Source organism: Priestia aryabhattai B8W22 (assembly GCF_000956595.1).
GTDB lineage: Bacteria > Bacillota > Bacilli > Bacillales > Bacillaceae_H > Priestia > Priestia aryabhattai.
Genome location: NZ_JYOO01000002.1, coordinates 1 through 57,671, shown reverse-complemented (window position 1 = coordinate 57,671; position 57,671 = coordinate 1). Strand labels below are relative to the sequence as shown.

At 38.7% G+C, this 57,671-nt stretch carries 58 protein-coding genes and 1 riboswitch (1 of these 59 running past the window's edge); of the genes, 49 read left to right on the top strand and 9 right to left on the bottom strand.

Translation table 11 applies throughout. The features are described 5' to 3' along the window. The 8 genes from yneA to N178_RS01635 form a co-directional block, all read left to right on the top strand. Positions 1 to 159, top strand: the final stretch of a protein-coding gene (yneA, locus tag N178_RS01670) for a cell division suppressor protein YneA (RefSeq protein ID WP_045290029.1). Its footprint begins 171 nt before the window's first position; 159 of the gene's 330 nt are visible here — the last part of the coding sequence; the start codon falls outside the window, past its left edge; the stop codon is at positions 157 to 159. A 53-nt stretch (positions 160 to 212) separates the two neighbouring features. Further along, a complete protein-coding gene (locus tag N178_RS01665; RefSeq protein ID WP_045290027.1) occupies positions 213 to 881 on the top strand; it encodes a YneB family resolvase-like protein in 669 nt (222 codons plus the stop codon). 69 nt (positions 882 to 950) lie between these two features. After that, positions 951 to 1,181 (top strand): DUF896 domain-containing protein, encoded by a 231-nt coding sequence (locus N178_RS01660; protein WP_013058775.1) that lies wholly within the window; start codon positions 951 to 953, stop codon positions 1,179 to 1,181. A gap of 166 nt (positions 1,182 to 1,347) precedes the next feature. Continuing rightward, positions 1,348 to 3,354, top strand: coding sequence for a transketolase (tkt, locus tag N178_RS01655; protein WP_013058774.1), 2,007 nt, complete (start codon positions 1,348 to 1,350; stop codon positions 3,352 to 3,354). 149 nt (positions 3,355 to 3,503) lie between these two features. Continuing rightward, positions 3,504 to 3,944 (top strand): sporulation inhibitor of replication protein SirA, encoded by a 441-nt coding sequence (gene sirA, locus N178_RS01650; protein WP_045290025.1) that lies wholly within the window; start codon positions 3,504 to 3,506, stop codon positions 3,942 to 3,944. A 90-nt stretch (positions 3,945 to 4,034) separates the two neighbouring features. Continuing rightward, positions 4,035 to 4,247: a YneF family protein gene (locus tag N178_RS01645; RefSeq protein ID WP_013058772.1), complete on the top strand. Its 213-nt coding sequence runs from the start codon at positions 4,035 to 4,037 to the stop codon at positions 4,245 to 4,247. 90 nt (positions 4,248 to 4,337) lie between these two features. Beyond that, complete coding sequence (locus N178_RS01640) at positions 4,338 to 6,101, top strand: ABC transporter transmembrane domain-containing protein (protein ID WP_045290023.1); 1,764 nt, start codon at positions 4,338 to 4,340, stop codon at positions 6,099 to 6,101. Further along, complete coding sequence (locus N178_RS01635) at positions 6,091 to 7,896, top strand: ABC transporter ATP-binding protein (protein WP_045290021.1); 1,806 nt, start codon at positions 6,091 to 6,093, stop codon at positions 7,894 to 7,896. Before N178_RS01640 ends, N178_RS01635 begins: the two co-directional genes overlap by 11 nt. 21 nt (positions 7,897 to 7,917) lie before the next feature. Here the strand turns inward: N178_RS01635 and N178_RS01630 are convergent, their stop codons facing one another. Further along, the gene (locus N178_RS01630; protein ID WP_013084718.1) at positions 7,918 to 8,094 is read right to left on the bottom strand and encodes an aspartyl-phosphate phosphatase Spo0E family protein; all 177 of its coding nucleotides are present in this window, start codon (positions 8,092 to 8,094) and stop codon (positions 7,918 to 7,920) included. 140 nt (positions 8,095 to 8,234) lie between these two features. Between N178_RS01630 and N178_RS01625 the strand changes: the two genes are divergently transcribed. The 3 genes from N178_RS01625 (at position 8,235) to N178_RS01615 (ending at position 10,313) form a co-directional block, all read left to right on the top strand. Further along, positions 8,235 to 8,942, top strand: coding sequence for a cytochrome c biogenesis CcdA family protein (locus tag N178_RS01625; RefSeq protein ID WP_045290019.1), 708 nt, complete (start codon positions 8,235 to 8,237; stop codon positions 8,940 to 8,942). A 211-nt stretch (positions 8,943 to 9,153) separates the two neighbouring features. Continuing rightward, positions 9,154 to 9,717: a DUF2179 domain-containing protein gene (locus N178_RS01620; RefSeq protein WP_045290017.1), complete on the top strand. Its 564-nt coding sequence runs from the start codon at positions 9,154 to 9,156 to the stop codon at positions 9,715 to 9,717. A gap of 104 nt (positions 9,718 to 9,821) precedes the next feature. Beyond that, the gene (locus N178_RS01615; RefSeq protein WP_013084715.1) at positions 9,822 to 10,313 is read left to right on the top strand and encodes a CcdC family protein; all 492 of its coding nucleotides are present in this window, start codon (positions 9,822 to 9,824) and stop codon (positions 10,311 to 10,313) included. 31 nt (positions 10,314 to 10,344) lie between these two features. Here N178_RS01615 and N178_RS01610 read toward each other — a convergent pair whose 3' ends face one another. After that, positions 10,345 to 10,770, bottom strand: a complete 426-nt coding sequence (locus N178_RS01610; RefSeq protein WP_045290015.1) for a DUF2621 domain-containing protein — start codon at positions 10,768 to 10,770, stop codon at positions 10,345 to 10,347. 276 nt (positions 10,771 to 11,046) lie between these two features. On the opposite strand from N178_RS01610, the gene gabT reads away from it, so the two are divergent. The 3 genes from gabT to N178_RS01595 all read left to right on the top strand — a co-directional run bounded on the left by gabT (position 11,047) and on the right by N178_RS01595 (position 15,377). Beyond that, positions 11,047 to 12,402: a 4-aminobutyrate--2-oxoglutarate transaminase gene (gabT, locus tag N178_RS01605; protein WP_045290013.1), complete on the top strand. Its 1,356-nt coding sequence runs from the start codon at positions 11,047 to 11,049 to the stop codon at positions 12,400 to 12,402. Between the two features lie 148 nt (positions 12,403 to 12,550). Beyond that, on the top strand, positions 12,551 to 13,921 hold the full coding sequence (locus tag N178_RS01600) for a sigma-54 interaction domain-containing protein (protein WP_045290012.1): 1,371 nt from the start codon (positions 12,551 to 12,553) through the stop codon (positions 13,919 to 13,921). Positions 13,922 to 13,952: 31 nt separating this feature from the next. Further along, positions 13,953 to 15,377, top strand: a complete 1,425-nt coding sequence (locus N178_RS01595) for an NAD-dependent succinate-semialdehyde dehydrogenase (RefSeq protein ID WP_045290011.1) — start codon at positions 13,953 to 13,955, stop codon at positions 15,375 to 15,377. Positions 15,378 to 15,414: 37 nt separating this feature from the next. On the opposite strand, the gene N178_RS01590 is transcribed toward N178_RS01595, so the two are convergent. Further along, positions 15,415 to 15,657, bottom strand: a complete 243-nt coding sequence (locus N178_RS01590) for a hypothetical protein (RefSeq protein ID WP_045290010.1) — start codon at positions 15,655 to 15,657, stop codon at positions 15,415 to 15,417. Between the two features lie 123 nt (positions 15,658 to 15,780). Here N178_RS01590 and N178_RS26860 point away from each other — a divergent pair, with 123 nt between their 5' ends. Beyond that, positions 15,781 to 15,948 (top strand): hypothetical protein, encoded by a 168-nt coding sequence (locus tag N178_RS26860; RefSeq protein WP_013058761.1) that lies wholly within the window; start codon positions 15,781 to 15,783, stop codon positions 15,946 to 15,948. Between the two features lie 116 nt (positions 15,949 to 16,064). Continuing rightward, entirely contained in the window at positions 16,065 to 16,550 is a 486-nt protein-coding gene (locus N178_RS01585; protein WP_013084711.1) for a metal-dependent hydrolase, read from the top strand. A 36-nt stretch (positions 16,551 to 16,586) separates the two neighbouring features. Here N178_RS01585 and N178_RS01580 read toward each other — a convergent pair whose 3' ends face one another. Together N178_RS01580 and N178_RS01575 are read right to left on the bottom strand one after the other, a co-directional pair. After that, positions 16,587 to 17,819 (bottom strand): ATP-binding protein, encoded by a 1,233-nt coding sequence (locus N178_RS01580; RefSeq protein ID WP_237758374.1) that lies wholly within the window; start codon positions 17,817 to 17,819, stop codon positions 16,587 to 16,589. 213 nt (positions 17,820 to 18,032) lie between these two features. Next, complete coding sequence (locus tag N178_RS01575) at positions 18,033 to 19,460, bottom strand: cryptochrome/photolyase family protein (protein WP_080890126.1); 1,428 nt, start codon at positions 19,458 to 19,460, stop codon at positions 18,033 to 18,035. Positions 19,461 to 19,625: 165 nt separating this feature from the next. Between N178_RS01575 and N178_RS01570 the strand changes: the two genes are divergently transcribed. The 12 genes from N178_RS01570 to N178_RS01515 all read left to right on the top strand — a co-directional run bounded on the left by N178_RS01570 (position 19,626) and on the right by N178_RS01515 (position 33,792). Further along, positions 19,626 to 20,333, top strand: a complete 708-nt coding sequence (locus N178_RS01570; RefSeq protein ID WP_045290004.1) for a hypothetical protein — start codon at positions 19,626 to 19,628, stop codon at positions 20,331 to 20,333. A 251-nt stretch (positions 20,334 to 20,584) separates the two neighbouring features. Further along, positions 20,585 to 21,277, top strand: coding sequence for a copper homeostasis protein CutC (locus N178_RS01565; protein ID WP_045290002.1), 693 nt, complete (start codon positions 20,585 to 20,587; stop codon positions 21,275 to 21,277). 262 nt (positions 21,278 to 21,539) lie between these two features. Then, complete coding sequence (locus tag N178_RS01560; RefSeq protein WP_045290000.1) at positions 21,540 to 22,904, top strand: aspartate aminotransferase family protein; 1,365 nt, start codon at positions 21,540 to 21,542, stop codon at positions 22,902 to 22,904. A gap of 1 nt (position 22,905) precedes the next feature. After that, positions 22,906 to 24,426 carry a pyridoxal phosphate-dependent decarboxylase family protein gene (locus tag N178_RS01555; RefSeq protein WP_045289998.1) on the top strand — a complete coding sequence of 507 codons (1,521 nt, stop codon included), beginning with the start codon at positions 22,906 to 22,908 and terminating at the stop codon, positions 24,424 to 24,426. Beyond that, the gene (locus tag N178_RS01550) at positions 24,404 to 26,158 is read left to right on the top strand and encodes an IucA/IucC family protein (RefSeq protein WP_052942368.1); all 1,755 of its coding nucleotides are present in this window, start codon (positions 24,404 to 24,406) and stop codon (positions 26,156 to 26,158) included. Before N178_RS01555 ends, N178_RS01550 begins: the two co-directional genes overlap by 23 nt. Beyond that, complete coding sequence (locus tag N178_RS01545) at positions 26,155 to 26,748, top strand: GNAT family N-acetyltransferase (RefSeq protein ID WP_045289996.1); 594 nt, start codon at positions 26,155 to 26,157, stop codon at positions 26,746 to 26,748. Before N178_RS01550 ends, N178_RS01545 begins: the two co-directional genes overlap by 4 nt. Further along, entirely contained in the window at positions 26,727 to 28,016 is a 1,290-nt protein-coding gene (locus N178_RS01540) for a lysine N(6)-hydroxylase/L-ornithine N(5)-oxygenase family protein (protein WP_045289994.1), read from the top strand. The genes N178_RS01545 and N178_RS01540 overlap by 22 nt, the downstream gene beginning before the upstream one ends. Before the next feature lie 3 nt (positions 28,017 to 28,019). Next, positions 28,020 to 29,174, top strand: a complete 1,155-nt coding sequence (locus tag N178_RS01535; RefSeq protein WP_045289992.1) for an MFS transporter — start codon at positions 28,020 to 28,022, stop codon at positions 29,172 to 29,174. Further along, positions 29,171 to 30,976 carry an IucA/IucC family protein gene (locus N178_RS01530; protein WP_045289990.1) on the top strand — a complete coding sequence of 602 codons (1,806 nt, stop codon included), beginning with the start codon at positions 29,171 to 29,173 and terminating at the stop codon, positions 30,974 to 30,976. Before N178_RS01535 ends, N178_RS01530 begins: the two co-directional genes overlap by 4 nt. A 286-nt stretch (positions 30,977 to 31,262) precedes the next feature. Further along, entirely contained in the window at positions 31,263 to 32,165 is a 903-nt protein-coding gene (purU, locus tag N178_RS01525; RefSeq protein WP_045289989.1) for a formyltetrahydrofolate deformylase, read from the top strand. A gap of 350 nt (positions 32,166 to 32,515) precedes the next feature. After that, positions 32,516 to 33,310, top strand: coding sequence for a thymidylate synthase (locus tag N178_RS01520; RefSeq protein WP_045289987.1), 795 nt, complete (start codon positions 32,516 to 32,518; stop codon positions 33,308 to 33,310). After that, complete coding sequence (locus N178_RS01515) at positions 33,307 to 33,792, top strand: dihydrofolate reductase (RefSeq protein WP_045289985.1); 486 nt, start codon at positions 33,307 to 33,309, stop codon at positions 33,790 to 33,792. Before N178_RS01520 ends, N178_RS01515 begins: the two co-directional genes overlap by 4 nt. A 51-nt stretch (positions 33,793 to 33,843) precedes the next feature. On the opposite strand, the gene N178_RS01510 is transcribed toward N178_RS01515, so the two are convergent. Then, positions 33,844 to 34,062 carry a hypothetical protein gene (locus N178_RS01510; protein ID WP_045289983.1) on the bottom strand — a complete coding sequence of 73 codons (219 nt, stop codon included), beginning with the start codon at positions 34,060 to 34,062 and terminating at the stop codon, positions 33,844 to 33,846. 231 nt (positions 34,063 to 34,293) lie between these two features. Between N178_RS01510 and ilvA the strand changes: the two genes are divergently transcribed. The 7 genes from ilvA (at position 34,294) to N178_RS01475 (ending at position 41,065) form a co-directional block, all read left to right on the top strand. After that, complete coding sequence (gene ilvA, locus N178_RS01505; protein ID WP_013084697.1) at positions 34,294 to 35,565, top strand: threonine ammonia-lyase IlvA; 1,272 nt, start codon at positions 34,294 to 34,296, stop codon at positions 35,563 to 35,565. Between the two features lie 161 nt (positions 35,566 to 35,726). After that, complete coding sequence (locus N178_RS01500; protein ID WP_013058743.1) at positions 35,727 to 35,978, top strand: YpmP family protein; 252 nt, start codon at positions 35,727 to 35,729, stop codon at positions 35,976 to 35,978. 169 nt (positions 35,979 to 36,147) lie between these two features. Next, positions 36,148 to 36,990: a DegV family protein gene (locus N178_RS01495; RefSeq protein WP_045289980.1), complete on the top strand. Its 843-nt coding sequence runs from the start codon at positions 36,148 to 36,150 to the stop codon at positions 36,988 to 36,990. 150 nt (positions 36,991 to 37,140) lie between these two features. Next, complete coding sequence (locus tag N178_RS01490) at positions 37,141 to 38,757, top strand: ATP-binding protein (protein ID WP_045289978.1); 1,617 nt, start codon at positions 37,141 to 37,143, stop codon at positions 38,755 to 38,757. A 71-nt stretch (positions 38,758 to 38,828) separates the two neighbouring features. Next, on the top strand, positions 38,829 to 39,359 hold the full coding sequence (locus tag N178_RS01485) for an SCO family protein (protein ID WP_045289976.1): 531 nt from the start codon (positions 38,829 to 38,831) through the stop codon (positions 39,357 to 39,359). Between the two features lie 233 nt (positions 39,360 to 39,592). After that, positions 39,593 to 40,480 (top strand): SGNH/GDSL hydrolase family protein, encoded by an 888-nt coding sequence (locus tag N178_RS01480; protein ID WP_237758373.1) that lies wholly within the window; start codon positions 39,593 to 39,595, stop codon positions 40,478 to 40,480. Positions 40,481 to 40,492: 12 nt separating this feature from the next. Beyond that, on the top strand, positions 40,493 to 41,065 hold the full coding sequence (locus tag N178_RS01475) for a YpmS family protein (RefSeq protein ID WP_013058738.1): 573 nt from the start codon (positions 40,493 to 40,495) through the stop codon (positions 41,063 to 41,065). Between the two features lie 31 nt (positions 41,066 to 41,096). Here N178_RS01475 and N178_RS01470 read toward each other — a convergent pair whose 3' ends face one another. Further along, positions 41,097 to 41,852 carry a DUF4397 domain-containing protein gene (locus tag N178_RS01470; RefSeq protein WP_045289971.1) on the bottom strand — a complete coding sequence of 252 codons (756 nt, stop codon included), beginning with the start codon at positions 41,850 to 41,852 and terminating at the stop codon, positions 41,097 to 41,099. A 213-nt stretch (positions 41,853 to 42,065) separates the two neighbouring features. Between N178_RS01470 and N178_RS26855 the strand changes: the two genes are divergently transcribed. From N178_RS26855 to N178_RS01415, 13 genes are all read left to right on the top strand, one after another. Further along, positions 42,066 to 42,227 (top strand): hypothetical protein, encoded by a 162-nt coding sequence (locus tag N178_RS26855; RefSeq protein WP_169746648.1) that lies wholly within the window; start codon positions 42,066 to 42,068, stop codon positions 42,225 to 42,227. Continuing rightward, positions 42,217 to 42,642: a hypothetical protein gene (locus N178_RS01465; protein WP_237758372.1), complete on the top strand. Its 426-nt coding sequence runs from the start codon at positions 42,217 to 42,219 to the stop codon at positions 42,640 to 42,642. Before N178_RS26855 ends, N178_RS01465 begins: the two co-directional genes overlap by 11 nt. Before the next feature lie 92 nt (positions 42,643 to 42,734). Next, positions 42,735 to 42,920, top strand: a complete 186-nt coding sequence (locus N178_RS25650; RefSeq protein WP_075419415.1) for a YjcZ family sporulation protein — start codon at positions 42,735 to 42,737, stop codon at positions 42,918 to 42,920. Between the two features lie 153 nt (positions 42,921 to 43,073). Then, a complete protein-coding gene (locus N178_RS01460; RefSeq protein WP_045289969.1) occupies positions 43,074 to 44,474 on the top strand; it encodes an ATP-binding protein in 1,401 nt (466 codons plus the stop codon). Positions 44,475 to 44,690: 216 nt separating this feature from the next. After that, positions 44,691 to 46,160 carry an NAD(P)/FAD-dependent oxidoreductase gene (locus N178_RS01455; RefSeq protein ID WP_028415122.1) on the top strand — a complete coding sequence of 490 codons (1,470 nt, stop codon included), beginning with the start codon at positions 44,691 to 44,693 and terminating at the stop codon, positions 46,158 to 46,160. Between the two features lie 434 nt (positions 46,161 to 46,594). After that, positions 46,595 to 46,749, top strand: a riboswitch (cyclic di-AMP (ydaO/yuaA leader). 180 nt (positions 46,750 to 46,929) lie between these two features. Beyond that, positions 46,930 to 48,165: a dicarboxylate/amino acid:cation symporter gene (locus N178_RS01450; RefSeq protein WP_045289962.1), complete on the top strand. Its 1,236-nt coding sequence runs from the start codon at positions 46,930 to 46,932 to the stop codon at positions 48,163 to 48,165. Positions 48,166 to 48,273: 108 nt separating this feature from the next. Beyond that, positions 48,274 to 49,623 carry an aspartate aminotransferase family protein gene (locus tag N178_RS01445; RefSeq protein ID WP_045289960.1) on the top strand — a complete coding sequence of 450 codons (1,350 nt, stop codon included), beginning with the start codon at positions 48,274 to 48,276 and terminating at the stop codon, positions 49,621 to 49,623. Then, positions 49,624 to 50,325 carry a CoA transferase subunit A gene (locus N178_RS01440; RefSeq protein WP_014458548.1) on the top strand — a complete coding sequence of 234 codons (702 nt, stop codon included), beginning with the start codon at positions 49,624 to 49,626 and terminating at the stop codon, positions 50,323 to 50,325. After that, positions 50,310 to 50,972 carry a 3-oxoacid CoA-transferase subunit B gene (locus N178_RS01435; RefSeq protein ID WP_045289955.1) on the top strand — a complete coding sequence of 221 codons (663 nt, stop codon included), beginning with the start codon at positions 50,310 to 50,312 and terminating at the stop codon, positions 50,970 to 50,972. The genes N178_RS01440 and N178_RS01435 overlap by 16 nt, the downstream gene beginning before the upstream one ends. 13 nt (positions 50,973 to 50,985) lie before the next feature. Continuing rightward, entirely contained in the window at positions 50,986 to 52,251 is a 1,266-nt protein-coding gene (locus N178_RS01430; protein WP_045289953.1) for a peptidase, read from the top strand. A gap of 26 nt (positions 52,252 to 52,277) precedes the next feature. Beyond that, on the top strand, positions 52,278 to 53,126 hold the full coding sequence (gene ablB / locus N178_RS01425; RefSeq protein ID WP_045289951.1) for a putative beta-lysine N-acetyltransferase: 849 nt from the start codon (positions 52,278 to 52,280) through the stop codon (positions 53,124 to 53,126). 67 nt (positions 53,127 to 53,193) lie between these two features. Further along, the gene (gene kamA, locus N178_RS01420; RefSeq protein ID WP_045289949.1) at positions 53,194 to 54,606 is read left to right on the top strand and encodes a lysine 2,3-aminomutase; all 1,413 of its coding nucleotides are present in this window, start codon (positions 53,194 to 53,196) and stop codon (positions 54,604 to 54,606) included. Between the two features lie 14 nt (positions 54,607 to 54,620). Then, the gene (locus N178_RS01415) at positions 54,621 to 54,899 is read left to right on the top strand and encodes a YokU family protein (RefSeq protein ID WP_045289948.1); all 279 of its coding nucleotides are present in this window, start codon (positions 54,621 to 54,623) and stop codon (positions 54,897 to 54,899) included. Between the two features lie 35 nt (positions 54,900 to 54,934). On the opposite strand, the gene dat is transcribed toward N178_RS01415, so the two are convergent. Together dat and N178_RS01405 are read right to left on the bottom strand one after the other, a co-directional pair. Continuing rightward, positions 54,935 to 55,780: a D-amino-acid transaminase gene (gene dat / locus N178_RS01410; RefSeq protein ID WP_045289946.1), complete on the bottom strand. Its 846-nt coding sequence runs from the start codon at positions 55,778 to 55,780 to the stop codon at positions 54,935 to 54,937. A gap of 121 nt (positions 55,781 to 55,901) precedes the next feature. Then, positions 55,902 to 56,939 (bottom strand): acyltransferase family protein, encoded by a 1,038-nt coding sequence (locus N178_RS01405; protein ID WP_045289944.1) that lies wholly within the window; start codon positions 56,937 to 56,939, stop codon positions 55,902 to 55,904. Between the two features lie 407 nt (positions 56,940 to 57,346). Here N178_RS01405 and N178_RS01400 point away from each other — a divergent pair, with 407 nt between their 5' ends. Further along, positions 57,347 to 57,562 (top strand): YozE family protein, encoded by a 216-nt coding sequence (locus tag N178_RS01400; protein ID WP_013058722.1) that lies wholly within the window; start codon positions 57,347 to 57,349, stop codon positions 57,560 to 57,562. Positions 57,563 to 57,671 lie beyond the last annotated feature (109 nt).

The following is a 57,671-nucleotide window of genomic DNA, read 5'->3' as shown; positions in this document are numbered from 1 at the left end:
CATAATCACCATCATTTGACCACCAACGAATTTGTCAAATGGGTTGAAGACGTCAATGATTTAAACTCAGACACTGCCCAGTCTTTATCTCCTGGAGATAAATTATATATTCCTGTTTTAAAAAAAGAGTTACATAATCAAGTGGCAATTGAACAGTAGTGTGTAACGGCCGTTCCTGAATATTGTTAGAAGCCGAAAAGGTCGTGATAAAAGTGGACGCCATTATTTATTGCCGTGTCAGTACGGATAAAAAAGCCCAAGAAACATCTTTACAGCGCCAGCAAGAAGAGTTAAAAAAACTTGCTGATCTTCACCATCTAGACGTAAAAAAAGTCGTAATGGAAAAAGCAAGCGGATATGACGTAGACAGAGAAGGTATTTTGGATGTTCTTCATACAATGAAAGAAGAAAAAATATCCGTGCTGCTCATTCAAGACGAAACACGATTAGGCAGAGGAAATGCCCGAATCGCGCTGCTTCATGCTTTTCATAAAGAAAATGCTACGATCTATACGATTAGTCATCAAGGTCAGCTTCAGCTTTCAGAATCTGATTCGATGGTGTTAGATATTATTAGCTTAGTGGAAGAGCATCAGCGGAAATTACATAATGCTAAAATTAAAAGAGGAATGAAAAGAGCCGTAGAAAACGGTTATCGTCCGCAGCAAAATTTAAAAAATCAAGGAGTTAACTCGGGAAGAGAAAAAAAAGAAGCGCCGATTGAAGAAATTGTCCGTCTTCGTCATAACGGCTTAACCTTTGCTGAAATTTCAGTTACGCTAAAAGGTTTTGGTTATAATATTTCAAAAGCGACGGTACATCGTCGCTATCAAGAGTATCAAGAGAGTGCTCAATCTCTTGATAAAACGAAAGAGATTTAGTAAGATGACTACATGTTGCCGGAACGGTTCGGTAATTTTAATTATTGATTATAAGGAGATAGGTTTTATATGCTATCAAAAGATAAACTTGCTCGTATTAATGCTCTTTCAAAAAAAGCAAAGGCTGAAGGTCTGACAGAATCTGAAGCGAAAGAACAGCAAGAGCTACGTCAGGAATATTTAAAAGTTTTCCGACAATCTATGACAAATCACCTTCATACGATTAAAGTTGTGGACGAAGAAGGTAAAGATGTTACGCCTAAGAAGTTAAAAGAGAGTAAAAAGAAGCGTCTTCACTAAGACGTTGTAGTAAAACTAGAGGAGTGTTCCCTCTAGTTTTTTGTATATTTTTAATAAGGCGCACAAAAACTGTAAAAGTGGAAATTTTTTTGGTTCAAGTATTGTACAAATAAGCAAATCATTAGTATGATAACATATGTACATAGTTTTGAAAGGAATGAAGAGTATGACACAACGTATTGAAGATCTTTCGATTGCAACAATTCGTACTTTATCAATCGATGCGATTGAAAAAGCAAATTCAGGTCACCCAGGTATGCCAATGGGAGCTGCTCCAATGGCATATACATTGTGGACAAAATTTATGAACATCAATCCAAAGAATCCAAACTGGTTCAACCGTGACCGCTTTGTATTATCAGCAGGACACGGATCGGCACTATTATACAGCTTGCTTCATTTAGCTGGATATGACTTATCAATTGAAGACCTTAAAAACTTCCGTCAATGGGGAAGCAAAACACCAGGTCATCCAGAGTTCGGTCATACAGCAGGTGTTGATGCAACAACTGGCCCACTAGGACAAGGTATTGCAATGGCTGTTGGTAAAGCAATGGCAGAACGTCATTTAGCTGAAACATACAACAAAGAAGGTTTAGAAATCGTAGACCACTTTACGTATGGTATTTGTGGTGACGGAGACTTAATGGAAGGTGTATCTGCTGAAGCAGCTTCATTAGCGGCACACTTAAAATTAGGACGCTTAGTTGTTTTATACGATTCAAATGATATTTCTTTAGACGGAGATTTAGATCGCTCGTTCTCTGAGAACGTAGAGGATCGTTTCAAAGCTTACGGATGGCAAGTAATCCGCGTTGAAGACGGCAATGACTTGACAGCGATTGCAAACGCAATTGAAGAAGCAAAAGGCGATTTAACACGCCCAACGCTAATCGAAGTAAAAACAACAATCGGATTTGGTTCTCCAAACCACGCGGGTACTTCTGGCGTGCACGGTTCTCCATTAGGTTCCGATGAAACAAAATTAACAAAAGAAGCTTATGCATGGACATTTGAAGAAGATTTCTATGTGCCAGAAGAAGTGTATGCTCACTTCAAAGCTACAATTGCTGAAGATGGCCAAAAGAAAGAAAACGAATGGAACGATGTATTTGCACAGTATAAAGAAAAATATCCTGAACTAGGTCGTCAATTTGAACTAGCAGTAGAAGGAAAATTACCGGAAGGCTGGGAAGAAACACTTCCAGCATATGAAACGGGTTCAAGCTTAGCTAGCCGTGCTTCTTCTGGAGAAGTACTAAACGCAGTAGCACAAGCTGTACCTCAATTCTTCGGCGGTTCAGCTGACTTAGCTGGCTCAAATAAAACAATGATTAAAGGTTCAGAAGACTTCACTGCAGCTGATTACAGCGGACGTAATATCTGGTTCGGTGTACGTGAATTTGCAATGGGAGCTGCATTAAACGGTATGGCTCTACACGGCGGTGTAAAAGTATTCGGAGGAACATTCTTTGTATTCTCTGATTATCTTCGCCCAGCAATTCGCTTAGCAGCTTTAATGAAGCTTCCTGTAACATATGTATTTACACATGACAGTATCGCAGTTGGAGAAGACGGCCCAACACATGAGCCAATTGAACAATTGCCATCACTTCGTGCAATGCCGGGTCTTTCAGTGGTTCGTCCTGCAGATGCAAATGAAACAGCTGCTGCATGGCGCTTAGCATTAGAGTCAACTGACCGCCCAACGGCGCTTGTATTGACTCGTCAAAACTTGCCAACGCTTGAAGGTACAAAAGAAAATGCATACGAAGGCGTGTCTAAAGGTGCGTACGTTGTATCTAAAGCTGGTAAAGACCAAGCGGATGCATTAATACTTGCAACAGGGTCTGAAGTAAGCCTAGCAGTAGAAGCGCAAAAAGCATTAGCTGCAGAAGGCATTGACGTATCTGTCGTAAGTATGCCTGCATGGGATCGTTTCGAAGAGCAATCTGCTGAGTACAAAGAAAGTGTTATCCCTAAATCAGTGAAAAAACGTTTAGGTATTGAAATGGCTTCTACACTTGGCTGGGAACGCTATGTTGGAGACGAAGGACAAGTTCTTGGTATTAATCACTTCGGTGCATCTGCCCCTGGTGAAACAATCATGAAAGAATTTGGTTTTACAGTTGAAAATGTAGTAGCAAAAGTGAAAAGCTTGCTTAATGCATAATTCTTTTTCACAAGAAAGAGCAGACTCCTATGGTCTGCTCTTTTTTTTCGACAAAAAAACAAAGAAATTTTTTCATCGATAGACAAGCATTGCGTACACCATTCGGTATAATGGTACAAAAAAGAACGAGCCGAAAGGGAGGATGAATCGTGAGAACGTATGAAGTATATTTAATGGAGGAAGAAGTTGCATCATCCTATTTTCGAAGAGAAAAGCTCATTTATCAGCTGCTGATTGAATATAAAATGAAACGTCACTTGCAGGAGACGCACTTACAAAAACAAGTTCATTACATTACTCGCCAGCTGCCCATTTCATTTATTCAACGAGAATTGCTTCAGGCGTTTTCTCATTATCCTCATTTTTTTACTCATCAAGAGACGTTTGTGCTGGAATATCCTCATAAAAAAAGTCGAGCATCTATAAAATTAACAAATCGCTGTATAACAATTGAAGGAGATGGCAATGTTGATGCTGAGACAGCTTTTTTTGAAGTATTACGCAAGCTAGATCCTTGTTTTTTAGCAGTGAATTATGGAACGGATGAATACGGCTGGCTGAGGCCTGTGAAAACAAGAAAATTTGTGTAATTATTTAAGGAAATTGGAACGGAAATATTGTATAATAGCGTATGGTCTAGTACACTGTAAGTTAGACAACATGAAGGAGGAAGTAATACCATGGGAATGTATATTCTAGTTGGTGTTCTAGCATTAATTGTTGGGATAGCGCTAGGATTTTTCATTGCTCGTAAATATATGATGAGCTATCTGAAGAAAAATCCACCAATTAATGAACAAATGTTAAAAATGATGATGATGCAAATGGGCATGAAACCATCGCAGAAAAAAATTAACCAAATGATGAAAGCAATGAACGGCCAAATTAAATAATGGTTAATTGGACAGACACTCTCTATTCAGAAGGGTGTCTTTTGTTTTATGATAGATATAAGAAAATGGTTGTGGGGCTAGGGGGATACGATGAAAATTTTTCGAGAGTTAGGGTGGTTTTTCAAACAAGAAAAAAAGTCTTACATAACGGGGATAGCGCTGCTCATTATTGTGGCAGCATTAGAACTTCTCCCGCCTAAAATTATTGGTTTAACGGTAGATGGCATCAAAGAAGGGACGCTGAATGGAAAGCGCTTAATGCAGATGGTTGGCATTTTGCTAGGAGCTGCTGTTGTGGCCTATTTCACAAGATACATATGGCGTATTATGATATTTGGTTCATCTGTTAAACTAGCCAAGCAGCTGAGAAATACCCTCTACGCTCATTTTACCAAGATGAATCAGGCCTTTTATCAGCGGCGGCGAATTGGGGATTTGATGGCGCATGCCACCAATGATATTCAAGCTATTCAACAAACTGCAGGTTCGGGCGTTTTGACGCTCGTGGATTCGATTGTCACAGGAGGGCTTGTTCTATGCACAATGGCCCTCACAATCAGCTGGAAATTAACGCTTATTTGCCTTATTCCTATGCCGCTTATGGCTGTTTTAACAAGTTACTATGGTACATTGCTTCATGCGCGGTTTCATCACGCACAAGCAGCATTTTCTACTTTAAATGATAAGGTTCAAGAAAGCATCAGCGGAATTAAAGTCATTAAGACGTTCGGGGAAGAAGCGGCTGATATCGAAGAATTTCGCATTAAGTCTGGAGATGTTGTTCAAAAGAACATGAAAGTAGCACGAGTAGATGCATTGTTTGATCCGACCATTTCGATTATTGTAGCACTTTCTTTTTTACTTGCTCTTATTTTTGGCAGCAAGATGGTTATTAGTGAAGAGTTAACACTGGGGCAGCTTGTTACCTTTACAACTTATTTGGGCCTTCTTATTTGGCCTATGCTCGCGTTTGGCTGGCTATTTAACATTGTGGAACGAGGAAGAGCATCATATGACAGGGTATTTTCTTTATTAAAAGAAGAAAATTCGATTGAAGAAGCAGCGCATCCTGGTGTTGAAATGCCAACAGGAAATATTGAAGCTGTTGTTCATAGGTTTTCGTATGGTAAAGAAGACGAATACACGTTAAACGAAATTTATTTTACACTTTCTCGCGGTCAAACATTAGGCATTGTCGGAAAGACGGGTGCTGGGAAAACCACGCTTTTAAAGCTGTTGCTTCGTGAATTTGATGTAAGCGACGGAGCTGTTTTATGGGGAGGAAAAGACATTAAAGATTATGCTTTTGATTCATTGTACAAAAGCATTGGGTATGTTCCTCAAGATCACTTTTTGTTTTCAACAACAGTCGCTGCTAATATCGCGTTTGGAAAAGAAGAAGCAAGCAATCAAGAAATTCAAGAAGCGGCTAAAGTTGCAAATGTACATAGAGACATCCTCGATTTTACAGATGGCTATCAAACAATAGTAGGTGAAAAAGGCGTTTCGTTATCCGGTGGACAAAAACAGCGTATCTCGATTGCAAGAGCTCTTTTACTAGACCCTGAGCTTTTAATTTTAGACGACTCGCTATCAGCGGTAGATGGAAAAACGGAAGCGGGTATTTTACAAGCGTTGAAGCAAAAACGTCAAAATCGAACAACGATTATTACAGCGCATCGACTGAGCTCAGTTACTCACGCAGACCTGATTCTTGTACTTGATAAAGGGAAAATTATTCAGCGAGGAACTCATGAGGAACTGCTTAGCGTGAGCGGCTGGTACCAGGATATGTACGATAGACAGCAGCTTGAACGTGCGGTAGAAGAAGGAGAGACGAAAAATGAAAATTGAGCATTCTTCGGTACATAAACGTCTGTTTTGCTATACGATTCCGCATAAAAAATCATTTTTTTTAGCGTTCACACTATTATTAATTGCTACGGCTGCTGATTTATTAGGCCCTATTTTGATTAAAGTTTTTATTGACGATTATTTAACTCCTAAGTATTTGCCTCTTCAGCCTCTTGTGTGGCTTGCAAGCAGTTATTTGCTTTTACAGCTTTTAAAAATTGTCGTTCAATACTTTCAGCTTCTGCAGTTTCAAAAAATTGCGCTTCAAATTATTCAGCAGATTCGAATTGACGTTTTTTCTCATGTTCATCGTTTGGCGCTTCGTTTTTTTGACAACACGCCAACGGGAAGCCTGGTGTCTCGAATTACAAATGACACGGAAGCCATGAAAGAAATGTTTGTGGAAGTCATCGCGGTTTTTATTCAAAATGGGGTATTTTTGGTCGGCATTTTTATAGCCATGTTTATGCTAGATGTGAAGCTGGCTTTTTATTGTTTAGTTCTTCTCCCATTTATTTGGGGGCTTATGAAGCTTTATCAGCATTACAGCGCTATTTACTACGGACAGCTCCGAGAAAAGCTAAGTCAGTTAAATGCGAAGCTTCATGAGTCTTTGCAAGGCATGTCCATTATTCAATTATTTCGTCAAGAAAAGCGGCTTCGCTCAGAATTTGAAGAAATTAATGATCAGCATTACAAAGCGGGCATGCGCAATATTAAGTTAGATGGTTTACTGCTGAGGCCTGCTGTCGAAATTCTTTATATTTTAGCCGTTATTCTTGTGCTCAGTTATTTTGGTATTTCTGTAGCTGACAGTCCTGTTAAAATTGGTGTTCTTTACGCGTTTATCAACTACTTGGATCGTTTTTTTGAGCCTGTTAATGAAATGATGCAGCGTCTTTCTATGTATCAGCAAGCGATGGTATCAGCCTCCCGGGTATTTGATTTGATGGATGAGGAAGAAAAAAATCCAGTGATGACAGGAAAACAAAAGCAGGGGGTACAAAAAGGAACGGTAGAATTCAGAAACGTAACGTTTTCCTATGACGGTGTTCGAGATGTGCTTTCTGATATATCATTTACGGTAAACGAAGGAGAAACAGTGGCTTTAGTAGGCCATACTGGAAGCGGGAAAAGCTCCATCATTAATTTATTAATGCGTTTTTATGAGCAGCAAAAAGGAGACATTTTGATCGATAATAAACCGCTATCGTCTTTTTCAAATAAAAAGCTTCGAGATCAGGTAGGGCTGGTGCTGCAAGATGCCTTTTTATTTGCCGATACCGTAAAGCGAAATATTACGCTGCATGAAGACCATTTTTCTGATGAGCAAGTAAAAGCAGCGGCGAAATTTGTGCAAGCTCACGCATTTATCGAAGCTCTTCCTAATAAGTATAATGAAGTGCTAGTGGAAAGAGGTTCGACTTTATCAAGCGGTCAGCGTCAGCTCCTAGCATTTGCAAGAACGGTGATTCGAAACCCTAAAATCCTTATTCTTGATGAAGCGACAGCTCATATTGATACAGAAACGGAAGAAGCGATTCAAGAAGTGTTAAGAGATATGGGAAAAGGCCGCACAACGATTGCGATTGCTCATCGTTTATCAACTATTCAACACGCCGACTGTATTTTAGTATTGCATAAAGGGAAAATCGTCGAAAAAGGAACGCACGCTGAACTGCTAGATAAAGGCGGTTTGTACTGTAATATGTATCAGCTGCAGCACAGTGAAAAAGAGGAAAATTTCAATAAAGAAACAGGAGTAAAAGATATTTATACAGAATTGATAGAGTGAAGGCAAAAAAAGAAACAACCTTCATGAAGAGGTTGTTTCTGTTGTTTGGGCAGGGAATTCATTGTAAACGTTTAATAAATGATCTAATTCTTGACTATGTTTAATAGCAGGTGGAGAGTTTAATCCACTTACTCGGACTATGCGGATGAGTTCTTCTCGTTTCTTTTCAATCGCTAATAGAATATCTTTTTTGGCCAATGCTATGTATCCCTTCTAACAAGTCGTTTACCTAATTATACAAGATAATGGTACTATTTGAAAGAAGTGAGATAAGACAATTTGGTTACAAAATGGTAACGAAAAAGAACAAAAAGAACAAAAAAAGGGAAGTGGGAAATATGGGAGATTTAAATTTGTTTTTGGCATTTGGCGCGGGCTTTTTATCGTTTATTTCACCCTGCTGTTTGCCTTTGTACCCAGCTTTTTTATCGTACATAACGGGAGTATCAGTTAGCGAGCTAAAGGAAGGCGCTAAGTCACATCAGCGCAAAGCTTTTATTCACACAGCTTTCTTTCTGCTGGGATTTTCTATCATTTTTATTATGATTGGTTTTGCGACGTCCTTTATTGGTCAGTGGTTTTTTAACTATAAGGATTTGATCCGGCAGATTGGCGCTATTCTTATTATTTTCTTTGGTCTAGTTGTACTAGGGATTTTTAAGCCTCGAATTCTTATGCAAGAACATAAGCTTAGATTCGCAAATAAGCCGGCTGGTCTCTTAGGTTCTTCTTTCATAGGCATGGCTTTTGCTGCGGGCTGGACTCCTTGCACGGGCCCTATTTTAGTATCGGTTATGGCGCTTGCAGCGACAAACCCAGGCTCTGGCCTTTTGTATATGATAGCTTATTCACTTGGATTTTCTATTCCATTTTTTATTATGACGTTTTTTATTGGGAAAATGAACTGGTTAAAAAAACATATGAATTCCATGATGAAAGTTGGCGGATATGCAATGATTGGCATGGGGTTTATTTTATATTTTGACTGGATGACAAAAATTATTATTTATACAACGAGCGTATTTGGAGGGTTTACGGGCTTTTAAAAAGGGAAGATGATACAAAAAAGAATCTGAGAATTGGCAGATTCTTTTTATTTTTCAAAAGACAAAATAGTTACTTTCGCTCTTAGAAAATATCCAAGAATATGGTGTGAAAAAATATATAGAAAAAATTTATTTTTACTATATCTTCTATAAATACGGAGTGATACAATGAAATCGTCATATTTTTAATTGTTAAAAAGAGGTGTATAAATTGAAAGATATTTTGTTAATCTTGCTTTTGCAACTGATCTATGTACCGATCTTGACGCTGCGCACAATTTTTTTAGTCAAAGGTATGAGTATGTATGCCTCGGTTTTTGGATTTGTTGAAGCGTTAATTTATGTATTCGGCTTATCCCTTGTATTTTCAGGAGATCAAAGCACGCTTGCTATGGTTGTATATGCAGTTGGGTTTGGAGTGGGAATTATCCTTGGAAGTTATATCGAATCTAGGCTTGCTATCGGATATACAACATTCTTAGTTAACCTTATGACCAAAAATGAAGAGTTAATTAACCGCCTCCGACAGGAAGGTTTTGGTGTTACTGTTTACCAAGGTGAAGGAAGAGACAGTGCACGCTATAGATTGGACATTTTAACAAAACGAAGTAGAGAAGAAGAGCTATTAGCATTCATTGAAGAATATGAGCCTCGTGCTTTCATTATTTCATACGAGCCGCGTAAATTTAAAGGCGGGTTCTTACTAAAAGCAATGAAAAAGCAAAAACAAAAACAAAAGCAAAAAGCAAAAGCAGATATTAGCTCTACTAAATAAAAACAGAAGAGATCCTCTTCTGTTTTTTTGTTGCACTTTTACTTCTGATGTTTTTTGGATTATAATATAAGTAAACACTAAACTATAGTAAAGGAAGGATTTCATTGGTTATTGCTTCAACACTTGTCGCAATTTTTATGGCTTCTTTCATATTAGTTGTTCGAATGAAAGCTGCTGATAAACCAACGAATGCAAAAAAAATTATACTTCCGCCTTTTTTTATGAGTACGGGAGCATTAATGTTTATCTTTCCAATGTTTCGAGTAACGGGTGCAGAACTGCTTGAGGCGTTAATAGCAGGCATGATCTTCTCAATCCTGTTAATTAAAACGTCTAAATTTGAAATTCGTGACGATCATATTTACTTGAAGCGTTCAAAAGCTTTTGCATTCATTATTATTGGTTTGCTTATTATTCGAATTGCAATGAAAATATATTTAAGTTCTTCAATTGATGTTGGCCAGCTTGGCGGTATGTTCTGGATTTTAGCATTTGGTATGATTGTACCTTGGCGCATTGCGATGTACACATCGTACAAAAAGCTCGAACGAAAGCTGCACAATGATCGCCTTGGGAATACAACGATATTAAACTAAAAAAGGTGGCTACGCAGCCACCTTTTTTAATTTAAAATAAATGCTGATAGGGGACGGCATCTATTTTTTGCTTTTTTAATGTTTTTAATAAAAATTTATGATCACGTTTAGGCGTAGCTAAGATGTATCCACGTACGATTAAGTCTTCTGTTATAGAGGCGGCTCGTTCCTCAAGTGCGAGTTCCCCAATTTTCCCTGCAATTTTTTGTTTGGCCACATCGCGAAATAGTTCAGGTACTGGTTCAACAAGAACGTTTAATAGCTGCTTTTGATCTGCTGACCAAAGATGAATGGTTTTGGAAAGATAGTGATCTTGCCAATCAAGTTCAGACATGCCGTCTTCTTTTGGTAAGCGTTTTAAAAATTTTCTGAACATAAAAAATCCGCCGATAGCAAACATGCTCATTAAAAAAACAACCCAAAATAAAATAACCCATAAAAACCAGCCCTCTAGCATATTTTTCACTCCTTTATAAAGAGATTAATCATAACATTACTATATTTATACATTTATTATAAAAGCCTTGTTCCTTTTATGGCAATATAAAATTCCTGCACTTTATGTGAGAAGGAAGTCTTTTCTGACTTATTAATAAGTTTATATAGACTTATTAATAAGTGAATTATCGTTAGAATTATCTAAAAATGCTTATTTTTCAGCTTTTAAAAAGTTGGCACATTTTTTGCATATAAACTAATTGAAGAATTATTTAATATGAGAGGAAGATAAAAAATGAGTCAAACTTTTAGCAAAGTAGCAACAAATTTACCGGGAGAAAATGCAAAGCAATTATTAGATAGAAGACACCGTGCCATTCCGAAAGGTGTAAGTTATGGCATTCCGACATTTGCTGATACGGCTGAAGGGGCGATCGTTAAAGATGTCGATGGCAATACGTTTATTGATTTCGTAGGCGCAATTGGCACAATCAATGTAGGGCACAGTCATCCAAAAGTAAAAGAAGCGCTTCACAAGCAAGTAGACCGTTTTATTCACACAGGATTTAATGTAATGATGTATGAGTCATATGTAGAGCTTGCAGAAAGATTAGCAGCAATTGCGCCTGGTGAATTTGACAAGAAAGTATTACTTTTAAATAGCGGAGCAGAAGCTGTAGAAAATGCAGTGAAAATTGCTCGTAAATATACAAAGCGTCAAGGAATTATTTCATTTAACCGCGGTTTCCACGGCCGTACATTAATGACAATGACAATGACAAGTAAAGTAAAGCCATATAAATATGAATTTGGACCGTTTGCTCCTGAAGTATACAAAGCTCCATATCCTTATGAGTATCGCCGCCCACAAGGATTATCAGTTGAAGCATACGAAGAGTTTATGATTACCGAATTCAAAAACTTCTTAAATACAGAAGTAGCACCAGAAACGATTGCAGCTGTTGTAATGGAGCCAATTCAAGGCGAAGGTGGTTTCATTGTTCCAGGTAAACGTTTTGTGCAAGAAGTGTATCAATTATGTAAAGAGCACGGAATTTTATTTGTATCAGATGAAATCCAAGCTGGTTTTGCACGTACGGGCCGCTACTTCGGTATTGAACACTTTGACGTTCAACCAGATTTAATTACAGTATCTAAATCACTAGGAGCTGGTGTACCGATTAGCGGTGTCATTGGCCGTGCTGAAATCATGGATGAATCTAATCCTGGTGAGCTTGGCGGAACGTACTGCGGAAGCCCTCTTGGATGTGAAGCGGCTTTAGCTGTACTTGATATTATTGAAGAAGAAAAGCTAAATGAACGCGGTGAGTACCTTGGAAAAGTAGTAACATCACGATTTGAAAAATTAGCAGAAAAATATGACTGTATCGGTGATATCCGCGGATTAGGAGCTATGTCTGCTATCGAGCTTGTGAAAGACCGCGAAACAAAAGAAGCGGATAAAGAGCTTACACAGCGCATCGTAAAAGAAGCAAACAAACGTGGATTATTACTGCTTAGCGCGGGAGTATTCGGAAACGTTCTTCGTATCTTAATGCCGATTGTTATTACAGATGAGCAGCTAGAAGAAGGCTTAGCTATTTTTGAAGCAGCACTAGAAGCAAGCGTACAGCAAACGGTTGAAGTGTAAGAGAAATTGAGACATGAGTGAAGAGAGAACTCTTCACTCATTCTTCATGAATCACAAAGAATGGGTATGTTTGGACACTCTATTTATAGATTTTTCATTTTCTGATAAAATAAAATAATAATTATTTTTTGACGAAAAGGTGATTCAAATGACCATTCATAAAAAGCATATTCAGCAAATTAACGACGAACTTTACGATATATTTGAGTCATCATTTGATGAAATCTTTGTAACTGATGCAAATGGATATGTATTAGTTGTAAATTCAGAGTGTGAAAAAAATTATGCTTTGAAAGTGGAAGATTTTATTGGAAAGCACGTAAAAGAACTGCAGGAAATGGGGATCTTTTATCCTTCGGCCACGTTAAAGGTGATTGAATCTAATCAAGCAATTGAATTGGTTCAAAAAACAAACTCAGGCCGGTATCTTCATGTGCGGACAAGGCCAGTATTTACCAATGATGGGCAATTGAAAAGCGTTATTAGCTATTCTCGAGATCTCACAGATTTAATGGAATTAAAACGAAAAGTGGAAGAGATGGAAGAACAGCTTGAAAACTATAAAAAAGAGTTAAACGAATCCGTCGATTTAGAAGGCATCGTGACAAAAAGCGAAGCGATGAAAAAAGTTTTTTCGACCATTCAACGAGTTGCTTCTGTAAATACAACCGTTCTTTTACTTGGAGAAACAGGGGTAGGAAAAAGCAGAGTAGCAAAACTGCTTCACCAGCTTAGTACAAGAAAACAGCAGCCTTATCATGAGCTTAATTGTGCAGCGCTTCCTGAACAGCTTATTGAATCAGAGCTATTTGGCTATGAAGGCGGTACGTTCACTGGAGCATTTCGAGAAGGGAAAAAAGGGATCATTGAGCTTTCGAACGAAGGCACGCTTTTTCTAGATGAGATTGGTGAACTTTCTCTTTCAGCACAAAGTAAGTTGCTCCACGTGCTGCAAGACCGTACAATTCGTCCCGTGGGTTCAACAAGAGCAGTATCAATAGATGTGCGAATTATTGCTGCTACGAATCAAAATCTGGAGCAAATGGTCGAAGAAGGAAAGTTTAGACGTGATTTGTACTATCGACTTAACGTGGTGCCAATTACGATTCCACCTTTACGAGAGCGAAAAGAAGATATTCTGCCTCTTGTCTATCAGTTTCTTCATCATTTCAATACGGTATATGAACGTAATGTACGCTTATCACCAAAGGCATTAGATGCATTTTTAGGGCAGGAATGGAAAGGAAACGTTCGCGAAGTGGAAAATATCATTGAGCGTCTGGTTGTTACAGGAGAAGAAATGATTACGCTTAAAGACTTGCCATTTGCAAAAGAGTTTGCTATCGATCCACCTGTGCATACGCTTCCTGAAATGATTGAACATGTGGAAAAAGAAATGGTCATCAAGGCGTTTGAACAGCATAGGTCATCTTACAAAGTAGCCGAACAGCTTGGTATTAGTCAATCACAAGCGAGCCGTAAAATTCGAAAATACGTGTCGGACAGTACCGAACAGTAGGTAGATAAATTTAAGCAGGGAGTGAAGAAATATGAAGCAAGCAAACTTATATATTAACGGAGAATTTGTTTCAGCAAGTGATACATACGAAGTGGTAAATCCAGCAACAAATGAAGTAGTAGCTACTGTTGCAAAAGGCGGAGAAAAAGAAGCAAAGTTAGCAGCAGATGCTGCTTATGAAGCGTTTCAAACATGGTCTAAAAAAACAGCAGAAGAGCGCGGTAAATTATTATTTAAATGGCATCAGCTGATCGAAGAACACACGGATGAACTGGCTGAAATCATGACAGTCGAGCAAGGTAAGCCTCTTAAAGAAGCAAAAGGTGAAATTGGCTATGCCAACGGATTCGTTTCATGGTACGCAGAAGAAGGAAAACGTATTTACGGAGAAACAATTCCAGCTTCTTCTCCTAATAAACGATTATTTGCTCATAAGCAGCCTGTGGGCGTTATGGCAGCTATTACACCTTGGAACTTCCCGGCAGCTATGATTACGCGTAAAGTAGCGCCAGCTTTAGCAGCTGGATGTACAGCGGTTATTAAACCGGCAGAACAAACGCCACTAACGGCTCTTCGTCTAGCAGAACTGGCGCAGGAAGCAGGTATTCCAAAAGGCGTAATTAATGTCGTTACGGGAGATGCAAAAGCGATTGGAGAAGCGTGGCTTCAAGATGGACGCGTACGCAAACTATCGTTTACGGGCTCTACAGAAGTAGGTAAACTGTTAATGCGCGGAGCAGCTGATACGGTTAAAAAAGTGTCTTTAGAATTAGGAGGACACGCTCCGTTTATCGTAACAGCAAATGCTGATTTAGATAAAGCAGTAACAAATGCAATTGCTTCTAAATTCCGTAACGCTGGTCAAACATGCGTATGTACAAACCGCATCTACGTGCACGAGTCTATTGCTAAACCGTTCGCAGAGCAGTTTGCAGCGGCTGTTAGTCAGCTGAAAGTCGGAAACGGCTTAGAAGAAGGTACGGATATCGGACCTTTAATCGATGAAAAAGCGTTAGAAAAAGTAAAGCGCCACTTAGATGATGTTGTAGCAAAGGGTGGAAATGTCTTAACTGGAGGGGCTGTACGCGAAGAGGGAAGCGGGCTTTTTGTTGAGCCTACGGTTGTAGATGGTGCAACGGACGACATGCTTTGTATGTACGAAGAAACATTCGGACCAATTGCTCCAATTGCGACGTATCAAACAGAAGAAGAAGTTATTCGCCGTGCAAATAACTCTCCTTACGGATTAGCAGCTTATGTGTTCACTGAAAATATTTCAGAAGCTATTCGTATTGCTGAATCTTTAGAATATGGTATTGTAGGGCTAAATGATGGACTACCTTCTACACCACAAGCGCCGTTTGGCGGCTTTAAAGAAAGTGGACTTGGACGTGAAGGCGGACATTACGGAATTGAAGAATATTTGGAAGTAAAATATATTTCTTTAGGCTTTTAATAAAAAGTGATTTCGCTTTCCTGCGAAATCACTTTTTTTAGTAATAGTACACGTGGGGAATTTGTGCATGGATTGATTGAAAATTCATGAATAAAAAACAAAACTCCTCAAGAGTATAGCATTCAAGGTCTTCGCAATCGTGAGAATTAAAAAAATCTTCTAGTATAGTTGGCTCGGCGTCTTTAAATAACCAGTGGTGTTCAACATCTTCAAATTTGCCTCGATAAACTTCGCTCAGTCCATAAAAGTCAAATATATCTTCTAACTGCTTTTGGTGCATAGCCATCCCTCCTCTTCTTAGTATAAGAAAAAGAAAGAGATATTAAACAAGCCGTCATACTACTTTGTTTTTTAAAAAAAATCTCGTATAGTTAATAGTAATGACAAGCAAAGGAGTTTCGGTATGTTTACATATATCACGTTATTTGGTTTCCTTGGATTCGCCGTGTATTCGAGTACGTGGATTTATTCCATTGTCAAAAAAGATGGAAGAGCAAAGAAAAATGGAAAGGGTACTCTTATTAGTTTTCTTGTGATGCTTATTGGGTTAGTCGGTCTGCAGTTTACGTAACTATAGATTATTTTGACATTTTTACCACCTTCACTTATAGTTAACGTTGGGCGAACATATGTATGATTTTGGTCACGGTGCTTGCCTTAAGTTGAAAAAGAAAGAAGGTGGCATATTTGAGATATCACACACATATTGCAACATCGATTGCTGCCGGTGCCGGTGTGGCTATAACAGGAGACGCTTCGTTTACATTTCCTTATGTTGTAGGCATTGCGATTGGAGCGCTGCTTCCTGATATTGATGAACCAAATTCATATATTGGTAGAAGATCTCTTGGTCTTGCAAAAGTCATTAAATCTATTTTTGGACACCGAGGTATTACGCATTCTATTCTTGCAAGTGGACTTATTTTTTATTTACATACGATGTATAACAATGATTTTACATTAGGGATAGCCTATGGATACGCTTTTCATATTCTTGGAGATTTCTTTTCTAAACGAGGGGTACCTTTTTTCTCTCCTCTTAGCAAGAAGAAGTTTAAGCCTCCTTTGACATATGAAACAGGTGGTGGAGCAGAGACTCTCATCTTTTACCTGGCAGTGATAGGAAGTTTTTATATGCTTTATAAGTATCAGCTGTACACTCAGCTGTTTTAAAGAAAGAAGCCATCTGATTTACTCAGATGGCTTCTTTTACACTTCTACCACATAAAGTTCAGGCGTTTTCATAGGCAGGGTAATGGTAATGCTTGTGCCGTCATTTTCTTCACTTGATATGTGGAAAAAACCATTATGCTCATTAATAATTTTGTTACAAATGGTTAGTCCCAGGCCTACTCCTCGTTCTTTTGTTGTATAAAAAGGCTCTCCTATATGAGGGATACGCTTTGAATCAATTCCACATCCGCTATCTTTTATCACAATACATAGCGTTTCTCTAGCTGATTTCTCAATCGATACAGCCAGCTTACCGCCGCTTTCCATCGAATCAATGGCATTTTGTATGATATGAATAAATGCTTGGGTTAGCTGTGTTTTTTGCCCACTAATGAGCAGGGGATGTTCTTTTGGATAATGGCGAATGATGTGGATATTTTTGACTTCTGTAACCGGTTCAAATTGCTTTAATACCTCATCTAGCAAGTCTGTCATAACAAGGCTTTCTGTATATGCGTACTCTCGTTTAGCTAAACTCATAAATTCTGCGATAATATGTTCAATTTGTGAGAGTTCATGCTGAATGAGATCTCGATAAATCATTGTTTTTTTCGGCTGCTGTGTCTCACTGAACAGTTGTACAAACCCTTTAATGGTTGTCAAAGGATTTCTAACCTCGTGTGCGATACTTGCAGCAAGGTGACCAAGGACAGAGAGTTTTTCTGAATTCTGAATCTTTTTCTCTGCTTGTCTTTTCTCTGTTACGTCTCGTGAGACAAATACAAACCCTTCGATTTCTCCAGTAGCTGTGACAATTGGAGCGCCTTTACATTCTAATAAAACGATGGTGCCATTCACGTGAAACTTTCGGTATTCAAATGTGGAGGCATCTTTTGTTTTGCTCATGTTAGCTAAAATAGTCGAGATTAGGTGTTTGTCTTCAGGATACGCATTGATAAGCACATGTTGTCCAATAAGTTCATCAGGACAAACCCCTAATGTTTTAGCGTAAGAAGGAGAAGCGTATTCATAAATGCCATCTTCAGTAATAGCACATACTAAATCATGGGTATGAGATAAAATAGCTTGATGCTTTGGTTCATTATCATCCGTCATGATTCGATCTTTTAATGGATAAAAAAGCTGATCTTCTTGGTTGGTGAAGGTGTGCCGAACTTGAGTGCCGCACATTCTGCAAAAATTATAATCTTCTTTATAGTTACAAGAAGGACAAACGGGCATCGAATCACTCCAATCAGATCTATGCAATGAGAGAGTTCCCAAGCATATATAATCATTATTATATATTCAAATTATAGGAAAAAATATGAAAAATCAAATGTGCTATAGAGAGGGGAATTGGGCTTGAAAACCCTATAAATAGATTTCAAATACATGTTTTTAGTTGCAAATAGATGTGAAATGGAATTTTTTACACATTTAAAAAATTCAGCATATCAAATAAGAGGTGTGATTTACCTCTTACTTGATATGCTGATAATGCTCTAGCGCTCGCTCTCTAGCTGCTTTATGATCGACAATTGGAGTTGGATATGTTTTATTAAGTGTAACGTTTGCTTTTTCTAATACGTCTGCTGGGGCCTCCCAAGGTTTATGAATATAAGAAGAAGGAATATCTTTAAGCTCTGGAAGCCACCTTTTAATATATTCTCCTTCTTTATCAAATTTTTCTGATTGAGTAATTGGATTAAAAATACGAAAATATGGCGCGGCGTCTGCTCCCGAGCCTGCAACCCACTGCCAGCCCATTGTGTTGTTAGCTAAATCTGCGTCTAATAAGGTATCAAAAAACCAATTTGCTCCGTGTTTCCAATGAATTAAAAGGTGCTTTACTAAAAAGGAAGCGGCTACCATTCGAACTCGATTATGCATAAAGCCTGTTTCCCACAGCTCCCGCATTCCGGCATCGACAAGGGGATAGCCGGTTTTTCCATTTTTCCAAGCTTGAAGCTCTTCATTGCCGTCAGCCCACTGAAATTGCTTGAATTTTTCATTCAGCGGTTCACTTATAGTGTGTGGGAAATGATAAAGCAGCTGATAAGCAAAATCTCTCCATGCAAGTTGACGAATAAACATTTCAGCTTGCTGTTCAAAAGCATCAGAACGTCCTTTTTCTGCTTTAGTTCTCAAATAATGATAAAGGACTCGAGCTGAAAGCTGTCCTGTAGCGAAATAAGGAGATAGGAATGAATTTAATGCTTCAGCGGGAAAATCTCGTCCTTTTTCATAGTGAAGCAACTTTTTCTTTAAAAACGTTTTGAAGGCATTAGCAGCGCCTTTTTCCGTAGCTTCCCACGTCGACTTAATCGTTTCATCCCACGGTATGCTTGGAAGCAAATCAAGATCTGAGACCGAAAGAGATTCAATTGGTTTAGAGAAGGCCTGTATGGAAGTAACTTTTTTTACAGCAGAAGATATGGAATGTTTTAGAGAAGCTTTATAGTAAGCTGTAAATACTTTATAAGGCTCTCCATTTTCTTTTGTGATTTTCCAAGGTTCATGAAGGAGAAATCCCTCAAATGTGCGAATATTTATTTGTTGCTCTGAAAAAAAAGCTTGAAGCTCTTTGTCTCTTTTTAGCGCATGTGGTTCATAGCGTCTGTTCCAATAAATATCTTGCGCATTCGTTTCATGGAGTAATTTTTGCAACACATCTTTAGGGTTTCCTTTTTGTACAATTAGCGTTCCTTCTATCTTTTCGATCGAGGTTTTAAAGTCATTTAGCGCATGGTGAAGCCACCATTTACTTGCACTTCCCATTGAGCTTTCTTCATAGTCGTCATGGACATAAACAGGTACAACCATTCCTTCTTTAGCTGCGTGAAATAGAGCTGGGTTATCAACCAGCCGAAAATCTTTTCGAATCCATACGATAATGGTTTTATTCATCATGTGCCACCTTTCTATCTGCAATTTGCCTCGATTATAGCTTTTTTCTCATACGTTCTACAATTTTGAATGTGTAGAAGGCCTATTTTCTTATGGACGAATTTCAGATTGATGGTAAAAAGAATAACGTAAACAGAGTAAGAGAATGGGAAGGAGCCCTTAAAAATGAGAAATTCGTATGGAATGAAACAAACCGGACAACCGATATCCAATCCATATATGCAAGCAGCACCTAAACCTGCTAAAATGCCGCCGATGCCTTCTGCAAAAGAAATGCAGGCAATGCCGATGCAAGAAGGCGCGAAGCAAATGCCAATGTACGGAGAAATGCCGCCGATGAAAGATGCAATGCTGCCGATGCATGGAGGAATGAATCAAATGCCGATGCAAGGCGAAATGCCACCGATACAAAAAGAAATGGGTCAAATGCCAATGTACGGAGAGCTACCGCCAATGCATGAAGGAATGGGTCAAATGCCAATGCACGGAGGAATGCCGCCAATGCATGGAGGAATGGGCCAAATGCCAATGCAAGACGGAATGCCGATGCATGGAGGAATGGGTCAAATGCCGATGCAAGACGGAATGCCGCCAATGCACGGAGGAATGGGCCAAATGCCGATGCATGGAGGAATGCCGCCAATGCACGGAGGAATGGGCCAAATGCCGATGCATGGAGGAATGCCGCCAATGCACGGAGGAATGGGCCAAATGCCGATGCAAGGTGGAATGCCGCCAATGCACGGAGGAATGGGTCAAATGCCGATGCATGATTGCGGATGCCGCGATGTCTCAGCACCCGTTGGTCATCAGCAGCCTCATTCTTTAAATGAGTGGATGTTCATGCAACAAACAAATCCACGCTCTTTTTAATAAATCCTTTACCCTAGATAAAAGGGATGTATTTTTAAATCTTTAGTATAAATATAGAATTTTATTAATTGAAACGTCATGAGAAAAAGAATAGTTCTTACTCTTTTTCCATGACATTCAATTTTTTGAAAATATTAATCACATCTTTTGGGTGTTTTCTTACATAAGAGAGTTTGGTAGAGTTTTTTAAGTATAAATACAGGGAAAAGAAGGCAAAAGCTCTATATTAAAGGGGAAAGGGTGTTTTTAGAATGATATTAGAAGTCACAGCTGCAACCTTACATGATGCTAAAGTTGCCCAGGAACATGGTGCCGATCGTATAAGTCTTGTAACTGGAATCGGTGAAGGCGGCTTAACCCCAAGCTACGGTTTGATGAAAAAAGTAAAAGAAACGATACATATCCCAATATTTGTGATGATTCGTCCACATAATCAATCTTTTCAATATGATGAAGACGATTTGCAAACAATGATTGAAGATATTCACCATGCAAGAGAAATTGGCATTGATGGAATTGAAATTGGCTGTTTAACAGAAGACAAAATTATCGATGAGCAAGCTTTAAAGCGACTGCTGGATGCGGCAGGAGAAATGAACGTAACGTTTCACTTAGCATTTGATGAAATCAGTGATCAAGAAAAGGCGCTTGAAACGCTTTTAAGCTATAAGCAAATTCAGCGTGTCATGACTTCAGGAGCGGATAAAAGTGCACTGAACGGTATTCCTCATATTAAAAAGCTGTTAAGAAGAATGAAAGATAAAGATATTATTTTAATCGGGACAAAAGGGCTGAAACCTGAAAATCTTCAAGCGTTCTTATCCGTTACTCCCGTGAAAGAAATTCGTATTGGTTCAGGGGTTCGAGTGAATTGTCAATATACGAAACCGCTTGACCCAAGGAGTGTAAAAGCTGCAAAAGAAACGATGAATAAGCAAAAGTAACAGAAGTGCTACAAGGAATTGTAGCACTTTTTTATTTGGAAATAGAAAGGGACTTATTACATAGTTTTCCCTAAATGGAAAACATAATAAAACCCTTTGAATCCTTGATACATAAGAGAAATGCTGAGTTTTTATGAATTTAGAAGGGAATAGGAATAATTTCATATTTTCAGAATAATTATTGACAGTGATAATCATTATCATTTATTGTTGTAATTGTTAATGAAAATCATTATCAATTGAACAAACAGGAGGATATGATATGTCAACGTCAACGAAACAACTTACATCAAACGAAATGCTGCTTGCTATGCAAAATGAACGAGAATCCAATGCAAGATCTTATCCTAGACGCCTTCCCATTGCGATCAAGCAGGCAAAGGGCGCCGTGATAACGGATATGGATGGAAAAGAGTATATTGATTGTTTAGCAGGAGCCGGCACGCTTGCTCTTGGTCATAACCATCACGTAGTTCATGAAGCAATTCAAGACGTTTTAGCAAAATCTATTCCTTTACATACATTAGATTTAACAACGCCTGTGAAAGAAGCTTTCATCGATGAAGTATTCGCTAGTTTGCCGGAAAATTTCGCAAACAAAGCGAAAATACAGTTTTGCGGTCCAACTGGCGGAGACGCAATTGAAGCGGCTTTGAAGCTTGTGAAAACAGCAACAGGCAACCGAACGATTTTATCTTTTCAAGGGGGATATCACGGCTCCACACACGGAACGTTAAGCATCAGCGGTACAACGAGTCCCAAAAAGCACATTCATGCGCTAGTGCCGGACACACATTTTTTACCCTACCCATATGAATATCGCTGCCCTTTTGGCGTAGGTGCTGAAGGACACACATATATTAGTACATATATTGAAAATATGCTGGATGATCCTGAAAGCGGAATTGTTACTCCTGCCGGTGTTGTAGTAGAAATTGTACAAGGAGAAGGAGGCTCTGTTCCAGCACCGATTCCATGGTTAAAAGAGCTTCGCAGAATTACAAAAGAACGAAACATTCCGCTTATTGTCGATGAAGTTCAAACTGGAATTGGTCGAACAGGAAAGCTGTATGCATTCGAGCACGCTGATATCGAACCTGATGTATTAGTGCTATCTAAAGCAATTGGAGGCAGCCTTCCTTTATCAGTCGTTCTGTATGATAAAAGGCTTGATCAATGGGAAGCGGGTGCACATATCGGCACCTTTAGAGGAAATCAGCTTGCGATGGCTACAGGACGAGCTACTCTGCAATTTATAAAACAAGAAAACTTACCTGCGCATGCTCACGAGTTGGGAGCTTATATTCAAAGTCAGCTAAGACTTATTCAAAAGCAAGTATTCTCGATTGGCGATGTACGTGGAAGAGGTTTGATGCTGGGTGTTGAAATCATAGACGCAACAAAGCCTGCTAATAAAATTGGCAGTCATCCTGCAAACGGTGAGTTAGCTAAGCTGATTCAAAAAGAATGTTTTGACAGAGGCGTCATTTTAGAAGTTGGTGGAAGGCATGGTGCTGTTATTCGTTTGCTTCCTCCATTAATTTTAACAAAACAACAAACGGATGAAGTATTAACGAGATTTGAAGAAGCGGTAAAAGCAGCAGAAGAGAAGTGGGTGAATAAATAAAATGGCGCCGTTTGAAAAGTGGTTTTTATCATCATCCAAAGAAAGCCTCGAGAATTATGAAGCGATGATAGGCGGAATGACTGAGATGATTAAACGTCACTACCATGACCTAAAATCCCCTTATACTCACATAGACGTTGACGAGCTATCAAACTTAGTCAATCGTTCGGTCTATTTTAGCGAACACGAACAGCCGCTAGAAGACTTGTTTGATGATGTACAAGCCGTAGTGATGGATCATTCGCTTCATATTTCGCATCCCGGGGCAATGGCACACTTGCATTGTCCTCCGATTATACCGGCTCTTGCCGCGGAAGTGATGATTTCTGCTTTGAATCAATCTATGGACTCGTGGGATCAAAGTCCGGCAGCTACGTATATAGAAGATCAAGTGATTGATGAGTTAACACAACAAATTGGTTATCAAAGCTCTTCTTCGGGCATTTTTACAAGCGGAGGGACTCAGTCGAATTATATGGGACTTTTGCTTGCACGTAATGAATATTGTCATGCTGCATTTTCAATTGATGTGAGTGAAGAAGGCTTACCGTTCCAAGCTAAAAAACTACGAATGTTCTGCTCGGAAAAAGCTCACTTTACAGTGCAGCAATCTGCAGCTCAGCTCGGGCTGGGCATGAATGCGGTGGTGAGTGTAAAGTGCAATGAGAGGCACGAGATGGATATAGAAAATTTAGAAGAAGCAATACGGGAAGTCAAAGCACAGGGAAACCTTCCTTTTGCTATTGTAGCAACGGCAGGTACGACGGATTTTGGAAGCGTAGATCCTCTTTTTGAAATAAGTGAGCTAGCTAAAAAGGAAGGGCTTTGGCTTCATGCTGACGCCGCCTATGGAGGAGCGCTGCTATTTTCACATAAATATCGTAAACGCTTAAAAGCTCTTGAACGAGCAGATTCTATTACGATGGATTTTCATAAGTGGTTTTATCAGCCGGTGAGCTGCGGGGCATTTCTACTGAAGGATCAAGCTATGTTCAAACACATTCAGCTTCATGCAGATTATTTAAATCCTGAAGAAGATGAGCATGTACATTTGGTAGATCGCAGCATTCAAACGACCAAACGATTTGACGCTTTGAAGCTATGGCTAACTTTCCGTGCAGTAGGTACAAATGAGTATGGAAAAATGGTTGATCATACGATTGAAACGGCTAAGCAAACAGCTGAACATTTACGAAAGCAAAGGAATATTGCAGTGTTAAATGATCCTTATCTGAACGCGGTTGTCTTTCGCTATGTGCCAGAGGTCATATATGGGGATCATAACAAACAGCTGCACTATGAAAATAAGTTGAATCAGCGTATTCAGCAGCACTTATACGAAAAAGGCACTTTTATCATGGCAAAAACAAAGCATAAAGAGCGAGCCTATTTAAAACTAACGATGTTAAATCCTATGATTACATTTAATTCTGTTGCCACTCATTTAGAGGAAGTCGTTGCTTTAGGCAAACAGTGGGAGAAAAAGGAGGAGCGATTACGTGAACGCTCAGTTATCGGCTAATTTTATTACGATGCAAAACATTATTAATTGCTATATTCGAGAAACAGGTAAGGGAGTATGGGAGTCCGTTTCAGAAATAAAAAGCGAAGAAACGCTTGTTCTTAGACTAGAAAAACAGCCGGTAACTCTTTACTTTCCAGTAAAGTACCGCTCAGCCACCGGACGTCACTTGTTCTTTTCGAACTTTTCTTATCGTATTCAGCAAGAGGAGGTTAAGGAGTTAGATATCGTCACTCTTTTGGCCTTTCTTTTAAAAGAAGTAACGGATCATTTATTACAAGTAAATGAGCTAATTGTACGTGTCCTATTAAGCTATGAAAATATGAAATTATTCATTGAAAAAAGACAGAAAGAGTTAGAGACGTGCTATAAATGGGACAAAACGTTCTTAGAATCTGAGCAGTCCCTGCTTATTGGGCACCAGCTGCATCCAACACCTAAAAGCCGCCAAGGGATATTACCTGAAGAAGAAGAGGTGTTTGGGCCTGAAGTGAACGGCAAATTTCAGCTTCATTATTTTAAAGCGCATGCATCTCTTGTTGCAGAACAGTCCGCTGGAAGCCAAACCGCTTCACAGCTTATTAAAGAGCAGCTGAAAAAAGATAAGACGGTTTCTGAAGAATTCATACAGTCTTATTGCCAAGCGGACGATTACTCACTTATACCTATGCATCCGCTGCAAGCTCGTTATCTTTTAGGAAAAGAAGAAGTGTGCGAATGGATTCAAAAAGGCAGGCTTACTTATCTAGGGCCACACGGTCAGCCGTTTTATCCGACTTCGTCTGTTCGAACCGTATACAGTAAAAATGCAGATGTGATGTACAAATTTTCTATTCCGGTAAAAATCACTAATTCGCTGAGAGTGAACAAACGCAAAGAATTAAGCAGAGGAGTAGAGGTTAGCCGTTTGTTGCAAAAGGGATTACAGGCGGAGCTTCAAGAAAATCATCCGGATTTTCAAGTGATTGAAGACCCTGCTTACATCACGCTTGGAGAAAAGGAGCTTGGATTTGAAGTCATGATTCGAAGCAATCCTTTTCAAGGTAAGCAAGGGGATCGTACAACACTTCTAGCTAGTTTGTGTCAAGATCATGTGTTTGGAGAAGCTTCTCAAATTGAAAATATTATTAATCATATTGCCGCAAGTGAAAATAGCACGACTGAAGATGTGAGCAAGCGCTGGTTTAAACGCTATTTAAATGTCTCTTTTCATCCTATGATGTGGCTTTACACTCAAAAAGGAATTGCGCTGGAAGCTCATCAGCAAAATTCCGTTATTAAACTTGATGAAAACGGATATCCATCGGTGTTTTACTACCGCGATAACCAAGGCTATTACTTTATGAAATCAAAGGAACAAGAGCTTCGCAAGCTGCTTTCTTCCTTAAACGGAGAAAGCGATACGGTATGTGATGACGCTGTAGCAGAAGAAAGATTTCGTTATTACGTATTTTTTAATCATATCTTAGGATTAGTTAACGCTTTTGGTGCAGCTGGTCTCGTTCAAGAATCAAATCTGCTATTGATTTTGCGACAAGAGATCGAGATGTACAAAGAAAAAGATCATACGGGGCTTGTTTCATCAATGCTAGAAGAGAGTGTGCTTCCTTGCAAAGCCAATTTCTTAACGCGCGTTCATGATATGGATGAGCTGGTAGGATCGCTTGAAACACAGTCTATTTATGTAAATGTCGAGAATCCATTGTACGAATCTGCAGGTGTACGTGTATGAAATCGGCCTTACAAACGCAGTATCCATTTAGGGTTCAGCAAAAGGAGCAGAGCATTACCTTTCGCTCTGTTTCTTTTGCAAAAGATTTCGAACGACTGTACAAGTGGATGCATGAACCGCATGTTATTCCGTATTGGAATTTAAATATTTCAAAACAGGCTTACGAGCAGCATTTAAAAACGTTTCTAGCGGATTCCCATCAAAAACTGCTAATTGGAGAAATTGACGGTGTACCTATGAGCTATTGGGAATCTTATACGGTTGAAGGCGATATTATCAGTAACTATTACTCTTATGAAAAAGGGGATCAAGGGATTCATTTATTAATTGGAGAACCTGCTTTTTTAGGAAAAGGCTATATTTATCCGCTCCTTCTTAGTTTGCTAAAGCACAAGTTTAACGTAGCAGACACTGTTAAAGTAATAGCGGAGCCAGATATACGAAATGAAAAAATGATTGCAGTATTTAAAAAATGCGGCTTTCAATTTATGAAAGAAGTGTCGCTGCCTGATAAAACGGGTGTACTGCTGAAATGTGAAAGAGAAGTGTTTGAAAGAAGGTGGAGTGAATGGAACAACGGGACATTTTAGACGTAATTGGAGTAGGAGTTGGTCCATTTAATTTAGGATTAGCCGCTTTAATTGATAAAACAGATTGTACATATAAATGTTTTGAACAAAAGAATGAGTTTAATTGGCATCCAGGAATGCTCTTAGAAGGAACAACTCTTCAAGTGCCGTTTATGGCAGATGTGGTCACGATGGTGGATCCGAAGAGTCCATACACGTTCTTGAATTATTTGCATGAGCATGAGCGCTTGTATCAGTTTTATTTCTTTGAGAAGTTTCATATTCCGAGAAATGAATACAATCACTATTGCCGCTGGGTAGCGAGCCAGCTGAGTGGGCTTGAGTTTAACAGCACAGTAAAAGAAGTGAAAATGCATGAAGAAGCTAAGCCTTACTACGAAGTAACGGTAGAAAAAGAGGGGAAGCTTCATACCTATTACAGCTATCATCTTGTTACTGGAGTAGGTACGCAGCCCCTAGTGCCAAGAGACTTTCAAACAGTGGCAAGCGATACGTTTTATCACTCCGCTCATTATAAAATGAAGCGTGAGCAAACGATGCAGGCTAAAAGTATAACCGTAATTGGCTCTGGTCAAAGCGCAGCTGAAATTGTCTATGATTTACTTCAGCAGCAGCCTGAGTTTGATTACAAGCTGAATTGGTATACGCGCTCAAAAGGATTTTATCCAATGGAATATTCAAAGCTTGGCCTTGAACATTTTTCACCTGATTATACCCGCTATTTTTATAGATTGCCCGAAGAGAAAAAAGAGAGCGTTTTACAAAATCAAGCTCTTCTCTATAAAGGAATAAGCTTTGAAACAATCGGGGATATTTATGATTTGATTTACGAACGAACAATTGGCGGAAAAGAAGTACCGCTAACGATGCGCGCGCTTACGGAACTTGCAGGCGTTGAAAAGAAAAACGATACACATCTTCTGACCCTTCACCAATACGAGCAGGACTCATTTGAAAAAGAAGAAAGTGAAATTGTCATTATGGCTACGGGCTATCATGCAAAAGAGCCTGCTTTTATGGAAGGTTTAAAAGAACATGTACTCTTCGATGAAAAAGGCCAGCTGAAAATTAACGAACGCTATCAAGTTGAGATGAAGAAGAAAGGAGCCAAGCTATTTGTGCAAAACGGAGAGCTTCATACACATGGAGTTGGAGCACCGGACTTAGGTTTAGGCGCTTATCGAAATGCTGTTTTGATTAACCAAATTGCAGGCAAAAGCGTGTACAAAATATATAAAAATACTGTTTTCCAAAAGTTCGGATTTTAAGAAATGGTTTCCGCGCGTTTTGTTTTTATCTGCTTGTTTATGACGATGACGTCAGAAGTATTATTATCACCATTTTATCCACAGTATTTTACACATGCATTTCATGTAGATGGAGTGACGATGACGTCTTTTTTCATTATTTGCTGCCGGATTGTGGTCATTGTCATGACACCTTTATGGGGAATGCTGCTTAAGAAATGGAACATAAAATATGTAGTTGTAGCGTCACTTCTAATGACGGCCTTAATTAAAGTCATTTTGAGCGAAGTTTCTACTTTTTATGGATTTTTAGCTACTTCCTTAGTGCTGCTTGTATTTCAAAGCAGTTTATATCTTTTATACCCATATTTAGTAGGAGGCATGAAAAAAGGACAGAAAAAGGCAAGTGCTGCAACAACGTATGTATTTATTGTTCATACGGCTATTATTGTGGCTAGCTTGTTTGGAAGTACGGTTATTGCATGGGAAATGCCGCTTAAAGTATATCAATACTTTGCTTTAACTGATACGGTACTGGCCGTATGGCTCTTAACAAGAACAGCATCAACTTTAAAAACAGAGAAAACGCCGTCCATTCAAAGCACAAACGAGCCTATCTTTTTTTATTTGCTGGCGATTTTCTTTTTTCACCTTGGACACAATGTCATTCGCCCTTATTTTACATTGTTTACACATGAAACATATGGCATGAGCAGTCAAGACAGCGCTTTGTTATACGCGATGCCGAGCATTATGGCCATTGTCTTAAAGCTTACGGTACCTACCAAACTATTGAACGGCAAAGTTATACCGCTTTTTTATAGTATAACGGTTGCTAGTGTTTTGCTGCTGTGTTTGCAAGCATACGCTGATCATCTCAGCGTGTTTATTATCAGCCGAATTTTATATGGAGCCGGGTTTTATCTCAGCATGGTTATACTGGATATCTATTTATTTCGAAAAAGTAAAGAAGCGGCTGCTTACTATTACAGCTGGCTTATTGCTGTTCAAAATACCGCCCTGCTGATTGCACCGATTTTAGCATTAGAAATCAGCAAAGTGGATTTGGCATTTCCTTTAGTAGCGGGAGCAGCTGCTTTGCTAGCTGCTAATGCTGTGATGCCGCTGCGAAATAAAACAATTCCTATTCTAAGACAAGTAAAGGAGAATGAAGGATGAAGATCAAAAAAACGAATCTTTCCGTATTTAATAAGCAATCATGGGAGAAAGCAAATCGGCAGCTTTTAGCTAAAATGCTGCAGGAATTCATGTATGAACATATTATTGAGCCGAAACAACTGCAAAAACAGGGTGCGATTGCTATGTATCAATGGGAAGACCACCGAGGTGTTACGTATACATATCAAGCGAAACAGCGGATGTTTGATAGTGTTTCAGTACTCCCAGAAAGTATTAAGTTAACGTCTAAAACGTCAAACCCTACATTTTCAGAAGCGCTTCAGCTGTTAATTAGCTTATCAGAAGACAAAGGAATGTCTAGCTCAACTGCAGGTCATTTAGCAAAAGAATATTTTCATACGTTAGTAGCAGATTTGCATTTGCAAAATCGAAAATCAGCTGATGAATTAGCAAATATGGATTATGCAGAGCTAGAAGGTGAAATGACGGGACATCCTTGGATTACGTATAATAAAGGGCGCATTGGGTTTGGTTATGATGACTATCTTCGGTTTGCACCTGAGCAAAAACAAGAAATTCAGCTTTCATGGATTGCTGTAGAGAAGCAAATTGCTTCATTTCATTCGTTGGATACTCTCGGTTTTGATGATGTCATGAAGCAGGAGCTAAGCGCTGATACGCTAGCTGAATTTGAAAAAGAGTTACGAAACCAAGACCTTTCGACAGCGGATTATTATTATATTCCCGTCCATGAATGGCAGTGGCTAAACGTAATTGTTCCTTTATTTGCTGAATACATTGCAAATGATTTAATTGTTCCTTTAGGAGAAGGGAAGGATCAATACTTGCCTCAGCAGTCGATTCGTACATTCGTGAATACAACAAATCGAGATAAGTATCACGTAAAGCTTCCAATGAGTATATTAAATACGCTTGTGTACAGAGGCCTTCCAAGTGAGAGGACGGTCATTGCTCCTCAAGTCACTCAGCATATAAAAGGCATAAGAGATCGCGACACGTTTTTAAAAGATACGTGCAAAGTAGGGCTTTTAGGCGAAGTGGCTACGTTAAACGTATCTCAGCCAACGTTTGCTTCTATTAAAAACGCACCTTATCAGTATTTAGAAATGCTTGGAGTCGTTTGGCGTGAAAACATTTATCAAGAGTTAGAAGAAGACGAGCGTGCGATTACGCTAGCTGCGCTATTACATGTTGACAGTGAAGGACAAGCTTTAGTTTCGTCGTATATAAAACGGTCGGGCCTGACTCCTAACGAGTGGGTTGATGCGCTAACCAGCGCTGTTTTGCCGCCGCTACTTCACTACTTGTATCAATACGGAACTGTATTCTCCCCGCACGGGCAAAATACAGTACTGGTTCTTAAAAATAACAAGCCGGTTCGAATTATTATGAAAGATTTTGTAGACGACGTGAATATTAGTGATCAGCCGTTTGAAGAACTGCAGCAGCTATCTTTTGAATTAAAAGAAGTGCTGCGCAGCGAAGAGCCGGAAGGATTGACGCAGTTTATTTTAACAGGGTTATTTATTTGTCACTTCCGCTATTTAGCAAGCATTTTAGAAGAGCATGAAGGTGTAGAAGAAGAGGACTTTTGGAAAAGTGTACGAGCAGAAATTTTACATTATCAAGCATCATTTCCACATTTACAAAAACGATTTGAATTATTTGATTTATTGCGTCCAACTATTACTAAGTTAACGTTAAATCGAAATCGAATGTTTGATTATGGATACGAAGACGACGGAGATCGTCCTCACGCAAGCGAATATGGCAAGGTACGGAATGCTTTGCATGAAGTGAGTGAAAAAGCTGTGCAATAATAAGGAAAAGCCGCTGGTGTTGTGCCAGCGGCTTTTTTATGTTTGATTCAAAAGCAGTAAGAGAAGTGGATGAGCTACAGTACTTTAGGAAACACTCATTTTAGGTATGTACAGAATATAAAGATGAGTGAATGAACGATTTGATTGGAGTAGATATCAGAACAACAAGTATACAAGCCGAAGCAAACGTTTCGGTTTTCTTTTGTCACAGCTTTATTTCAATGTCGCATCGCTGCAAGGATAATGGTACAATTGTCTGTATATTTAAAAAAAGAGAGGGAATTACATGAAATCGCATATTCAAAAACATTTAACTTCATATAAAGAGAAATATAAAAATCGCGGTCGACTATTAATTAGCTGTCCGGATCAGCCGGGTATTGTATCGGCTGTTTCTACGTTTTTGCATGAGCACGGCGCAAATATTGTAGAATCGAGTCAACATTCAACGAACCATGAAGGCGGCATGTTTTTTATCCGTTTCGAATTTGAATGTGAGGATTTATTAGCTAAAGAAGTAAAACTAGAAGAAAGCTTCAAAAAGATTGCTGATACATTTTCAATGAACTGGCAGTTTACATATGCTCATAATTTGAAAAAAACAGCTATTTTTGTGTCAAAAGAGCCTCATTGTCTGCTAGAGCTGCTGTGGGCTTGGGAAAGCGGAGACTTGATGACAGACATCGCGGTCGTTGTAAGCAATCACGAAGATGCGCGCGAAGTAGTCGAATCGTTTGGCATTCCGTTTAAGCATATACCAGCGACAAAAGACATTCGTCAAGAAGCAGAAGCAAAACAGCTTCAAGTATTAAAAGATTATGATATTGACGTAATTATCTTGGCGCGTTATATGCAAATTTTAACGCCGACTTTTGTGGCTGAAAACCCATATCGCATCATTAATATTCATCATTCATTCTTACCGGCATTCATTGGAGCACGTCCATATGAACGCGCATATCAACGAGGCGTAAAATTAATTGGGGCCACGTCTCATTATGTAACGGACGACTTGGATGAAGGACCAATTATTGAACAAGATATTGAACGCGTGAACCACCGTGATGATGCGGATGACTTAAAGAAAAAAGGACGCTTAATTGAACGTACGGTGCTTGCACGCGCTGTGAAATGGCACTTAGAAGACCGCATTTTAGTTCATGAGAACCGCACAATTGTATTTAATTAACAAATACTAAGCTGTTAAAGAAGTAGTTTAGCCGAAGGAAGATCCGAACGATGAATCGAGATTCTTGTGAGAGAATGAAATTCGTTCGGATTTTTTTATGGTCATAGTAAAAGTAGGTTTCATCTGTTTAGTTGCTTCTAGCGCTTTCACGGAGATCAACCGCGGTCTCATAAGCAATTTATACTCGATTATTTAATTGATTTCGTTATGTCTCAGTCTCGTTTTTTCTGAGGGAATCGCTTATCTAAATGATAAAGAACTTTTCTGTATGAGCTGAGATTTAGTTGTTTACTTAGCCTGTGAACACTTATACAATAGAAAAGGACTTTTTAATAAAGGAAGTGTCGGAAGTGAAACAATATCTTGAACTTTGCGAGCATGTGTTAGCAAATGGAACAAAAAAAGAAGATCGGACAGGAACAGGTACAATTAGCACATTTGGCTATCAAATGCGTTTTAATTTACAAGAAGGTTTCCCGGTATTAACGACAAAAAAACTTCATTTGAAATCAATTATTCATGAACTGCTTTGGTTTTTACAAGGAGATACAAACGTTAAGTACTTACAGGATAACGGCGTGCGCATTTGGAATGAATGGGCGGATAAAAACGGCGAGCTTGGTCCTGTGTATGGTCATCAGTGGCGTTCATGGCCAACGCCGGACGGAGAAAAAATTGATCAAATTACAAATGTTATTAATCAAATCAAAAACAATCCTGATTCCCGCCGCTTAATGGTAAGCGCCTGGAATGTATCTGATGTAGACAATATGGCTTTGCCGCCTTGTCACTGCTTATTTCAGTTTTATGTAGCGGACGGCAAATTGTCTTGTCAATTGTATCAGCGCTCAGCTGATATTTTCCTAGGCGTACCGTTTAATATTGCTTCATATGCGCTGCTTACAATGATGGTGGCACAAGTGTGTGATTTAGAGCCTGGTGATTTTGTTCATACGTTTGGTGATGCGCATATTTACAGCAATCACATCGAACAAGTAAACCTGCAGTTGACGCGTGAGCCTCATGCATTACCAAAAATGAAAATCAATCCAGATGTAAAGTCTATCTTTGACTTTAAATTTGAAGACTTTGAATTAGTAGACTATAATGCGCATCCTCATATCAAGGGAGCTGTAAGCGTATGATTTCTCTTATTGTCGCAATGGATCAAAACGGGCTTATTGGCAAAGATAACGATTTGCCATGGCGCCTTCCAGAAGATTTGAAGTATTTCAAGCGCGTCACAACGGGTCATACGGTCGTGATGGGAAGAAAAACATTTGAATCAATTGGACGACCGCTCCCTAATCGTGAAAATGTGATTCTTACACGTCAAAAAGATTACCAGCAAGAAGGAGCAACCGTTATTCATTCAGTTGAGGAACTAGAAGCATTAGATGCTCAAAAAGAAGACGAGCTGTTTGTGATAGGTGGAGCTACTCTATATGAGCAAACGTTAGACGTTGCAAACCGACTTTATATTACGCATATTGAAGAATCGTTTGAAGGAGATACACATTTTCCTGCGATTGATTTTAGCGAATGGAAAGTTATTTCGAAGCAGCAAGGAATTAAAGATGAAAAAAATCCCTACACGTATTATTTTACCGTATACGAGCGAAGCTAATTTTTCTTGTTAATAAAAAACGCACCCTGCCCTATAAAAAGGCAGGGTGTTTTATATTGATTTTAATTGCTTCATCATTTCGTGAAAAGCGGCTGTGCTAACAAACTGTTCAGCGCTCCAGTTTGTTTCAATCCACTGAATTAGCTCGCTTGGTGTATTAAAAACTTCTCCGCTTGTATCTGCTTTGCGAAGCATATATCTACCGTTTTCTTCATCTGCAACTACTTCGCACGGAACGGCACTTTCATGACTTTGAAGTGAAAAATCCATTTGTTCCACAACCTTTCTTAATTTATACCTGTTATCGCATCAGCTGCATGTAGAAAGTATGGGCAATTTTGTAAGTCTATTTAGCGTTTGCTAAACATATGTAAAGTATGTGGACAGTGAAATAGTTGGAAAAGTTTTTTTAGTTATTATTAATGAAAAATAATGATTTTTCTAAATTTTTTGTGATATAATGTACAAATTAATAATGGTAGAAGAGGAAGGAAGTTGGTTATGAAACAACAAGTAGATAATCGAACAAAACACGTACATTTAGAGGACATCATGATTGCAAATCAATTGATTAAAGATGTTGTTGTGCATACACCACTACAGCGTAATGACGTTTTGTCTGAACGATATGAATGTAATATCTATTTAAAACGTGAGGATTTGCAGGTGGTGCGCTCATTTAAAATCCGCGGTGCGTACAATCGAATCAAAAAGTTATCCCCAGAAGAATTAGAAAATGGAATTGCCTGTGCAAGTGCAGGAAACCATGCACAAGGTGTAGCATATGCGTGCCGTCATTTAAATATCGATGGTAAAATCTTTATGCCGAGCACAACGCCGCGCCAAAAAATTAATCAAGTGAAATTTCTAGGCAAAGATAACGTAAAGGTCGTACTAATCGGAGATACGTTTGATGATTCTTATGAACAAGCTATTGCATGCAGTGAAGAGGAGCATCGAACATTTATTCATCCATTTAATGATGTAGACGTTATTGCAGGACAGGGTACAGTAGCCGTTGAAATGTTCAATGACTGTGAAGATGAAATTGACTACGTATTTGCGGGTATCGGCGGGGGCGGATTAATTTCCGGTGTCGGCACATACGTAAAAAGCATCTCGCCTCAAACAGCTGTGATTGGGGTGGAACCAGCAGGCGCGCCTGGTATGCAGACATCTTTAGCAAATGGAAATGTAGTGACGCTACCGGCAATCGATCCATTTGTAGACGGAGCGGCTGTTAAAACAGTTGGAACGCTTCCGTATGACATCAGTAAAGAGCTTGTGGACGATATTGTAGTTGTTCCTGAAGGCAAGGTTTGCACAACCATTTTATCTCTATACAATGAAAATGCGATTGTAGCAGAACCAGCAGGAGCTCTTTCGATTGCTGCTCTTGACTCATACCGTGAGCAAATTAAAGGAAAAACGGTTGTTTGCGTCATTAGCGGAGGCAACAATGATATTGGACGTATGCAAGAAATCAAAGAACGTTCGATGATTTATGAAGGATTACAGCATTATTTTATCGTTAATTTCCCTCAGCGCGCAGGAGCTCTTCGTGAATTTTTAGACGAAGTGCTTGGACCGACAGACGATATTTCGCGCTTTGAGTATACGAAAAAGAATAACAAAGACAGCGGGCCGGCACTTGTGGGAATTGAGCTTAAGCATAAAGAAGATTATTATCCACTAATTAACCGTATGGATAAAAAAGGATTTCCTTACACGGAAATTAATAAAGAAAGCAACTTGTTTCACTTATTTATTTAAATAGAAGGTCGTTTTAAAAAGGAATGCTTCATCAACTGTCGAATAAGTTGATGAAGCATTTTTATTTTAAAAAATATTTGTGTTTTCTTTTTATTTTATCAAGACAGAAAGTGCCTCAAGCATTATAATAAAATAAACGGGTAAAAAGAGGGTTGATCGCCTTGCTATTAAAAAGCCTTGAATTCAAACATGTCAGTGGTCAAAAAGTAAAAATTACTGAAATTCCAGTTTTAGAGGAAAATAGCACGTTTCGGTTCATGTTATCTGCAAAACTTGATTTATTTATTAGACAAATCACGAACGAATCAGTTCCGAAGCAAACCTACTCGTTTCAAGAATATTTAAAACGCGTGCTGAAATGGAAAGATTACGAACAGCTCTTTAAGTCTCATGTATTAAAGCATAATGCATAAACGTAAAAGTTGACTTTTCTGAATATTTCAGCAGAGTCAACTTTTTTTGTTGATATAAAAGGTTGAACATGCGTTTTACGAATTAGCAAAACTTGCATTCTATTATAACTATATTGTTGTAAGCGTTCATGTTATACTAGTCTGCAATGCATCTTATAGGGGTGAACACATGGCGAAAATTAAAGTGGTAACGGATTCAACAATTGATTTAACGTTGGAAGAAGCTGAAAAATACGGTATTGAGATGATACCTTTATGTATTAACATTGATAATGAAACGTATTTAGATCGCGTGGAATTAACGCCGACAGATTTTATTGAAAAAATGAAAAATTCAAAAGAATTACCAAAAAGCTCTCAGCCAGCTATTGGTTCTTTTATTGAAGTATATGAACGATTAGTGAGTGAAGGGTATGACGTCATTTCGATTCATATGACTGGAGGAATGAGCGGAACTGTTCGAGCAGCTGAAAGCGCGGCTCAAATGGTAGCAGGAAATATCACCGTTGTCGATTCTATGTATATTACAAAAGCTCTTTCGTTTCAAGTCTTTGAAGCGGTGAAAATGATTGAAGAAGGGCATACAGTAGAAGAAATTATCACGCGCCTGGAAGAGGTGCGTCAAAATACGAATCTTTTTGTCGTAGTTGATACGCTTGAAAATTTGGTTAAAGGTGGACGTATTGGACGAGGAAAAGGATTGATCGGTTCTCTTTTAAATATTAAGCCGATTGCTTCTCTAGCTGACGGAGTATATACTCCTGTTGCTAAAGTGCGCAGCCATTCTCAAATTGTTAAGTTTTTAACGAAACAGTTTGAAGAGCATACAGAAGGAAAAAGTATTAAAGGAGTAGGGCTTGTACATGCAGATGGACTTGGGCTCGCTTCTAAGTTAAAAGAATCAATCGTGAAGGCAAGAGGCTATACGCAATTTTCGATTGAAGATACCACGCCTATTATCTCGACGCATACGGGTATTGGTGCAATTGGTTTTATGTATTTTGCTGAATAAAGTGAGTTGCTTTTTGCAAGTCACTTTTTTGGCTTTCTCTTTTTTGGAAAAAGGAGAAAGAGAAGTGGACGAACGTGTGATATAATAGAATCAACTTTCTACCAGCGAATGCTGTGCTGGTTACTATTCTTTTGAATCCGGAGTATACCGATGAAAAAATATATTCGAAATTTGAGTGTGTTTAACAAAACGGTTTTATTTTCTACTTTAATTGTAGTCGCCCTTGGAGTCATTTCTTTAGCCATTAGCTATCAAGTTCAAAAAAAAATGGCAAAAGAGACGTTAACGCAGCACGTGTTAATTATGGCCGATTTATGGAGGGAGTCTTTATCTAAACAAGACGTAATAGCAGCAGTGGATTCAAGGAACGGGACGATTCCTGAAAAAGACGAGCTAGAAAAGCAGTTCAGAAAGATTTATGAATTGCATCCGTCATACTTGCAGGGATATATTATGACGACCGAAAAATTCAAATCGCATGGAAATAAGATTATCGTAACAGCGAATAAGAAAATTAAACAATCGCTAGAGCCGTCCATGATTTATTATGGGGGAGAAGAATTTTATAAATCATTTAAGCAAGCAGAACAAGAAAAGAAAAATATCGTAACATCTACATACAAAGACGAATTCGGGACGTGGATAACCGTTTTATCGCCTATTACAAACAGCTCTGGAAAAGTTGTGGCTATTCTTGGTGTAGATATAGATGCAAGCGCTATCTATATCTATCAAAAACGTTTAATTGTGTCTTTGGTCGTTGCGTTTACGCTTCTGTTTACCTTCATTATTGTGATTCAAGACTGGGGACTAAGGCGATTAATGTCGCCCCTTGGGGAATTAATAGAAGGGATTCAAGCGGTAAGTCAAGGGGAATTTGATGTGAAGCTGACACACGAAGATGATTCTGAGTTAGGGAATGTACACACAAGATTTAATGAAATGACCGAGCGGCTGCAGCAGCTTTTTCATCAAGTGTCGGTAACAAAAGAACACCTGAATGTAGAAACAGATCTCAGTCATACAAAAGACGGAATTACCAAAGCGATTGATGAATTGGAAGTCATTATGGAAAAAACAAGGATGCAAAAGGAATTGCAGCGAGCAGAGAAAATGAATGCAATTGGTCAATTAGCTGCTTCTGTAGCGCATGAAATTCGAAATCCTATGACGGTGGTAAAGGGGTTTTTGCAGCTGTTTCAAGATAATACAAAGCTTTCAAACACTGAATTAAGTTACATTCATCTTATGATTAACGAAATGGACAGAGCGGAAGCGATTATTCATGACTATTTATCTTTAGCCAAGCCGGATGTTCATCAGCATCGTTTTATTAACTGCTTAGAGTGTATTACAAGCTTAGTAGACTTATTATCTTCTTATGCTTTGTTAACAAACAATATACTCATAGAATTAGACGCAAAAGAAGAGGTGTATGTTCGCGGCAGCCGAAACGAATTGAATCAAGTTCTGCTTAATATTATGAAAAATGGAATTGAAGCCATGAGAGCTGGAGGAACGCTTCGAGTAGGACTTTACAAGCGAGAAGGGCATGTACATATTCAAATTGAAGATACTGGTATAGGCATGACCAGTGAACAAGTGAACCGGCTGGGAACAGCGTTTTATTCTTTAAAAGAAAAAGGAACAGGGATTGGTCTGATGGTTTCTTATCAACTGGTCGAACAAATGAATGGAAGAATTGAAGTGGAAAGCATACCAGGAAAAGGTTCAACGTTTACCTTGATTTTCCCTAGCTATGACTAAACTTTAATCGTGCAGGAGGAACATATGAAAAGCTGGTCTTATAAATTGTTTTTTTACTGCTCATTAGTTGCATGATGTTAACAGCCTGTGGTTCCAAAATAGAAAATCCGCTTAATTGGAAGATGGACTCTTTTTCTTATGTTAATCAAGATCAAAAGAAAGTAGGGCTAAGTCAGCTGAAAGGGAACGTTTGGGTAGCTAACTTTATCTTCACAAGCTGCGAAACCGTATGTCCCCCAATGACGGCTCATATGGCTAAATTACAAAAAATGGCCAAGGATGAAGGGCTGGACGTTCGCTTTGTTTCATTTAGCGTAGACCCTGAAGTGGACACTCCGCAGAAAATGAAGGACTATGCGGCTAAATTTGGCGCTGATTTTTCGAATTGGGATTTCTTAACGGGTTATAAACAAGCGGAAATTGAAAAGTTTGCGCTGGATCAATTTAAGATGATTGTGAAAAAGCCGCAAGAAAATCCGCAGGTTATTCACGGTACGTATTTTTTTCTCATTGACAAAGATGGAGTGGTTCAAAAATCTTATCAGGGAGTGACTGATCCTCCTTATGATGATATGATCAAAGATATCAAAACCCTTCAGTAAGAGCTATAAATTTGTCAAATCTATCCGCCAAACACAGCTATCTTTACAGTGATGTGTTAGCGGATATTTTTATGAAACAAACATGGTTATCCTTTTTTTTACATATACTATATATAGAAAACGTAGTAAAATATCAACTTGACATAGTATGATAAGATATAAAGATATAGTTATTCAGAGCGGTAAGCAGTATTGCTTGTGACAGCGAGAATACAGCATAGTTAGTAGGTGTTATGATGAGAAAATGGAAAAGTATAGTGATAAGCAGTATGAGTGCGGTGGTGTTAGCGAGCTGTTCGACGACGACTTTTTTGCCGGCGGACAATAAAGAAGAAGCCGTTCAAAAAGAAGTGGATTTAACACCTAAGAAGCATATTCCGAAAGGCTTTTTTCCTGTAGATTTAGATATTGTAGCCATTGGTGACTCATTAACAGAAGGAGTAGGAGATGAGTCTAAAAAAGGCGGTTATGTACCATACTTAACTAAATACCTTTCTAAACAAAATGAAGTGCAAAATGTACGAACAGAGAATCTAGGCAAAAGAGGAAACCGGACGGATCAGCTATTAGCGAGGTTAAATCAGCCGGGAGTAGCAGCTGAAGTATCCAGAGCAGACATCGTTTTCTTGACGATTGGCGGCAATGACGTGATGAAAGTGGTAAGGGATTACTTTTACAATATCTCAATTAAGACGTTTGAATCACAGCAGTCCAGATATGAAAAACGGCTAAATGACGTGTTTTCACGTATACGTAAGCTTAATCCTAATGCCCATATTTATTTAATTGGTTTTTATAATCCATTCTTTAAATCATTAAGTGATGTGAAAGAAATTAATGTCGTTATTAATGAATGGAATGCGGCAAGCGAGAAAATTGCTTCTCAATATGATAATGTAAGTTATGTAAAAATTGATGATATTTTTTATGATTCTGACGTAAATTTATTAGGGAAAGACGAGTTTCACCCTAATAAAAAAGGGTACAAACTAATGGCTGAGCGCATTAGTAAATCAATGGAGGAAGAAGATCCTCTCGTTGGAGACCAGAAAAAGGAAACAGCAGAAGAAGTTACATCTGATGAAAAAGAGAAAAACACGAAAGAGAGTGGGAACGAGTAAGGAGATTGTTATATGAAAAAGTGGAAAACCCTATTTATCGCGTTATTAGGGATTAATGTTCTAGGGGCTATCCTTATTATTGCGTTTATTTTTCAACCGGTTGACAAGGCCAATCCAACTCCCTCTGAAAAAGTAGAAGGAGACGCAGAACTAACTATTTTGGCTAAAAAAGCGGACTTAAATGTACTGATTGATAAATATTTAAAAAAAGAATTTAAGAATCAGCCGCTTAACTACAAAATTACTCTTACCGATGTAGTAAGAGTAGACGGAACGATTCAAGTATTCGGCGATGATATTAATATTCGAATGACATTTGATCCAATCGTACAAAAAAATGGAGATATTGTGCTTGAACAGCAGTCACTTTCTGTTGGAAAGCTGCAGCTCCCTGTCCGCACAGTGCTTCGATATGTAAATAATAACTTTGCGCTACCAGAATGGGTAACGATTGATCCAAAGAATGAATCAGTATACGTAGCGTTACAGCAGATGAAGTTAGAGAGTGATTTTGCTGTAAAAGTACAAAAGTTTGATTTGAAAAATGATGATATTCGCGTACGTTTAATTTCACGCAGTGAATAAAAAAACCTTCCAATTTGGAAGGTTTTTTTTGTTAACGATCTTGGGAAATCAGCGCTTCTAATACAGGACGGTTCTTAGCAAATCCGACGGCATATACCGTATATGTTCGATTCGGCCGAAGGTTCAGTGCCGGGATTTCGAGTACTACATTTTTGGTTCCTGCTATGCGCACGCTAAGTTGAACGTGCATGGGGGATAAAGGCAAATATTTTGTGACTTCTTTAAACTGCACGCCAGAAAAAATGACGTCTCCGCCTCTAGCCGCAATATCCACAGCGGGAGCATCAGGAGAAAGGTGCACAAACCGAAGCTTTGTTTCTCCACTTGGTACATCCGTATTGTCATAGATAAATAATAAATCAAGCTTGTTTAGCTCATCTACCGCCGCTACCGTGTAATTTTGATTTCCTTCAAATGTAAATGATTCTGTTAAAACAGGTCTTTCCGTTTCTCCAGCGGGATAAATAGAAATTGTATATCTTCCAGGTTCTTGTAATTCAATATAATCTGTTTCCTGTTTATAAGTTAAATTGCGGATCACTCGTTTGTTGTTAATATAAATATCTACAGATGGAGAATCTGGAGAAGCGTGAAGTATACGAATTTGCGGCGGATTTACGCGCAAATTCGTATTTTCAGAAGAAGTTAAGATGGCCTGCTGAATATAGTACAAATGCTTTTGATAATAATGAATATGCTTAGAGGGATCACTATACTTATAGTAGTTAGCTAGAAAATCGTATTTCATTGCTTTTTTAATATATTGATCAAAGGAATAATTAGCCATATGTTCAGCTCCCTTATTGTCGGAGTATAAAAACATTTCCATACGTAACCAAACATATGCTAAAACTCATAATTTATGCCGATCACTGATCACTCCCGAGACCTCCCAGAAGAAACAATGAGCCAAATGCCCTCTATGTGCATATACTGAATCAAATTATTGACTGAAGGCTCATTGTACGACCGAAATTAGTATAGAAAAAGGAGTGAGAGCATGCGCGATTTTTATGCTCGGATGCTACGGTTAATGATGTTAAGTTTTTTACTGCTGCTACTTTTAATTCAGTTTACAGAGCGCTCTACTTCATTTATTCACATTACCCCCGCGCTAAATAAAGTAGCCGAGCGAATTGAGCTGATTACTTATGATCAATAAATGTATGTTTTCTGCGTTTCGATATGTACTTGTTCTTTATGCTATCTGCTTTACATTTTTGTTTGTTAGTACAGTTCCAAGCTTATTTGGTTTCACCGTGACCGTTCAAGAAACGGATTATCACCACCTGCATCGCGGAGATATAGTTGTCTTTAGAGACGCATCACCTTCTTCAAAGAATGAACTTGTACTGGCCCATAATCAAGAGCTTGATGTACTGGTTACAGCTCAAAGAGATTCTTTGCCTGCTTCTTTTAAAGTGATTGGAAGCTACGCATACCATCTCCCGTATATAGGGGTCATTATTGAGTTTATGAAAGATTTTACTACGTTACTGGTGATGGGAAGTATTCTATTTTTGCTGTTTTCGTATACGCTGCAGCCCAAAAGGCGAATATGGCGTAAGAGAAAGTAAAAAATGGGCGAATGCACATACAGGACAATCAACTAACGCATATAAAGTACAGTGTACGAAATGAATAAAAAAACAAGAGGAGAGAGATTGCTATGTATAACTACGATTGTTACGATCCATGCCATCACGGAGGCTATCACCACCTATATGATACTTGCCACTATCCAATTAGCTATCCAATTGGCGGTTATCATCATTGCGGAACGGGCCAGTCATTTGCATTAATTGTTGTACTATTTATTTTATTAATCATCATTGGCTGCACCTGTTTTTGCTGATTAGGTGTCATTTGCTCGCATGTGCGAGCTTTTTATAACAGATGGAAAAGGACAAACTTACATATAAATTGTTTAAATAGTAAAAAAATTTTGCCAAATCAACATTTACCATATTATACTATAGCTAGTAACTCAATAAGCGAAGGTGAATATATGGAAAAGGAAAAAGTATTTCAACAGCTATTTTCAATGTCATTTACACCAATGCTCGTAATGAATATGGATGGAGATATTCAAATTTTAAATGAAGCGTGCTGCCACCTTTTTAAAACGACGGAGGAACGACTTCTTTCCTGTAATGTATTTGAAGAGCCAAATCGCTTTTTTATCGAAAAGCATGAAGTAGAACCGCTAAGAAAGCAAGAGGAAAAAGTTGTTTTACTTAAGAAAAAAGTAGATCAGCAGTTTCCGATGCACATCCATATTCAGCGCACGGAAGAGGATATTCCGCTCTTAGTTGTTCAGTGGAAAGAGTTTTCCTCAAGTATTGAAAAGCAAGAGGAAGTCATTCGGAAAATGAAGCAATATAAGCAGTTTGTTCAGCAAAGCCAAGATGCATTTATTGTAACAAGAGAAGGCAGAATTCAATATTTGAATCCCGCTGGTGTTAAACTTCTTGGCGGCGAGAAAAAAGAAGAGTATATCGGGCGTCCTTGGCTTCACTTTATTCACCCCGAACATTTAGAAATCGTAAAAGAACGAATGGTTCAGCTGATGAATGGAATGTCCGTAAGGCCGCGTGTTGATGTGAAACTATTGACTAAAAAAGGGGTCGTCATTATTGAATCTTCGGCAACCAAAATTAAGTTTGAAGGACAGGATGCCATTCAGTATATTATTCGTGACGTAACGGATCGAAAAAAATATGATGAAATGGCAAGCAAATCTGAAAAGCTTACAATGGTGAGCAAGCTAGCGGCAGGAGTAGCACATGAAATTCGTAATCCAATGACGGCGATTAAAGGGTTTATTCAGCTGTTAAAAGCATCGAAACAGTATAATGAAGAATACAATGATATTATGCTTGAAGAATTGAATCGCGTCGAATCCATTATTCAAGAATTTTTAACGCTGGCCAAGCCTAAAATTGAAAATTCATACCATCCTAAAAGTCTCAATCAAATCATACGTCACGTGACGCTACTATTAGATACACACGCCAATTATAAAAATTGTCGTATTATTAATGAGATTAGTGATGAGATTACAATCTTTTGTGAAGAAAATGCGCTTAAACAAGTTTTTATTAATTTAATTCAAAATGCGCTTGAGTCAATGAGCAAAGGTACAGTTAAAGTCACCGTTCAGAAAAGAAATGAATACGGCATGGTCATTATCGAGGATGAAGGCTGTGGAATTGATGAGCAATCTTTAGCTCGGCTAGGTGAACCCTTTTATTCCACTAAACAAACCGGAACAGGGCTAGGATTAATGATTAGCTACCGAATAATCGAACAGCATCAAGGGCATATTTCATTTGCGAGCAAAGTAGGCGTAGGGACAAAAGTAGAAATTGCTCTTCCGTACATTAAAGAACCAGTGAACATTTCGTAGCGCTTGCTATTCGTTCACTGGTTTTTATTTGATCGGAATAAAAACGAATATTTTTTTATTTTTTATTTTAATGTTCGTGTATATTGTTGACTAAAGGGTTTGTTTTTGATATATTATCAAATGGCTAGAAAATAACCGAATGATAATAAAAAAAGAAAATTCGGTCAATAACTTTTATCTTTTACCCAAAGAAAAAAGATGATGGGAGAATGTACAATGAACTCAAATTATGATGTTATTGTGGTAGGGGCAGGACCCGCTGGAATTTTTACTTGCTATGAGTTAACGTTAAAATTACCGGAAGCAACTATTCTATTAATCGATAAAGGACACGATATCTATCGACGTAATTGTCCGATTCTTCAGAAAAAAATTGAAAAATGTCCGCCTGCAGTTGGCAGAAAAGAGTTTGCTGGCTGTTTGCCTGCTTGTTCTATCACAAATGGTTTCGGTGGAGCCGGCGCATATTCAGACGGGAAATTTAATATCACCAGTGAATTTGGAGGCTGGATGACGGATTATCTGTCTGAATCCCAGGTGGTAGATTTAATTAAATATGTGGATGAAATTAATTTAAAACACGGAGCAACCGATACGATTACGGATCCGTTAACTGATAAAGTTCGTGAAATTGAAAAACGCGGATACGCAGCAGGATTAAAGCTATTGCGTGCTCAGGTGCGTCATTTAGGAACGGAGCAAAATTTAGAAATTTTAAAAAGCATTTATGAATACTTAAAAGAAAAAATTGATATGCAGTATAAAACGGAAGTAGCAGATTTAATAACAGAAAAAGAAGATGGTCAGCATATCGTGCGCGGTATCGAATTGAAGAATGGTGACAGAATTACGGCTGATAAAGTTGTGGTTTCACCAGGTCGAGACGGCTCGAAGTGGATGAGCGACTTACTAAAAAAACGCCGTTTAAAAATGATTAACAATCAAGTAGACATCGGTGTTCGAGTAGAAACATCTAACGTTGTTATGGAGGAAATTAACAAACACTTGTACGAAGGAAAATTCATTTACAATACGTCTGTAGGTACAAGAGTGAGAACGTTCTGCAGCAATCCTTCAGGACATGTGGTAGTAGAGAATCATTCAGGGATTATGTTAGCAAATGGACACGCATACAAAGATCCGAAGCTTGGAAGTCAAAACACGAACTTTGCGCTGCTTGTTTCACATAAATTTTCGGATCCATTTGATCAGCCGAACGAATATGCGCACGAAGTATCAAGATTAGCTAATATGCTGTCAAACGGGGGCTTAGTTGTTCAAAAGTATGGAGATATTTTAAAGGGGCGTCGTTCAACAGCGAATCGAATTAAAGAAGGCTTTTTAGAACCAACGTTAAAAGAAGCTGTCCCTGGTGATTTGGGCTTAGTGCTTCCATACAATACAATGAAAAGCTTAATTGAAATGACAGAAGCACTGGATCATGTAACGCCTGGATTAGCATCTGAACATACGCTGTTTTACGGTGTGGAAGCGAAATTTTACTCCGCCCGTCCGAAGTTAAACGATAAGTTTGAAACTGAAATTTCCGGTTTATACGTGGGAGGAGACGGAGCTGGTATTACGCGAGGACTCGCGCAGGCAAGTGCGTGCGGTGTGTGGGTAGCGCGTGACATTGTTGAAAAATTAAAGAATCGCAAAGCAAGTTCTGAACCTGTTACTGTATAAAAAAGAGGCCGTCACGGCCTCTTTTTTTATATGTGTTAAATAACGAGAGGGGAAATTTAGTAAGTTTATATCAAGCAGTATAATAAGAATAAAATCAACAGTTGGAAAAAGATGTTTTTTGATGAGTAAAATATTTATGAAAGCAGTAAAGCACGCGGACATTAGAATAATTATGCAAATTTATGAATAGATGTTGATAAGAAGAAAGTTCACTTTACAAACTATTTTTTGAATTAATTTTTTATCCATTAGATTGTAAGTCTTGTTAAATAAGTGTTTTTAGTTTATTAAAACACGATGTAAATAGTTAAAAATATAACATTTCTCAACTTTTTATGATAAAATTCTGCATTATTTTTGAATAAAAACTTGACAGGAATACATAAAATGAATTTTAATTAAAGTAACAATTATTATCATGCAAAAATATTAAAGAAAATTATTTGCTTAATCTCTTTTGTTTTATAAGAGAACGGGGGACCCATATTTGTGCGTAATGTACTTGGGGTGAATCTTGAATGAATCAAGTAGGGTAACTCACGTACCCGAATCCGACAGCTAACTCCGTAAGCATTCAGTGAGGGAATAACAGGTCTATGAAACCATGATATTCTCATGGTTTTTTGTATAGCCGAAAATATTCCTAAACTATTAATCTGAAAATTTTTAATATATTGTATATTTAGAGTGTTATCGTTCTCAATGCATGGTAAAATAAGTATAGTAGTTAGAATCATTCTAATATAATTTATTTATGGGAGGTAAATCTATGAAGCTATCGACAAAGATCATTATCGCGCTAATTGCTGGTGCTGTTGTAGGAGTGTTGATTAATGCTTTTGCTCCAAGTGCTTTTGCTCCTCTGGACAAGTACTTGTTTACGCCGCTTGGGCAAATTTTCTTAAGCTTAATTAAAATGCTTGTTGTACCAATTGTGTTTTTCTCTATCACGTTAGGCGTAGCAGGTTTAGGAGATCCTAAAAAACTGGGAAGAATCGGGGCAAAAACAATTTCGTACTTCCTAGTGACAACAACCGTTGCTATTGTAATTGGTTTATTATTAGCGTTTGTTATTAAACCAGGAACATTTGGATCTTTTGATACAAAAAACGCTTCTTTTGAAGCTGAAAAAGCACCGCCGGTTGGAGAGACATTCTTAAATATGATTCCAGTCAATCCAATCCAAGCGATGGCTGAAGGAAATATGCTTCAACTTATCGTTTTCTCTATCTTTATCGGTTTTGGTATTACGATGCTTGGAAGTAAAACCAAAGGGCTTTACAATTTACTCGAGCAAGGCAATGAATTGATGATGTACCTTGTAAATCTAGTGATGAAGTTTGCTCCTTACGGAACATTTGGGCTTCTTGCAACAGCGGTTGGAAGTCAAGGCTGGCAGGCAATTAAAGCGATGGGGCTTTACATGATTGTAGTCGTGCTCGCACTATTCATCCATTCGATTGTAACATATGGGGGGTCAGTCGCTCTTATGGCCAGACGTAACCCTATTGAATTTTTTAAAGGTTTTGCTCCTGCGATGACAGTTGGATTCAGTACATCAAGCAGTAATGCAACGCTTCCGATTTCAATGAATGTGGCTCAAAAAAATCTTCGTGTCCCGGAGTCCATCAGCAGTTTTGTTCAGCCGTTAGGTGCTACCATTAACATGGATGGAACGGCAATTATGCAAGGTGTCGCGACTATTTTTATTGCGCAAGTATACGGCGTTGACCTGTCGCTGGGTGCTCTTGTGACGGTTGTATTAACAGCGGTGCTTGCTAGTATTGGTACAGCAGGTGTGCCGGGAGTTGGTCTCATTATGCTAGCGATGGTATTGAGTTCGGTTGGCCTGCCTGTAGCAGGTATCGGATTGATTATCGGGATTGATCGCTTGCTTGATATGCTTCGTACATCTGTAAATATTACGGGAGACGCTGCGTGTGCCGTTATTGTGGCTGAGTCAGAAGCAAAGCGTATCGATAAATCTGTAACGCAATCGGCTTAATGAATGTAAAAGCTCTAGCTATATGCTAGGGCTTTTTTTATTGGCAAGAAACTCTTCTTTTCAGCATACAGTTTAATAAGAGTGTGTGTTTGAAAGGAGAGTGCGGAAATGAATAAGACCCATGTGATAAAGCCGCTGCTCGACGATGACTACCCAGTTATTTCATATGGAAAAGGAATTTATTTGTACGACCAAGATGGAAAAAGGTACATAGATGCTTCTTCGGGGGCAGTTACAGCAAGTATCGGACACGGCGTAAAAGAAATTATTGATGCGATGACCGATCAGGCACAGAAAGTTGCATTTGTATATCGGTCGCAGTTTACAAGTGATCCGACAGAAGCCCTAGCTAAAAAACTATGTGAATTAAGCAGCAATCATTTCCAGTGGAGCTTTTTTGTTAACAGCGGGACAGAAGCGAATGAAACGGCTATGAAAACGGCTATTCAGCATTTTCAAGAGCAAGGAAAGCCAACCAAAACAAAGGTTTTGTCACGCTGGATGAGCTATCACGGTATTACAATAGGAGCTCTGTCTATGTCAGGGCACGTTGGAAGGCGAAAACGCTTCTCGTCTTTGCTTGAAGATTATCCTTCGGTTTCACCTCCTTATTGCTATCGATGTCCGTTTCATCAAACCTATCCATCCTGTAATCTTGCTTGTGCTCACGAATTGGAAACAGTTATCAAACGAACAGGTCCAGAACATATTGCTGCTTTTATTACAGAGCCCATTGTAGGAGCAGCCGGAGCAGCCCTTACGCCTCCTCCCGGTTATTATGAAGCGATAAGAGAAATTTGTGACAAATATGATGTATTATGGATAGCCGATGAAGTCATGACTGGGGTTGGGCGTACAGGCGTGATGTTTGCGTATGAGCACTGGGGAGCTAAACCGGACATCATGACTCTTGGAAAAGGAGTGGGAGCAGGATATACGCCAATAGCCGTTACGTTGGCTAGCAGCAAGACAATTGAACCTATCATGAACGGATCCAAATTAATTATGAGCGGCCATACGCTAAGCGCTAATCCGCTGTCATCGGCTGTAGGGCTAGCTGTCTTAACCTATATTGAAAAGAATAATCTTGTTCAAGAAGTAGCGCTGAAAGGAGACTATCTAGTAAAAAAATTAAAGGAGCTTCAACTTCTTTACCCTATCATTGGTGATATACGAGGCAAAGGCTTACTAATTGGTCTTGAGCTTGTGCAAAATCCAAAAACGAAGGAGCCTTTTTCATCCTCCGAAAATATGACGGCGCGCGTAGTAAGTAAGGCCCAGAAAAATGGTCTTCTCCTTTATCCTTCGCAAGCAGGAACAGACGGAGTCGAAGGAGACGGTATTATTATTTCGCCGCCATTTACAATTACTGATCGTCAACTTGATGAAGCGGTCGAGCTGCTTTCGAAAACATTATATGAAGTACAAAATGAAAAACAGGGAAATGAGGTGAAATAAGTGACAAAGGTTGAAAACTCATTTCAAAAGATTACAACTGTGGAACAAGCGATTGAATACGTGGATCATGCTGCTACGCTGATGATAGGAGGGTTTGGAGGAGTAGGCAGTCCGCCTTCTCTCATTGACGGTCTTATTGAAAGTGGAAAATCAAATTTTACACTGATATGTAATGATTCAGGTTTTCCTCATATTGGTGCGGGAAAATTAGTAAGTCAAGGAAGAATTCAAAAGCTGATCGCTTCTCACATTGGATCGAACCCAGTGGCTGGAACGCTGATGACAGAAGAAAAGCTGAAAGTTGAGTTTTCTCCTCAAGGAACGCTTGCTGAGCGGATTCGAGCGGGAGGAGTTGGACTTGGAGGAGTACTGATTGATGTAGGAATAGAAAATGACATTATTCAATTTGGAAAAGAAAAAGTGGAAGTAGACGGCAAGACATTTTTAGTTGAAAAACCGCTCACAGCCGATGTGGCTTTTGTATATGCAAAAAAAGCAGATCCATTCGGCAATTTGCTTTATGATAAAAGCGCTCGAAACACTAATCCATTAATGGCTATGGCAGGTCGTATAACTATTGCTGAAGTGGATGAAATCGTTCCTCTTGGCGACATTGACCCAGAGAACGTGATGACGTCAGGTGTATTTGTGGATTATATTGTGCCTTCAAAAGGAGTGAATTGGAAATGGGTTTGGGAATAGATATTCGTCACCGTATTGCAAGACGTGCTGCGGCTGAAATCAAAAACGGCATGATTGTTAACTTAGGGATTGGCATTCCTTCGCTTATTCCTAATTATGTACCAAGCGCTGTTCATGTGATGTTTCATGCTGAAAACGGAATTTTAGGGTTAGGATCTTCGCCTCCTTTAGGTGAAGAAGATGAGAATGTCTGCAATGCAGCAGGCTATCCAACAACTACTGTTCAAGGGGCTTCATACTGTGATAGTGCTATAGCCTTCGCGATGATTCGAAAAGGATACGTCGATATGACCATTCTTGGTGCGTTAGAAGTGAGTGAAAAAGGGGATTTAGCTAATTGGATTGTGCCAGGTAAGCGAGTTCCCGGGATAGGAGGAGCGATGGAATTAGCTCAAAAAGCAAAAAAAGTCATTGTGCTAATGAATCATACGAGCAAGACAGGAGAACCAAAACTGGTTAAGACGTGCTCTTTACCTCTTACTGCTTCGGGCTGCGTGGGATTAGTTATTACGGATCGGGCGGTTTTTAAAGTAGAAAAAGATGCGCTTCTTCTAACCGAGCTAATGTCTCCTTATACCGTAGAGGATATTTTGAGTTCAACAGAAGCGACCGTTCGCCTGAGTGATCAATTGATTACGATACCATAAGGAGGACCATTACATGAACATACAGCAATCTATTCATAACTGGATGACAGAGCATCGTCAAAGTGCAGTGCGTTTGCTCAAGCGTTTCGTAGAAGAAGCAAGCGTACAGGGTTCTGAAAAGCATGCGCAGGCAATTGTCATTGAACGCCTTCGACAGCTGCAGTTAGATATTGATATATGGGAACCGGACGAAAAAACACTTCGTACCCATGAAGCTTTTGCCTCCAACCGTTCTAGTTTCCGAGATAGCCCGAATGTGGTAGGTGTGTTAAAAGGAAAAGGTGGAGGGAAATCCATCATTTTAAATGGACATATTGATGTCGTGCCTCCCGGCGATCTTTCACAGTGGAAGGAAGATCCTTATACGGCCGTTGTAAAAGATGGAAACCTATATGGTCGCGGTGCAACGGATATGAAAGGAGGGAATGTCTCGTTACTTTTAGCGATTCAAGCATTAAAAGAGCTAGGCATTTCATTAAAAGGAGATGTTATTTTTCAAAGCGTAGTAGAAGAGGAAAGCGGAGGGGCAGGAACACTTTCCTGCGTGCTTAGAGGGTATAAAGCAGATGGTGCCATTATTCCAGAACCAACCAACATGAAGATCTTCCCTAAACAGCAAGGCTCGATGTGGTTTCGCGTGACCGTACATGGAGTAGCAGCACATGGAGGGACTCGGTATGAAGGGGTGAGCGCCATTGAAAAAGCAGCTGTTGTGCTTAAACATATTGAGGGTCTTGAAAAAGAGAGAAACAGCCGAATTACAGACCCGCTCTATAATAAAATTCCTATTCCCGTGCCAATTAATATCGGAAATATACAAGGAGGAACGTGGCCTTCTTCAGTTGCTGATCAAGTAGTATTAGAAGGCAGGATAGGAGTTGCTCCGCATGAAAAAATGAAAAATGTTAGAGCGGAAATGAAATCGTGGCTTGAACTTTTGTCTCAGTGTGATGAGTGGTTTGCTGAGCACCCTGTCGACTTGGAATGGTTTGGGGCCCACTGGCTTCCCGGTGAAATTGAATTAGAGCATCCGCTTATGACCTCTCTTTCATCCTCTTTTTATCAAGTGAAACAGAAACAGCCGATCATTGAAGCATCTCCTTGGGGAACGGACGGAGGGATATTGTCACAAGTTGGAGATATTCCAACAGTTGTGTTTGGACCAGGAGTAACAGAAGTAGCCCACTTTCCGAATGAGTATATTTGTATTCAAACGATGCTTGACGCAGCAGAAATTATTGCTCTTACCATAGCAGACTGGTGCAGTATTGCGGACTAAGCTAAAAAGGGGGAGGATACAAACAAATGGCGAAACAAGAAAATATTTGTCAACCAACCTTTGCTATGACTCTTTTTTTAGATGAATGTAACAAACGTTTGAGAATAGATGATTACCGGGGAAATGTAAACGATATTTACAGCTATATATATAAAGAAATGGATAAGGCAACGTACGAAAAGTGGATTATAAAAGCACGTGCCGAACATCTGTTGGACTGGATGAGCTTGGGATTTTCTTTAGAAGCAACTGTTCCCTACTATTTTAACGGAAGCGACGCGTATCTTTTATGCTACTATACGTCTCAATCACGCCGAGCCAGCGGGGAGACGTTAAAAGAAACAGAGCTGCTTCAAGATGTTTTGAATTTGCCGACATCTGATTATTCTCCATTATCGAATCAACTGATCATGCGGCGAGCCATTTCATCTGACGCTAAACAACTCTCTCAGCTCTACCGTCAAATCTTCACAGTATATCCTACTCCCCTCTACGAAGAAGAGTATCTCTCTAGTTTGCTTCAAGAAGATAGTTTGTTTTATATCATCGTTGACAAGAACGATATCGTTAGCGCTGCTTCTGCTGAAATTGACTATGTTTATCACAATGCTGAACTAACGGATTGTGCGACTCTCCCTGCTTACCGAAAGTATGGATTTATGAAGCATTTATTAAGCGCACTAGAGGCGGAGCTAAAACAGCGGCATATTTTTTGTGCATACACAATATCGAGAGCGCTTTCATTCGGGATGAATGCCGCTTTTCATCAGCTTGGGTATATCTATACGGGACGGTTAATGAATAATTGTTACATTTATAAATCGTTAGAAGATATGAACGTATGGGTGAAGGATCTGTCAAAAAGTAACGGGTGAGAAATAATTAACCAATTTATGGGCTGTAACATATAACAATAGTAAATCTTCATAAAGGAGCGATTGTATGTTATATGATTTATATAAGCCGTCCCGACATTGGAAAGATATTGAGTTATGGAAAGATGTTCCTGAAGAAAAATGGAATGATTGGATTTGGCAATTAACAAACACAATTCGAACGCTAGAGGACTTAAAAAAAGTCATTAACTTAACTCCTGAAGAAGAAGAAGGAGTACGCATTTCAACCAAAACAATTCCGCTCAATATTACGCCTTACTATGCATCTTTAATGAATCCAGATGATCCTCGCTGCCCCGTCCGTATGCAGTCTGTTCCCGTTGGCAAAGAACTTCATAAAACAAAATACGATCTAGAAGATCCCCTAGATGAAGACGAAGATTCTCCAGTGCCAGGGTTGACTCATCGCTATCCTGATCGCGTTTTGTTCTTGGTTACCAATCAATGCTCTATGTACTGCAGATACTGTACTCGAAGAAGGTTTTCAGGACAAATTGGAATGGGCGTTCCAAAAAAGCAGTTAGATGCTGCGATTGCTTATATCGCCAAAACACCTGAAGTACGAGATGTACTCATTTCAGGCGGTGATGGCTTGCTGATTAATGACAACATTTTAGAATATATTTTGAAGAATTTAAGAGCTATTCCCCATGTGGAAATTATTCGAATTGGCACAAGAGCACCCGTTGTGTTTCCGCAGCGAATAACAGAAAATTTATGTGCCATTTTAAGAAAATATCATCCAGTGTGGTTAAATACTCACTTTAATACATCTATTGAAATTACGGAAGAGACAAAAAAAGCATGTGAAATGCTTGTCGATGCAGGCGTTCCAGTTGGCAACCAAGCGGTTATTTTAGCTGGGATTAATGACAGCGTAGCTATCATGAAAAAGCTTATGCACGATTTAGTGAAAATACGCGTTCGACCTTACTATATTTATCAATGTGATTTATCAGAAGGAATTGGGCATTTCCGCGCACCTGTTTCCAAAGGGCTTGAAATTATGGAAGGGCTGCGAGGTCATACGTCTGGATATGCCGTTCCAACGTTTGTTATTGATGCTCCAGGCGGTGGAGGAAAGATTGCGGTTCAGCCAAACTATATTATTAGTCAAAGCGCAAGTAAAGTTGTTCTGCGAAATTTTGAAGGCGTGATTACGACGTATCCAGAGCCAGAAAGCTATGTGCCTGGGCGTGCAGATGATTATTTTCGAGCTGTTTATCCAGCATCGGATGCTAAAGATTCTTCCATCGGCATATCGGGCCTTATGAATGATGCTCAATTCAATCTTGTACCGGAAGGGTTAGGAAGGGTAAAAAGACGTAAAACTTATGAAAGTGACAGTGCTCACGAAAGTCTAAAAGATAAACGTGAAAAAAGAGATGAATTAAAGGATAAAAAGTTTAAAGCTCAATTAAAAAAAGACGGTAAAAGCGACGATGCTCCATCATCTTAAGGAGGTCCTGTAATATGACTGTTCAATGCGCATGGTGCGAAGAAGAAAAAGCGGTAGAAACAACCAATACCGCATACTGGGAATTGCCAGACGGAACAAGAAGTATCGAGATTACTCATATGCCATGTATCAGCTGTTCAAATTGCGGGATGTCATATCAAGAAGAAGAGATCATAGAAGAAGTTGAAACACAGCTGCTTCTGGTCGATACAAAAAAACTTGATGAATCCATTCGGTATGATGAGCTATTAAAAGTGCCAAGATTATTAAAGCGCAACTACTTTAAATTCTAAAAATCCGCCCCTTATTTTGTAAGGGGCGGATTTGTTTATTGATAAGCCTTTGTTCCAGCAGTACGCAGGCTGTAGGCGTGTTTTAAAGCCACTGTAACAGGACGAACAGTTGGAAGTTCGACTTCGTCTATTTTCGAAACGGGCAAAAGACCAACAGACGTGCTCGTAATAAAAACTTCATCCGCGTCTTTTAAAAAGGAAGGAGTCATATTTTGTTCTCGGATTTGAATGGCTTGTTCCTGCGCACATTCCAGTACGTTAGCGCGCGTAATACCGGATAGAATTTTTCTTGTGGCAGGAGTCGTGAACAAGACGTTGTCTTTTATGGCAAATACATTGCTGCTCGACCCTTCGGTTATGTATCCGTCTTTTACTAAAATAGCTTCTTTGCATTCTTTAGAAGCCGCAGCTTGTTTGGCCAGAAGGTTAGGAAGTAGGTTCAATGATTTGATATAGCAATTAGCCCATCGTTCATCTTCCAAAAGAAGCGTGGAAATGCCTTTTTCATAGGCTTCTTCAGGTGTTTGGCGAGGATGGCGTATTGTGAGCGCTAATTGTGCAGGTACATCGGGAAATAAATGATTTCGAGGAGCAATCCCGCGCGTAACTTGAATATAAATATCAGCGTCTTTTAACGTTGATTTTTCCATCGCTTGATGAATGATGTCTTTTAGCTCTTGTCTTGAAACAGGAAGTTCGATAAAAATTGCCTTTGCACTTCTTTCTAAGCGGTCTAAGTGACGTTCAATCGAAAACGGAACTCCTTTGTATACACGAATAAATTCATAAACACCGTCTCCAAACTGGTGACCGCGTTCATCAATTGGAATAACAGCCTCATTAATATCTCTAAACTCTCCAGCATAATATGCTAATTCCATCTTGAAAAACTCCCTTCCTTTAGATATTAAAACGTTAACATAAAATTCAGCAAAATGAAATTATTTACTTGGTTTCTCTAAAGAAAATGAAAAAAGTCATACTCCTTTAGGAGTATGACTTTTATGAAAACGTACGTTTGAATGCTAATGAAAATTTCTGAATGGCTTTTTTAGGTGTAACAAACTGAATGATGAGCTTGGTACCTGTGATGAACCAATCGACAATACGGCTGCCGAGAAGCATCGTTACTAAAATGGACAATGCGATTAAGACGATAATACCCCATGATGTTGGCTCTAGACTTTTTGAGAAGTCAGTTGTAAAGAACCATTTTAAAATGAAGCCGTGCAATAAATACACGTATAGAGATCGCTGTCCAATGCTTGTTAAAGCAAAACCGCGCGTTGGAATTAAAGCCATAAAGGCAAAAGATACAAGAAAAGCAATTCCATAGTGAGAAACGCGCATTAAAAATTCGACCACATTGTCGTACGTGTTCGTTCCATACAGCATATCTGTGTAAGCCGTGTCGTCTAAGAAAGAATAGCTTCCAATTAATGTAACTAGTAATACAATGGATGCAATGATTCGATTTCGCGCTGTCAAAAGATTTGTAAAAGGCTCTTGGCGCTGTGACAAATAGTAGCCCAAAAGGAAAAACGGGAAGAAGACAAACATTCGGCTAATGCTTAGAATTTTATCAAATCCGTCAATATCAATGAAGCCCATTGCAAGTCCAAGCGAAATAGAGACAGTTAAACTAATCCACATCGGGAATTTTGCAAAGAAAGGAAGCATTAATTTCCAAAAAATTAAGCTCAGTAGAAACCACATTGCCCATCTAGGAACCAAATATTGAAGCGTGTACGTTTCATCTGTATAAAGCACACTATAATAAAGGGTATAGATAGTTTGGAAAGCTAAGTAAGGAAGAGCCACCTTTGTAAATATTTTTTTGTAATATCCTTTTTTATGGAAATTTTTTGAGAAATAACCTGCTAGTAAAATAAAGACAGGCATATGGAAAATAAAGATAAAGTGATAAATGGACAGCATTCCGCTGCTATCTGTTCGGTACGGAGAAATCATGTGTCCAAATACAACTAAAAAAATTAATACGACTTTAGCATTATCAAAGTAAGCATTTCGAGTATTCATAGTATTATTTTTCCTCAACATATGCTGATGTAAACCTCCCACCAACAAGATTTATTTAAATGGCGATTATTGTTAGAATAACCTTTCACTACGGAATTAAAACATGAATTCTTCTTTTTTGCAATTACATAAAGGCTTGAGAAACCTGTCGATTCAACGCTTTTGTTATAAAAACGATGTGTTTTTGTTACAAATGTCTTTTTGAAAAAAGAAAAATATTGATATAACAATATTTATTCGTTACGCTAATAGTGAAATTTGTTTTGCAACTGTAACATGAATTTAATATTTTTTGTCCAGTAAAACACTTATATTGCAGTGTTCGACATCTACATATCACAGAAGAAGTTGTAGATTTCTTAAGAAAATGATAGAAAAGATACACATACCGCTGGAGGGGGAGTACAATGAAATCCTTTTATCACTATATAATGAAATTCCGATCAAATAAAAAACATGATCGAATGGGAGAGTTTGCGCGAAGTGCTTATGATGATCACAGCTTCCCGAAATCTTCAACAGATTATGACGAACTGAGTTCTTATTTAGAGCTTAACGGACATTATTTATCAAGTATGACCGTATTTGATGAAGCATGGGAGCTTTATCAAAATAATGCGTGAGAAATAAAAAAGCGGGCTGATGGATATCCATCAGCCCGCTTTTTATTTTTCTTTTAGTCTCATGCACTAAGCAGGAGGAAAAATGATAGAGGACAATAGATAATAAAGG

Bases quoted from the DNA above. Each gene is read 5' to 3' on its own strand.
- N178_RS01660 (WP_013058775.1), top strand. From the start codon at position 951: ATGCTATCAAAAGATAAACTTGCTCGTATTAATGCTCTTTCAAAAAAA.
- tkt (WP_013058774.1), top strand. From the start codon at position 1,348: ATGACACAACGTATTGAAGATCTTTCGATTGCAACAATTCGTACTTTA.
- N178_RS01645 (WP_013058772.1), top strand. From the start codon at position 4,035: ATGGGAATGTATATTCTAGTTGGTGTTCTAGCATTAATTGTTGGGATA.
- N178_RS01640 (WP_045290023.1), top strand. From the start codon at position 4,338: ATGAAAATTTTTCGAGAGTTAGGGTGGTTTTTCAAACAAGAAAAAAAG.
- N178_RS01635 (WP_045290021.1), top strand. From the start codon at position 6,091: ATGAAAATTGAGCATTCTTCGGTACATAAACGTCTGTTTTGCTATACG.
- N178_RS01625 (WP_045290019.1), top strand. From the start codon at position 8,235: ATGGGAGATTTAAATTTGTTTTTGGCATTTGGCGCGGGCTTTTTATCG.
- N178_RS01610 (WP_045290015.1), bottom strand. From the start codon at position 10,770: ATGCTAGAGGGCTGGTTTTTATGGGTTATTTTATTTTGGGTTGTTTTT.
- gabT (WP_045290013.1), top strand. From the start codon at position 11,047: ATGAGTCAAACTTTTAGCAAAGTAGCAACAAATTTACCGGGAGAAAAT.
- N178_RS01600 (WP_045290012.1), top strand. From the start codon at position 12,551: ATGACCATTCATAAAAAGCATATTCAGCAAATTAACGACGAACTTTAC.
- N178_RS01595 (WP_045290011.1), top strand. From the start codon at position 13,953: ATGAAGCAAGCAAACTTATATATTAACGGAGAATTTGTTTCAGCAAGT.
- N178_RS01590 (WP_045290010.1), bottom strand. From the start codon at position 15,657: ATGCACCAAAAGCAGTTAGAAGATATATTTGACTTTTATGGACTGAGC.
- N178_RS26860 (WP_013058761.1), top strand. From the start codon at position 15,781: ATGTTTACATATATCACGTTATTTGGTTTCCTTGGATTCGCCGTGTAT.
- N178_RS01575 (WP_080890126.1), bottom strand. From the start codon at position 19,460: ATGAATAAAACCATTATCGTATGGATTCGAAAAGATTTTCGGCTGGTT.
- N178_RS01570 (WP_045290004.1), top strand. From the start codon at position 19,626: ATGAGAAATTCGTATGGAATGAAACAAACCGGACAACCGATATCCAAT.
- N178_RS01565 (WP_045290002.1), top strand. From the start codon at position 20,585: ATGATATTAGAAGTCACAGCTGCAACCTTACATGATGCTAAAGTTGCC.
- N178_RS01560 (WP_045290000.1), top strand. From the start codon at position 21,540: ATGTCAACGTCAACGAAACAACTTACATCAAACGAAATGCTGCTTGCT.
- N178_RS01555 (WP_045289998.1), top strand. From the start codon at position 22,906: ATGGCGCCGTTTGAAAAGTGGTTTTTATCATCATCCAAAGAAAGCCTC.
- N178_RS01545 (WP_045289996.1), top strand. From the start codon at position 26,155: ATGAAATCGGCCTTACAAACGCAGTATCCATTTAGGGTTCAGCAAAAG.
- N178_RS01540 (WP_045289994.1), top strand. From the start codon at position 26,727: ATGGAACAACGGGACATTTTAGACGTAATTGGAGTAGGAGTTGGTCCA.
- N178_RS01535 (WP_045289992.1), top strand. From the start codon at position 28,020: ATGGTTTCCGCGCGTTTTGTTTTTATCTGCTTGTTTATGACGATGACG.
- N178_RS01530 (WP_045289990.1), top strand. From the start codon at position 29,171: ATGAAGATCAAAAAAACGAATCTTTCCGTATTTAATAAGCAATCATGG.
- purU (WP_045289989.1), top strand. From the start codon at position 31,263: ATGAAATCGCATATTCAAAAACATTTAACTTCATATAAAGAGAAATAT.
- N178_RS01515 (WP_045289985.1), top strand. From the start codon at position 33,307: ATGATTTCTCTTATTGTCGCAATGGATCAAAACGGGCTTATTGGCAAA.
- N178_RS01510 (WP_045289983.1), bottom strand. From the start codon at position 34,062: ATGGATTTTTCACTTCAAAGTCATGAAAGTGCCGTTCCGTGCGAAGTA.
- ilvA (WP_013084697.1), top strand. From the start codon at position 34,294: ATGAAACAACAAGTAGATAATCGAACAAAACACGTACATTTAGAGGAC.
- N178_RS01495 (WP_045289980.1), top strand. From the start codon at position 36,148: ATGGCGAAAATTAAAGTGGTAACGGATTCAACAATTGATTTAACGTTG.
- N178_RS01490 (WP_045289978.1), top strand. From the start codon at position 37,141: ATGAAAAAATATATTCGAAATTTGAGTGTGTTTAACAAAACGGTTTTA.
- N178_RS01485 (WP_045289976.1), top strand. From the start codon at position 38,829: ATGATGTTAACAGCCTGTGGTTCCAAAATAGAAAATCCGCTTAATTGG.
- N178_RS01480 (WP_237758373.1), top strand. From the start codon at position 39,593: ATGATGAGAAAATGGAAAAGTATAGTGATAAGCAGTATGAGTGCGGTG.
- N178_RS01475 (WP_013058738.1), top strand. From the start codon at position 40,493: ATGAAAAAGTGGAAAACCCTATTTATCGCGTTATTAGGGATTAATGTT.
- N178_RS01470 (WP_045289971.1), bottom strand. From the start codon at position 41,852: ATGGCTAATTATTCCTTTGATCAATATATTAAAAAAGCAATGAAATAC.
- N178_RS26855 (WP_169746648.1), top strand. From the start codon at position 42,066: ATGCGCGATTTTTATGCTCGGATGCTACGGTTAATGATGTTAAGTTTT.
- N178_RS01465 (WP_237758372.1), top strand. From the start codon at position 42,217: ATGATCAATAAATGTATGTTTTCTGCGTTTCGATATGTACTTGTTCTT.
- N178_RS25650 (WP_075419415.1), top strand. From the start codon at position 42,735: ATGTATAACTACGATTGTTACGATCCATGCCATCACGGAGGCTATCAC.
- N178_RS01460 (WP_045289969.1), top strand. From the start codon at position 43,074: ATGGAAAAGGAAAAAGTATTTCAACAGCTATTTTCAATGTCATTTACA.
- N178_RS01455 (WP_028415122.1), top strand. From the start codon at position 44,691: ATGAACTCAAATTATGATGTTATTGTGGTAGGGGCAGGACCCGCTGGA.
- N178_RS01450 (WP_045289962.1), top strand. From the start codon at position 46,930: ATGAAGCTATCGACAAAGATCATTATCGCGCTAATTGCTGGTGCTGTT.
- N178_RS01445 (WP_045289960.1), top strand. From the start codon at position 48,274: ATGAATAAGACCCATGTGATAAAGCCGCTGCTCGACGATGACTACCCA.
- N178_RS01435 (WP_045289955.1), top strand. From the start codon at position 50,310: ATGGGTTTGGGAATAGATATTCGTCACCGTATTGCAAGACGTGCTGCG.
- N178_RS01430 (WP_045289953.1), top strand. From the start codon at position 50,986: ATGAACATACAGCAATCTATTCATAACTGGATGACAGAGCATCGTCAA.
- ablB (WP_045289951.1), top strand. From the start codon at position 52,278: ATGGCGAAACAAGAAAATATTTGTCAACCAACCTTTGCTATGACTCTT.
- kamA (WP_045289949.1), top strand. From the start codon at position 53,194: ATGTTATATGATTTATATAAGCCGTCCCGACATTGGAAAGATATTGAG.
- N178_RS01415 (WP_045289948.1), top strand. From the start codon at position 54,621: ATGACTGTTCAATGCGCATGGTGCGAAGAAGAAAAAGCGGTAGAAACA.
- dat (WP_045289946.1), bottom strand. From the start codon at position 55,780: ATGGAATTAGCATATTATGCTGGAGAGTTTAGAGATATTAATGAGGCT.
- N178_RS01405 (WP_045289944.1), bottom strand. From the start codon at position 56,939: ATGAATACTCGAAATGCTTACTTTGATAATGCTAAAGTCGTATTAATT.
- N178_RS01400 (WP_013058722.1), top strand. From the start codon at position 57,347: ATGAAATCCTTTTATCACTATATAATGAAATTCCGATCAAATAAAAAA.